The 56,480-nt window shown below is 69.6% G+C and carries 52 protein-coding genes (1 of these 52 running past the window's edge); 24 read left to right on the top strand and 28 right to left on the bottom strand.

The genetic code is table 11. From position 1 onward, the window contains the following. A protein-coding gene (locus ABZS40_RS29725; RefSeq protein ID WP_354946964.1) for a PP2C family protein-serine/threonine phosphatase crosses the window boundary here: on the top strand, positions 1-241 show its 3' end. 1,016 nt of this gene lie to the left of the window's left edge; the window shows 241 of its 1,257 coding nt (coding positions 1,017-1,257); the start codon falls outside the window, past its left edge; its stop codon occupies positions 239-241. Here the strand turns inward: ABZS40_RS29725 and ABZS40_RS29720 are convergent, their stop codons facing one another. Further along, complete coding sequence (locus ABZS40_RS29720) at positions 242-607, bottom strand: STAS domain-containing protein (protein ID WP_354946962.1); 366 nt, start codon at positions 605-607, stop codon at positions 242-244. It abuts the gene before it with no gap. Between the two features lie 191 nt (positions 608-798). Between ABZS40_RS29720 and ABZS40_RS29715 the strand changes: the two genes are divergently transcribed. Next, a complete protein-coding gene (locus ABZS40_RS29715) occupies positions 799-1,224 on the top strand; it encodes an ATP-binding protein (RefSeq protein WP_354946960.1) in 426 nt (141 codons plus the stop codon). Between the two features lie 107 nt (positions 1,225-1,331). Here ABZS40_RS29715 and ABZS40_RS29710 read toward each other — a convergent pair whose 3' ends face one another. Continuing rightward, positions 1,332-1,568 carry a hypothetical protein gene (locus ABZS40_RS29710; protein WP_354946958.1) on the bottom strand — a complete coding sequence of 79 codons (237 nt, stop codon included), beginning with the start codon at positions 1,566-1,568 and terminating at the stop codon, positions 1,332-1,334. 273 nt (positions 1,569-1,841) lie between these two features. Between ABZS40_RS29710 and ABZS40_RS29705 the strand changes: the two genes are divergently transcribed. Beyond that, on the top strand, positions 1,842-2,888 hold the full coding sequence (locus ABZS40_RS29705; protein ID WP_354946956.1) for an acyl-CoA desaturase: 1,047 nt from the start codon (positions 1,842-1,844) through the stop codon (positions 2,886-2,888). 49 nt (positions 2,889-2,937) lie between these two features. On the opposite strand, the gene ABZS40_RS29700 is transcribed toward ABZS40_RS29705, so the two are convergent. The 3 genes from ABZS40_RS29700 to galE form a co-directional block, all read right to left on the bottom strand. Then, positions 2,938-3,711, bottom strand: coding sequence for a maleylpyruvate isomerase family mycothiol-dependent enzyme (locus ABZS40_RS29700; RefSeq protein ID WP_354946954.1), 774 nt, complete (start codon positions 3,709-3,711; stop codon positions 2,938-2,940). 70 nt (positions 3,712-3,781) lie between these two features. Then, positions 3,782-5,272, bottom strand: coding sequence for a protein kinase (locus tag ABZS40_RS29695; protein WP_354946952.1), 1,491 nt, complete (start codon positions 5,270-5,272; stop codon positions 3,782-3,784). A 164-nt stretch (positions 5,273-5,436) separates the two neighbouring features. Further along, positions 5,437-6,465: a UDP-glucose 4-epimerase GalE gene (gene galE, locus ABZS40_RS29690; RefSeq protein WP_354946950.1), complete on the bottom strand. Its 1,029-nt coding sequence runs from the start codon at positions 6,463-6,465 to the stop codon at positions 5,437-5,439. 195 nt (positions 6,466-6,660) lie between these two features. On the opposite strand from galE, the gene ABZS40_RS29685 reads away from it, so the two are divergent. The 11 genes from ABZS40_RS29685 to ABZS40_RS29635 all read left to right on the top strand — a co-directional run bounded on the left by ABZS40_RS29685 (position 6,661) and on the right by ABZS40_RS29635 (position 17,662). Further along, on the top strand, positions 6,661-7,839 hold the full coding sequence (locus tag ABZS40_RS29685) for an inositol-3-phosphate synthase (RefSeq protein ID WP_354946948.1): 1,179 nt from the start codon (positions 6,661-6,663) through the stop codon (positions 7,837-7,839). Further along, positions 7,836-8,762: an HD domain-containing protein gene (locus tag ABZS40_RS29680; protein WP_354946946.1), complete on the top strand. Its 927-nt coding sequence runs from the start codon at positions 7,836-7,838 to the stop codon at positions 8,760-8,762. The genes ABZS40_RS29685 and ABZS40_RS29680 overlap by 4 nt, the downstream gene beginning before the upstream one ends. Next, entirely contained in the window at positions 8,759-9,907 is a 1,149-nt protein-coding gene (locus ABZS40_RS29675) for a class I SAM-dependent methyltransferase (RefSeq protein ID WP_354946944.1), read from the top strand. The genes ABZS40_RS29680 and ABZS40_RS29675 overlap by 4 nt, the downstream gene beginning before the upstream one ends. A gap of 3 nt (positions 9,908-9,910) precedes the next feature. Beyond that, complete coding sequence (locus ABZS40_RS29670) at positions 9,911-10,897, top strand: Gfo/Idh/MocA family oxidoreductase (RefSeq protein ID WP_354946942.1); 987 nt, start codon at positions 9,911-9,913, stop codon at positions 10,895-10,897. 2 nt (positions 10,898-10,899) lie between these two features. Next, entirely contained in the window at positions 10,900-11,727 is an 828-nt protein-coding gene (locus tag ABZS40_RS29665) for a hypothetical protein (protein ID WP_354946940.1), read from the top strand. After that, a complete protein-coding gene (locus ABZS40_RS29660; RefSeq protein WP_354946938.1) occupies positions 11,724-13,208 on the top strand; it encodes a YcaO-like family protein in 1,485 nt (494 codons plus the stop codon). Before ABZS40_RS29665 ends, ABZS40_RS29660 begins: the two co-directional genes overlap by 4 nt. Then, a complete protein-coding gene (locus tag ABZS40_RS29655; RefSeq protein ID WP_354946936.1) occupies positions 13,205-14,074 on the top strand; it encodes a sugar phosphate isomerase/epimerase family protein in 870 nt (289 codons plus the stop codon). Before ABZS40_RS29660 ends, ABZS40_RS29655 begins: the two co-directional genes overlap by 4 nt. After that, the gene (locus tag ABZS40_RS29650) at positions 14,071-15,312 is read left to right on the top strand and encodes a glycosyltransferase family 4 protein (RefSeq protein ID WP_354946934.1); all 1,242 of its coding nucleotides are present in this window, start codon (positions 14,071-14,073) and stop codon (positions 15,310-15,312) included. The genes ABZS40_RS29655 and ABZS40_RS29650 overlap by 4 nt, the downstream gene beginning before the upstream one ends. A gap of 55 nt (positions 15,313-15,367) precedes the next feature. Continuing rightward, positions 15,368-16,150 carry a PIG-L family deacetylase gene (locus tag ABZS40_RS29645; RefSeq protein ID WP_354946932.1) on the top strand — a complete coding sequence of 261 codons (783 nt, stop codon included), beginning with the start codon at positions 15,368-15,370 and terminating at the stop codon, positions 16,148-16,150. Between the two features lie 34 nt (positions 16,151-16,184). Continuing rightward, positions 16,185-17,012, top strand: a complete 828-nt coding sequence (locus ABZS40_RS29640; RefSeq protein WP_354946931.1) for a helix-turn-helix domain-containing protein — start codon at positions 16,185-16,187, stop codon at positions 17,010-17,012. Between the two features lie 68 nt (positions 17,013-17,080). Continuing rightward, positions 17,081-17,662: a dihydrofolate reductase family protein gene (locus ABZS40_RS29635; RefSeq protein WP_354946927.1), complete on the top strand. Its 582-nt coding sequence runs from the start codon at positions 17,081-17,083 to the stop codon at positions 17,660-17,662. Positions 17,663-17,752: 90 nt separating this feature from the next. On the opposite strand, the gene ABZS40_RS29630 is transcribed toward ABZS40_RS29635, so the two are convergent. Then, positions 17,753-19,102: an FAD-binding protein gene (locus ABZS40_RS29630; protein WP_354946926.1), complete on the bottom strand. Its 1,350-nt coding sequence runs from the start codon at positions 19,100-19,102 to the stop codon at positions 17,753-17,755. A 47-nt stretch (positions 19,103-19,149) separates the two neighbouring features. Here ABZS40_RS29630 and ABZS40_RS29625 point away from each other — a divergent pair, with 47 nt between their 5' ends. Next, a complete protein-coding gene (locus ABZS40_RS29625; protein ID WP_354946924.1) occupies positions 19,150-20,673 on the top strand; it encodes a PLP-dependent aminotransferase family protein in 1,524 nt (507 codons plus the stop codon). Here the strand turns inward: ABZS40_RS29625 and ABZS40_RS29620 are convergent. Beyond that, the gene (locus tag ABZS40_RS29620) at positions 20,623-21,879 is read right to left on the bottom strand and encodes a GAF domain-containing SpoIIE family protein phosphatase (protein WP_354946922.1); all 1,257 of its coding nucleotides are present in this window, start codon (positions 21,877-21,879) and stop codon (positions 20,623-20,625) included. The two genes, ABZS40_RS29625 and ABZS40_RS29620, sit on opposite strands and share 51 nt — an antisense overlap. Positions 21,880-22,073: 194 nt before the next feature. On the opposite strand from ABZS40_RS29620, the gene ABZS40_RS29615 reads away from it, so the two are divergent. Then, the gene (locus ABZS40_RS29615) at positions 22,074-22,541 is read left to right on the top strand and encodes an ATP-binding protein (RefSeq protein ID WP_354946920.1); all 468 of its coding nucleotides are present in this window, start codon (positions 22,074-22,076) and stop codon (positions 22,539-22,541) included. Between the two features lie 33 nt (positions 22,542-22,574). Here ABZS40_RS29615 and ABZS40_RS29610 read toward each other — a convergent pair whose 3' ends face one another. From ABZS40_RS29610 to ABZS40_RS29575, 8 genes are all read right to left on the bottom strand, one after another. Next, positions 22,575-22,874: an STAS domain-containing protein gene (locus ABZS40_RS29610; RefSeq protein WP_354946918.1), complete on the bottom strand. Its 300-nt coding sequence runs from the start codon at positions 22,872-22,874 to the stop codon at positions 22,575-22,577. Further along, the gene (locus ABZS40_RS29605; RefSeq protein ID WP_354946916.1) at positions 22,871-27,022 is read right to left on the bottom strand and encodes a SpoIIE family protein phosphatase; all 4,152 of its coding nucleotides are present in this window, start codon (positions 27,020-27,022) and stop codon (positions 22,871-22,873) included. The genes ABZS40_RS29610 and ABZS40_RS29605 overlap by 4 nt, the downstream gene beginning before the upstream one ends. 348 nt (positions 27,023-27,370) lie before the next feature. After that, positions 27,371-28,561, bottom strand: coding sequence for a glycosyl hydrolase (locus ABZS40_RS29600; protein WP_354946914.1), 1,191 nt, complete (start codon positions 28,559-28,561; stop codon positions 27,371-27,373). Positions 28,562-28,599: 38 nt separating this feature from the next. Continuing rightward, positions 28,600-29,484 carry a carbohydrate ABC transporter permease gene (locus tag ABZS40_RS29595; RefSeq protein ID WP_354946912.1) on the bottom strand — a complete coding sequence of 295 codons (885 nt, stop codon included), beginning with the start codon at positions 29,482-29,484 and terminating at the stop codon, positions 28,600-28,602. Beyond that, on the bottom strand, positions 29,481-30,389 hold the full coding sequence (locus ABZS40_RS29590; protein ID WP_354946910.1) for a sugar ABC transporter permease: 909 nt from the start codon (positions 30,387-30,389) through the stop codon (positions 29,481-29,483). The genes ABZS40_RS29595 and ABZS40_RS29590 overlap by 4 nt, the downstream gene beginning before the upstream one ends. Beyond that, positions 30,389-31,813, bottom strand: coding sequence for an N-acetylglucosamine/diacetylchitobiose ABC transporter substrate-binding protein (gene ngcE / locus ABZS40_RS29585; RefSeq protein ID WP_354946908.1), 1,425 nt, complete (start codon positions 31,811-31,813; stop codon positions 30,389-30,391). Before ngcE ends, ABZS40_RS29590 begins: the two co-directional genes overlap by 1 nt. A 16-nt stretch (positions 31,814-31,829) precedes the next feature. Further along, positions 31,830-32,579, bottom strand: a complete 750-nt coding sequence (locus ABZS40_RS29580; RefSeq protein WP_354946907.1) for an SIS domain-containing protein — start codon at positions 32,577-32,579, stop codon at positions 31,830-31,832. After that, on the bottom strand, positions 32,576-33,493 hold the full coding sequence (locus ABZS40_RS29575) for a MurR/RpiR family transcriptional regulator (protein ID WP_354946906.1): 918 nt from the start codon (positions 33,491-33,493) through the stop codon (positions 32,576-32,578). Before ABZS40_RS29575 ends, ABZS40_RS29580 begins: the two co-directional genes overlap by 4 nt. 96 nt (positions 33,494-33,589) lie before the next feature. Here ABZS40_RS29575 and ABZS40_RS29570 point away from each other — a divergent pair, with 96 nt between their 5' ends. Beyond that, entirely contained in the window at positions 33,590-34,540 is a 951-nt protein-coding gene (locus ABZS40_RS29570) for a BadF/BadG/BcrA/BcrD ATPase family protein (protein ID WP_354946904.1), read from the top strand. A 47-nt stretch (positions 34,541-34,587) separates the two neighbouring features. On the opposite strand, the gene ABZS40_RS29565 is transcribed toward ABZS40_RS29570, so the two are convergent. The 3 genes from ABZS40_RS29565 to ABZS40_RS29555 form a co-directional block, all read right to left on the bottom strand. Further along, positions 34,588-34,989 (bottom strand): nuclear transport factor 2 family protein, encoded by a 402-nt coding sequence (locus tag ABZS40_RS29565; protein ID WP_354946902.1) that lies wholly within the window; start codon positions 34,987-34,989, stop codon positions 34,588-34,590. A gap of 87 nt (positions 34,990-35,076) precedes the next feature. Continuing rightward, positions 35,077-35,496, bottom strand: a complete 420-nt coding sequence (locus ABZS40_RS29560; protein WP_354946900.1) for a nuclear transport factor 2 family protein — start codon at positions 35,494-35,496, stop codon at positions 35,077-35,079. 126 nt (positions 35,497-35,622) lie between these two features. Next, positions 35,623-36,066 (bottom strand): VOC family protein, encoded by a 444-nt coding sequence (locus tag ABZS40_RS29555; RefSeq protein ID WP_354946898.1) that lies wholly within the window; start codon positions 36,064-36,066, stop codon positions 35,623-35,625. Positions 36,067-36,549: 483 nt separating this feature from the next. Here ABZS40_RS29555 and ABZS40_RS29550 point away from each other — a divergent pair, with 483 nt between their 5' ends. Next, a complete protein-coding gene (locus tag ABZS40_RS29550; RefSeq protein WP_354946896.1) occupies positions 36,550-37,023 on the top strand; it encodes a hypothetical protein in 474 nt (157 codons plus the stop codon). Positions 37,024-37,187: 164 nt separating this feature from the next. Here the strand turns inward: ABZS40_RS29550 and ABZS40_RS29545 are convergent, their stop codons facing one another. The 3 genes from ABZS40_RS29545 to ABZS40_RS29535 form a co-directional block, all read right to left on the bottom strand. Beyond that, the gene (locus tag ABZS40_RS29545; RefSeq protein ID WP_354946894.1) at positions 37,188-37,337 is read right to left on the bottom strand and encodes a hypothetical protein; all 150 of its coding nucleotides are present in this window, start codon (positions 37,335-37,337) and stop codon (positions 37,188-37,190) included. 652 nt (positions 37,338-37,989) lie between these two features. Continuing rightward, the gene (locus tag ABZS40_RS29540; RefSeq protein ID WP_354946892.1) at positions 37,990-38,358 is read right to left on the bottom strand and encodes a hypothetical protein; all 369 of its coding nucleotides are present in this window, start codon (positions 38,356-38,358) and stop codon (positions 37,990-37,992) included. Positions 38,359-38,527: 169 nt separating this feature from the next. Beyond that, positions 38,528-41,479 (bottom strand): BTAD domain-containing putative transcriptional regulator, encoded by a 2,952-nt coding sequence (locus ABZS40_RS29535; RefSeq protein ID WP_354946890.1) that lies wholly within the window; start codon positions 41,477-41,479, stop codon positions 38,528-38,530. A gap of 332 nt (positions 41,480-41,811) precedes the next feature. On the opposite strand from ABZS40_RS29535, the gene ABZS40_RS29530 reads away from it, so the two are divergent. Continuing rightward, entirely contained in the window at positions 41,812-42,204 is a 393-nt protein-coding gene (locus ABZS40_RS29530) for a nuclear transport factor 2 family protein (RefSeq protein ID WP_354946888.1), read from the top strand. 323 nt (positions 42,205-42,527) lie between these two features. Continuing rightward, the gene (locus tag ABZS40_RS29525; RefSeq protein ID WP_354946886.1) at positions 42,528-45,713 is read left to right on the top strand and encodes a penicillin acylase family protein; all 3,186 of its coding nucleotides are present in this window, start codon (positions 42,528-42,530) and stop codon (positions 45,711-45,713) included. 68 nt (positions 45,714-45,781) lie between these two features. Here the strand turns inward: ABZS40_RS29525 and ABZS40_RS29520 are convergent, their stop codons facing one another. The 4 genes from ABZS40_RS29520 to ABZS40_RS29505 form a co-directional block, all read right to left on the bottom strand. Then, complete coding sequence (locus ABZS40_RS29520; RefSeq protein ID WP_354946884.1) at positions 45,782-46,438, bottom strand: TetR/AcrR family transcriptional regulator; 657 nt, start codon at positions 46,436-46,438, stop codon at positions 45,782-45,784. Between the two features lie 234 nt (positions 46,439-46,672). Beyond that, positions 46,673-47,179: a peptide-methionine (S)-S-oxide reductase MsrA gene (msrA, locus tag ABZS40_RS29515; RefSeq protein ID WP_354946882.1), complete on the bottom strand. Its 507-nt coding sequence runs from the start codon at positions 47,177-47,179 to the stop codon at positions 46,673-46,675. Positions 47,180-47,427: 248 nt separating this feature from the next. Then, entirely contained in the window at positions 47,428-48,186 is a 759-nt protein-coding gene (locus tag ABZS40_RS29510; RefSeq protein ID WP_354946881.1) for an SDR family oxidoreductase, read from the bottom strand. A gap of 105 nt (positions 48,187-48,291) precedes the next feature. Continuing rightward, entirely contained in the window at positions 48,292-49,239 is a 948-nt protein-coding gene (locus ABZS40_RS29505; RefSeq protein ID WP_354946879.1) for an NADP-dependent oxidoreductase, read from the bottom strand. 93 nt (positions 49,240-49,332) lie between these two features. On the opposite strand from ABZS40_RS29505, the gene ABZS40_RS29500 reads away from it, so the two are divergent. Then, positions 49,333-49,920, top strand: a complete 588-nt coding sequence (locus ABZS40_RS29500) for a MarR family winged helix-turn-helix transcriptional regulator (RefSeq protein ID WP_354946877.1) — start codon at positions 49,333-49,335, stop codon at positions 49,918-49,920. 105 nt (positions 49,921-50,025) lie between these two features. Here ABZS40_RS29500 and ABZS40_RS29495 read toward each other — a convergent pair whose 3' ends face one another. Continuing rightward, a complete protein-coding gene (locus ABZS40_RS29495; RefSeq protein ID WP_354946875.1) occupies positions 50,026-50,976 on the bottom strand; it encodes a zinc-binding dehydrogenase in 951 nt (316 codons plus the stop codon). A 132-nt stretch (positions 50,977-51,108) separates the two neighbouring features. Here ABZS40_RS29495 and ABZS40_RS29490 point away from each other — a divergent pair, with 132 nt between their 5' ends. Together ABZS40_RS29490 and ABZS40_RS29485 are read left to right on the top strand one after the other, a co-directional pair. Further along, positions 51,109-51,639: a helix-turn-helix domain-containing protein gene (locus ABZS40_RS29490; RefSeq protein ID WP_354946873.1), complete on the top strand. Its 531-nt coding sequence runs from the start codon at positions 51,109-51,111 to the stop codon at positions 51,637-51,639. Positions 51,640-51,675: 36 nt separating this feature from the next. Further along, positions 51,676-51,945 (top strand): hypothetical protein, encoded by a 270-nt coding sequence (locus ABZS40_RS29485; protein ID WP_354946870.1) that lies wholly within the window; start codon positions 51,676-51,678, stop codon positions 51,943-51,945. An 83-nt stretch (positions 51,946-52,028) separates the two neighbouring features. Here ABZS40_RS29485 and ABZS40_RS29480 read toward each other — a convergent pair whose 3' ends face one another. Together ABZS40_RS29480 and ABZS40_RS29475 are read right to left on the bottom strand one after the other, a co-directional pair. Continuing rightward, a complete protein-coding gene (locus ABZS40_RS29480; RefSeq protein WP_354946868.1) occupies positions 52,029-53,234 on the bottom strand; it encodes an esterase-like activity of phytase family protein in 1,206 nt (401 codons plus the stop codon). Between the two features lie 587 nt (positions 53,235-53,821). Further along, positions 53,822-55,162 (bottom strand): glycosyl hydrolase family 18 protein, encoded by a 1,341-nt coding sequence (locus ABZS40_RS29475; RefSeq protein ID WP_354946866.1) that lies wholly within the window; start codon positions 55,160-55,162, stop codon positions 53,822-53,824. A 357-nt stretch (positions 55,163-55,519) separates the two neighbouring features. Here ABZS40_RS29475 and ABZS40_RS29470 point away from each other — a divergent pair, with 357 nt between their 5' ends. Beyond that, positions 55,520-56,386, top strand: a complete 867-nt coding sequence (locus tag ABZS40_RS29470; RefSeq protein WP_354946863.1) for an alpha/beta hydrolase — start codon at positions 55,520-55,522, stop codon at positions 56,384-56,386. Positions 56,387-56,480 lie beyond the last annotated feature (94 nt).

Raw genomic sequence — 56,480 nt, 5'->3', positions numbered from 1 at the left:
TGGCATGCAGGAGCGCAACGCCGCCAACCTGGACCTACCAAACATGCTGCGGTCGATTGCTCATCTGCACCCGCGCGAGGCTGTCCGGGCCTTGGCCGACGCCGCGCTCGAGGTCAGCGGACCGACTCTGGCCGACGATGCCACGCTGTTCATCCTGGACTGGCACGGCGGGCACAGCGAGGACCGGCGGAGCAGCGCCGGCGCCGACCAGGCGCGTGCCAGCACCTCGCTGCCTGCCTGACTACCGGCCTGTCGCGTCATCCGTGGACGGCACACTCGCTTCAGCGGCCTGCACGCTGTCATACACGTCGATAACCCGATCCACCGATGTGACCGTCAGCACGCTGCGCACGGCGGGCTGCACCGCGGCGAGGCACAACCGGCCGCCGACGACACGCATCGCCTTGAACATCACCACCAGCGCACCCAGTGCGCTGGAATCCATGAAACCCACCCCGGCCAGATCCACCACTACCTGATGTTCACCGGCGTCAACCAACCGTTGCAGACCCTCGCGCAACTGCGGAGACGTCGCCATGTCCAGCTCGCCGCGAGCCTCGAGCACGGTGCAACCCCGGCCCGGCCGGGCCGACAACAGCAAGTCCACGACACACTCCCCACGCCGTTGATCCCCGCATACCCTATTCTGCCGGGCGGGCGGACCGCCGCCGGCCAGCGTACGTCGAGCCGACACCCTGACCGTTTCAGCTCAGCAGCCCCCGGGTAAGGCTGACCACAACCGGCGCGTTCCGCTTCAGTCCGGCGCGGTTGCGTACGGACCGAGGAGGAAACTGCGCGATGCGCGTGACCATGACGCTGTCACTCCCGCGGCAGCCGACCTCGGTGAGCCGAGCCCGCCACACACTCGCCACCCTGCTGAGCCTCACCGACGCCACCGAGGACTCTCGTGGTCACCTCGCCGTGCTGATCACCGAGGCATGCGCCAACGCGGTGATGCACGCGTATCTCGACAGCACCGTCGACATCACCATCATGATCGATGATGCAGTGTGCCTGCTCGAGGTCGGCAACCGCGGCGTGAGTCCGAACGGCGCTGGGCGGCTCGACGTCGACCTCCCCGACCCGCTCACCGTCGGCGGCCGTGGACTGCCCTTGATCGCCGCACTTGCCGACACGGCGGCCTTCGTCCTCGGACCACCGGATCACGTGCTGCTCCGCATCACCAAACACCTCGCCGACCCGGGGCCGCAGCCGACCCGATGACCGGGAACGCCCCCCTGGCTCCCATGCCGGCTGGCGGTTGTCGGGTGGTAGCGTGCAGCGGCAATTCCCCCTGGGATCCCGGCCCGCACGGAGAGCTGCTGGCCGGGTCAGCTCCGCGGCACCGCGGGCAGGCTGACCGGCGACCCTTGCGGCGAGGCGTCGATTCGCCCGCCGAGTGAGGGAGCAGTGCCGTCATCGAGCTGGCCGGCGACGTCGCCCGCCGCGAAGTCACTCTCCTGGCGGCGACGTCGGAGAGTGAGCGTGCCCGCCGCTCCGGTCAGCGCCCCTGCCGCGAAGGCAAGGATGAGTGCTCGCCGCGCGACGGACTTCCTTTTTCGTGCCATGACCGCTCCCTGAATTCGACGTGCCTGCCGTGTCCTGATTGTCGGACTCGACTGACGGAGTCGCGCGTCTAATCGGCGGACATGCATGAAGCGAGTCTCACTCGCGTGTCGGGCATCGTGGGCTGGTTTCGGCGTGCGAGAGGCGCCGTTGAGGGAGACTGAAGCCATCAGCCGGCGGTTCGCTTGCCGATCTCTGCAGGACCACGCGTGAACTGCGTGCCCCGATCACGGCTGACGGCGGGGTCGGTGAGCTGATGGCGTGGCTGACGAGGAGTGGCGACGGTGAGTGACACAGATCTTGGTGCCCGCAGTGACCGTGGCAGTGATTACGCCGACCTGTCCCGCCTGGTCCGAGGCGCGGGTCTCCTCGACCGGCGTCCCCGCCACTACGCGGCGCGGATGACGGTGGTGTTGGTAGGTCTCGCGCTGATGGGTGTTCTGTTCGTCCGCCTCGGGTCGTCGTGGTGGCAGACGGCTACCGCCGCCGGCGTCGCAATGCTGCTCGCGCAGCTGGCGTTTCTCGGTCACGACGCCGGGCATCGGCAGATTTTCCGATCCCGCCAGGCGAACGACGTGATCGGCTATGTCTGTGCAAACCTGGTGAACGGGATCAGTTACGGCTGGTGGGTTGACAAGCACAATCGCCACCACGCCCATCCCAACACCGAGGGCCGCGACCCTGACCTCGTGGTGGCTCCGCTGTCCTTCACTCCGGGTCAGGCCGCGACGCAGCGCGGCCTGCGCGCCCTGTTCGTTCGGCACCAGGCGGCGCTGTTCTTCCCCCTGCTGATGGTGGAGGGTCTGCATCTGCATGCCGCCAGCGTCCGGGCGGTCGTCTTCCGCAGCGGGCTCAGGCGCCGACGAGCGGAGGCCGGACTGCTCCTCCTGCACGCCGCCGGCTATCTCGTGGTCGTGTTCCTGGTCCTGAGCGTTCCGCAGGCGATCGTGTTCATCCTGGTCAATCAGGCGATCTTCGGCCTCTACCTGGGCAGCTCCTTCGCCCCGAACCACAAGGGGATGCCGATCCTGACCGGGGCCGATGACGTCGACTACCTACGCCGTCAGGTCCTCACCTCTCGCAATGTGCGCGGGGGCCGGCTCCTCGACGCACTACTCGGTGGGCTCAACTACCAGATCGAACATCACCTCTTCCCCAGCATGCCCCGGCCGAACCTGCGCCACGCCCAGCCACTGGTCCGCCAGTTCTGCGCCGAACACGGCATCGCGTACCACGAGACCACCCTGATCCAGTCCTGGGCCCAGGGGCTGGCACACCTGCGGACAGTCGGGGCCGGAGCGACCCGAACCGGCAACGACTGAAACCGCGTTGCGCCGGGGCAGCACCGACAGATGCGTCACACGTGCGCGCTCACGCGGTCGGGTCCCATTCTGCGAGCTGCTCCATCGGCTCGGTGTCGCCGGTGGTCTCCAGGTTGTCGAGCGGGGCGCGCTCGTAGAAGTAGAGGACCATTTGGCTCGCTGCGCCTCGCATCGCCATGTCCCCTGGCTCGGCGTCGGCGGCGAGGTCGTCGCAGCGGACGCCGTCGGCGTTGAGCGTCAGGCGCCAGGAGCGGCCCTCGGTCGTGTGCAGGTCGATGGTCGCCGGCTTGAACGGCCAGGGGACTGTCGTCGCCGCGACGGTCGTCAGGAACTCGTCGACGCCCTCGACCGCGACGTCCGTCGGTAGCGGCTGTGCGGCCCCCTGGGTGAGCTGGGCGTCGTAGGTGTGGACGGCCAACTCCTGGATCTGGTGTCGGGCCACGGCTGCGCTGGTCTGCGGGGCCTGCGAGCGGCCCCACCAGGTCCAGCAGCCGCGGTCCGGGCCGGCCGTGCGCATCGCGTCGAGCATGAGCTGGGTCGACTCGGCGAGCCAGGCGTCCAGGGCTCCGCGGTCGCTGGGCGCGGTCGGGGCGCCCTTCGGGTTCGTCTTCGCCGGGGGCTCGGCGTCCGGGCCCGCCGCGATGATGGCGGCCTGGCGGCGGCGGCCGTCGCCGAGGTGCTGCGCCAGTTCGCGCAGCGTCCAGTCCGGGCAGGTCGGGACCTGGACGTCAAGGTCGGGGGCGGTCGCGATCGCGGCGCGGAACGCGGCCGAGCGGTCTTCGATCAGCCGCAGGGCCTCGGGAAAATCCACAATGGTCTGCACCTGGGTTGTGTATCACTGCGCCCCGGCCGCCGGGTAGCGAATTTGTCGGACGAACGCGCACGTCATCCGCTCACTGACGGCTCTCCTTTATCTTCGGCAACAGGGTGCCGTCGTCGCACCGCGCCTTGATCTCGCTCTTGTTGCCGGCGGACAGCAGCACCACCTGGACCTCCTTGACAGGCCCCGGGTTGTAATCCCTGATGCTGTAGCCGGGGGCAGGAGCGACGTTGACAACGCGAGCCTGATCTGCGGTGCAGAGCACGGTCACCACGCCACCGAGTGCCCGAAGGGGTGTGCCTGGCTTCGGCGAGGTCGGCGCCGGCGGGGCACCCGACGGCCTCGTCAACTGCTCGGCACTGGGTGACGTTGTGGCGCCAGGGCTGGCCGAGGAGCCGGCTCTTGCGGTCGGTTGCGCCAGCCCAGCCGGAGCGGCAAGCGTGCGGCTCGGTCGTGAGACTGGTGCGGGCTCCGCAGAGGTCTGCCGGGGAGCAGGTGGCTCAGTGGCAGACGCCTCGAAGGCGGCGTCGGGAGGGGTGGCACCCTCACGTGTGGAGACCCCGCCCGATCTGCCATCGACAGGTGTGAACTGGGGGAGCAGGAGCGCAGTTGTCCCTGCCGTCGCCATCAGAACGGGGATCAACACGGCGTTCGGGATGCGGCGACGCCGACTGGCAGGTTTACCGGCGGTAGTCGGTGTCGACTCGGGTACCCGCTGCGCCGCCTGTTTCGCCGGCCGCTCGGCGTCATCGGTCAAACCGTGCAGGGCCGCCGCCACCTCCGCGGCATCGGGCCGATCCGCGGGATCCCTGGCGAGGCAACGGTCGAGGAGACGGTGAACCTCGTGCGACACTCCCTCGATGTCAGGCAGCGGTGCCGGATCGACATATACGTGAGCAGTCAACATCTGCGTGGGGGTCTCCGCCGACCACGGCAGCTCATTGGTCAGCGTTCGGTACAGCAACAGTCCGAGCGCATAGACGTCGGAGGCTGGCAGGACAGTGCCACCGGCGAGCCGTTCGGGCGCGAGGTAGGCCGCGGTGCCCAACAGTTGTCCGTCCGCCTCCAGCTCCGGCCGACCGACAGTGGTGGCGATACCGAAATCGACCACCTTCACACCGGCCGGTGTCAGCATCACGTTGGACGGCTTGATGTCCCGGTGCACCAGTTGACGTTCGTGCGCGGCGGCGAGCGCCTCGGCGACCTGCGCGCACGTCCGCATCGCGGCGGCCGGCGGCAGCGGACCGGAGGCAAGTCGCTGGGACAGGGTCTGCCCGGGCAGCAGTTCCATCACCACGTACGAGACCTGGCGGCCGGTGTCATCGGTGTGCTCGCCATAGTCGTACACACTCGTCACGTGCGGGTGCCAGAGGCCCGCTGCGGCCCTGGCCTCTGCCTGGATGCGTTGCCGTGCGCCTCGGGCGGCGGCCTGCGCGCCGGCCAGGACCTTGACGGCCACCGCACGTTCGAGGACGCGGTCCCACGCCCGCCAGACGACCGACATGCCACCTGAGCCGAGACGGCTCTCCACCTGATACCTGTCGTCCAACAGATCACCGACCATCACTGGGACAGCTTGCCAGAGTGGACTCGCAGTGGCATGGCGACCGACTTCGACGCTGGTCAGCAGCCTTCAGGTCGCGTCGGAGGCCGGTTGAGCGGGCAGGACCAGCCCTTCGTCGCGGTCGCGACGTGGAGGCGATCTGCGGAGAACACGATCTCGTCGAGTCAGCCGGCCAGTTGCCGACGGCGTGCCGCCAGGTCCGCCAACACCTGGCCGCGCCGGTCGTGCCAGGCCAGGGAGTCGGCGATTCCGGTGGACAGGTCGCGCTGCGCCCTCCAGCCCAGCACCTCCCAGGCCCGCCCGCTACGGGCGAAGCCGCCGGCGGTGTCTCCGGGGCGCCGCGGTGCCTCGCGGACCAGAACCGGACGGTCCACCACCGCATTGAACGCCGCGACCAGTTCCAACACCGTCGTTCCGGTGCCACTGCCCAGGTTGAGGGCGGTGTGCGGAGCACCACCGACGGCGAAGATGTCGTCGAACCGGTCCAGCGCCCGAAGGTGGGCGTCGGCCAGGTCCCAGACGTGGACGTAGTCACGCAGCCCCGAACCGTCGCGGGTGGGCCAGTCCAGACCGTTCACCGAGAACGGCACACCGGTCTGGTGCGCCTGCACCAACCGGCCCAGTGCGTGCGAGGGCGTGGCGACCTGGAGCCCGGTGCGCAGCGCCGGATCCGCGCCGATCGGGTTGAAGTAGCGCAGGGACAGCACTCTCAGGGGGCTACTGGCCGCGATGTCGGCGAGCATCCGTTCCACCACCAGCTTCGTCTGCGCGTACGGGCTGGTAGCGTGCAGTGGCGACACCTCGTCGACGCCGAGATCCGCGTCCGGCCGGTAGATGGCCGCGGACGAGCTGAAGATCAACCGGTGTACGCCATGCGCGAGCAGTCGGTCGACGAACTCCAGGGTGGCGGAGACGTTCGCCCGGTAGTAGTCCACCGGCCGGGCCACCGAGTCCGGCACCGCGATCAGGGCTGCGCAGTGGACGACCGCGTCGATGTCCGGATGCCGCGTCAACAGCTGGTCCACCGCGTCCGCGTCCGCGATGTCAGCGTGGTGGAAGGACCGCCCCCGGCAGAACTCGCGACGACCGGTGACCAGGCTGTCCAGTACCACCGGTGTGTGGCCCGCGTCGATCAGGGCGGACGCGATCGTACTCCCGATGAATCCTGCCCCACCCGCGATCAGCACCTTCACGAGCAGACCTCCCCCCGCCGGTACCCGACAACGCGCTGCGCCCTTTTGCATTTTGGTCATAGTGAAGGGCTTCTGAGCTGGGAAATCGACCGATCGGTGCGCCGCCGGGACGTCGACAAAGACCGATGACTGGTTGGCGACTGGGCGGGTACGCGGCGGCTCGGGTCGGACGTGCGGGTCGAATCAGGAGGCAGCATGACGGGGGAGCGCATCGGGGTCGCGGTGGTCGGACTGGGTGGAGCGGTCGCGACCACGGCGATAGCCGGAGTGGAGTTGTTGCGATTGGGCATGACGGATATGTCGGGACTACCCCTGGCGCACCGCACCGATCTGGTGCCGTACGAGTCGATGGTCTTCGGGGGTTGGGACCTGGCTCCGGACGACCTGGCCAAGGCGGCACACGTGCACCGGGTGGTGGAGCCAGCCCACCTGGACACTGTCGCGGGGCCGCTGGGGCAGATCCAGCCCTGGCCGGCCGTGGTGGACCCGGCGTACTGCCGCAACGCCACCGGAGCGAACGTGGTGCCGATCGGGCCGCTGCGCGAGCGGGTGTCGCACCTGCGAGCCGACCTGGGCCGGTTCAGGTCGGCGCAGGACGTGCAACGGGTGGTGGTGGTCAACCTGGCCTCCACCGAGGCCCGACCGGATCCGGCGTCGCCGGTGCTGCGGAGTCTCGACGGGTTCGAGGCGGGGCTGGACGCCGACGATCCCGCCCTCACACCCGGTCTGCTCTACGCGTACGCGGCGATCCGGGAGGGTTGCCCCTACGTCAACTTCACGCCCAGCCTGGGCGCCGACGTTCCCGCGCTGTTGGAATTGGCCGAGCGGGAGGGCGTGCCGGTCGCTGGCAAGGACGGCAAGACCGGCCAGACACTGATCAAGACGGTGCTCGCCCCGGCCTTCCGGTCCCGGGCGCTGACCGTGGAGGGCTGGTACTCGACGAACATCCTGGGCAACCGGGACGGGCAGATCCTCGACGACCCGTCGTCGTTGGCCAGCAAGCTGGACACCAAGGGTTCGGTGCTCAACCAGATCCTCGGTTACGACGTGGACGACCACGTGGTCCGGATCGACTACTACCGGCCGCGCGGTGACGCCAAGGAAGCCTGGGACAACGTCGACCTGATCGGCTTTCTCGGGCAGCGGATGCAGCTCAAGGTGAACTTTCTCTGCCGGGACTCGATCCTCGCCGCGCCACTGGTGCTGGACCTGGCGCGACTCATGGCGGAGGCTGCCCGCCGCGGTGAGAGCGGCGCGCAGGAGCAACTTGGCTACTTCTTCAAGGCCCCGATGACCCGGGACGGCCGGACCCCCGAACACGCGCTGCACGCGCAGGAGCGGACACTGCTGGACTGGCTGGACGCGGCGGCATGACCACCGCCCTGGCAGCCCTGCCGGTCGACCGACTGGCCGCCGTGACACCCACGCTGCGCCAGATCGGCGACCTCAAGCGGGTCCGGGTGGCCCACGCCGAGGGCTCGGTGGCCGAACGGGCGTTCTCCCGAGCATGGGCGGCCATCGCCGGCGGCGCCGACCCAGCGGTCGTCGCCGACCGGGAGTGCGCCGCGGCGCTGGCCGGGGCCCGCCTCGGCGGCATGGACGCGGCCACCCTCACCGCCTGCGGACTGGCGGAGACCGAGGTGGAGAACGTCCTGGCCCGCGCCGTCGACGAACTTGTCGGATCGCTGCACCCGGATACCGGACGCCGGGTACGAGCGGCGCTGCCCCACCTGGTTGCCCAAGGCCTGCCAGACGCGCCGGTTCCGTCGTTCGTGACGGCCCTGCGCCGTCAGCCGCGCGCCGGCGCCACCGCCGCCGGACGGCCACGCCTGGTGGTCGAGCCAGCCGAGAACCACGCCGAGCACTGCTGGGCCGTCGCCGTGTACGGTGCGCTGCTCGCTGACGACACCGGCGCCGACCCGGCGCAGGCGTTCCTGCTCGGCCTGGCCCACCACCTGCACAACGCCCGGCTACCCGACGCGGGTTTCGCCGGTGAACTGCTGCTCGGCGCGTACCTGCAGCCGATGACCGACCGGCTCACCGAGTGGGAGTTGGCCGAGTTGCCGAACCCGCTGGCGGCCCGGGTCACCGCGGTGCTGGCGTTCCGGGTGGACGCCGACACGCCACTCGGACGGACCTTCCACAGCGCTGACGTACTGGACCGGGTGCTTCAGGTGCACCATCACGCCCGCGCCGCCGCGTTCACCGTGGAGCAGGCCCTGGTGGACCTGGCGCTCGTGCACGACGGCCCGGTGGTGGACTACCAACGGGCCGTACTGCGGGCGGCCGGGCTGTGACCGCCGTCCGCGCGGTGCCCGCCACCACAGCGACCGGGTGGCGTGGCCCCGACGGCACGCCCCTTCTCGCCGACACGTCGTGCACCCTCACCGACGGGGTGCGCCGCTGGCCGGTGGTGGAGACCATCCCCTGGCTGCGTCCGGACCGCGACGATCTGCGGGGGCAGGCGGTGGCAGCGCTCGACGCGGGTGAACCGGACCAGGCCGCGGTGACACTGCTCGCCGACTCCGACGACTGGTGGGACGGCCCGGCGCCGCCGGCGGACCAACTCCGTGCGGCGCTGGGTGCCAGCACCCTGCGGGACGCGGTCGAGCTGCTCGGGCTCGGCCGCGTCGGGGTCTACTTCCTGCACCGCTGGTCAGACCCGAGCTGGTTGGCGGCCCTGGCGCTCACCGCCGCACATCCGCCCAACGGTCGGCCGGTGGTCGACGTGGCCTGCGGGGCCGGCCACCTGCTGCGACACCTGGTCCTGCACGGCCACCGCGATCTGACCGGCGTCGACGTGGTCTTCGCCAAGCTCTGGCTGGCCCGCCGATTCGTGCTGCCGCCCGACGCGCCGGTGGCGCTGGTGTGCGCCGACCTGACCGCGGGCTGGCCGCTGGCACCACAGGCGGCGCCTCGCCACGTGGCCTGCCACGACGCCCTCTACTTCCTGCCGGACAAGGCTGCCGTGGTGGCCGCCGCGCGCGCCTGCGCAGGGCCCGACGGGGCGGTGCTCCTCGGTCACCTGCACAACGCACAGCACCCCGCCGGCACGACCGGGCTGCCGCTGCCACCCGACAGTTGGGCGGCTCTGCTGCCGGGCGCCAACGCGTACGCCGAGGAAGAACTGACAGCGGCGACGGCTGCCGCGCGGCTGCCCGCTCCGGCTGACCCCGCCATGCTGATCGGCACCGAGGCTGTCGGCCTGGCCCTGGACGCGGGCGACGCACCGGCCGACGCCGCCCTGCTGCGGCCCGCGCCGGCGAGCCCGCTGCGACCCAACCCGCTCTACACCGACGGGGTCCGCCGCTGGCCCGACCCGCGGTGGGCGGCCGAGTACGGCGACCGGGCCGCCGCGTACCTGCCGGAGCGTTGGCCGCCAAACCCGGGCCCGGACGCGGTACGGCGTCGCCTTCTGCTCGACCTGCCCGAGCGGTGGTGAGCGATGAAACCGGTCGGGTGGGGTGTGGTCGGCTGCGGCTGGGTCGCCCGTGACCACGTCGCCCCGGCGATCCGTGCGGCGGGGCACCGGCTCGTCGCCGCCTGCGACCCGGATCCGGCCGCCGCCCGTGGGCTCGCCCCGGATCGGGTGGCCACGACCGACCTGCACAAGCTGCTCGACCACCCGGAGGTCGAGGCGGTGCACGTCGCAACCCCCAACCACACCCACGCCGACGTGGTGGCGGCGGTGGCCAAGGCAGGGCTGCCGGTGCTGTGCGAGAAGCCCTTGGCGGCGACCGTGCCCGACGCCCGTCGACTGGTCGACGCGGCCGGTGGCAGCCTCGCCGGGGCTGCCTTCGACCAGCGGTTCCACCCCGCCCACCAGCGAATCGCCGAGATGGTCGCCGCCGGTGACCTGGGTACGGTGACCGCGATCCGGATCGTCTACGGCTGTTGGCTGCCCGAGCGGTGGAGCCCCGACGGCCGACCGCACGACAACTGGCGGATCGACAGGGCCCGCTCCGGTGGCGGGGCCCTGGTGGACCTGGCCCCGCACGGCGTCGACCTGGTCGGCGTGCTGCTCGGCGACGATGTGGTCGAGCTGACCGTGCGGACCCATCGGCGGGTGCACCCCTATCCGGTGGACGACGGAGCGCTGGTGGCCGGCGTGACCGGTGGCGGCGTGCTGGTCCAGGCACACGTGTCGTTCAACACCGCCGATCCGCTTCCTCGGCGCCGACTGGAGGTGGTCGGCACCAGCGCGCAACTCGTCGCCGTGGACACCCTGGGTCAGAGCGCCGGCGGCACACTGACCCGGCTCGACGCCACGACCGGGGCGGCCACCGAGGTGCCGTTCGACGGTGGCACGACCCCGTTCACCGGTCAGGTGCACGCCTTCTCCGCCGCCGTACGCGAAGGCGGTTGGCAGTGGCCCCTGGACCGGGACCTGCGCCTGCACGAGTTGCTGTGCGCCGCCGCGGAGAGGAGCTGACAATGCCTCTGCGCCCGTACGCCTGCGCGAACTGCGGTCACTGGCAACGCTGGTTCGCGTCCCCGCCGTCCTGTCCGGTCTGCACTGACGTGCGCAACGCGCTGCCCGAGGACGGCTGGCATTTCACCTCCGCCGACGAGGTGGCGGTCGGACGACAGGCACGCTCGACAGTGGTCGCTCCCGGCGTCACCGGCTACTGGTGCGAGCCGCAGCTCGGGCTCGGCACCACCGGCTGGGTGATCGAGACCGACGCCGGTCTGGTCGGTTGGGAGGCGGCCGGCTGGTACCCCGCCGACGCTCTCGCCGACCTGCGCGCCCGCGGTGGTCTGGTCGCGCTCGGGGCGAGCCATGTGCACGGGTACGGCGCTCTGTGGCAACTGCAGGACGAACTCGCCCCGCCGGTGCTCGCGATCGGGGTCGACGATCTCGTCTGGACCAAGGCGTTCCAGGTGACCTGGCCAACCGACGATCGTCACCTGCTCGCACCCGGCCTGGTGATGTACCGCAGCGGCGGCCACTTTCCCGGCCACAACGTGCTGCACGACAAGCAACGCGGAATCCTGTTCGTCGGTGACCTGATCAAAGTCGAGCTGGCCGGCGAGACACCGATCGGCCTCTCCTGCCACAAGGCCTTCCACGCTCAGATCCCGCTCTCGCACGCCGAGGTGCGGCAGGCCCGCGACCTGGTCGAGACGCTCGACTTCGACGCGGTCGCCACACCCTTCGAGTACGCCGCGCCGGTCTCTCGCCGGCAGGTGCTCGCCCTGTTCGACCGGCAGTTGCGGGGGCAGCCGACGGCCGGACCCATACCGATCGAGGAGCTGACGTGACCCGAGCCGCCGAACCGCGTACCCCCACCATCTCGGCGACGTCGGTCGCCGACCGGCTCGCCGATGCCCTGCCAGCCGGCGAGGTCGGTGACTTCGACGTCTCCGAGCTGGACCGGCTCGGTCTGCCGGTCGTCTCCGCCGACCACCTCGGCGACGGCTGGCCCCGGGCCGCCGCCATGGGTTACGGCGCCACCCTCGAGCAGGCGCGCACCGGCGCGTACGGGGAGCTGGCGGAGACCCTGCTGCTGCACGGACAGCTGAGGGCGATGGTTCCCCGGCGCGCCTCGTACGCGCAGCTTCGCACCGAGCTGGGCGCCGGGGGTGTGGTGGATCCCCGGTCGCTGGTGCTGCCCGCCGGCACCATCGTCGACGACGACCAGCCCCGCTCCTGGCTGCCCACAGTCCGGTGGCGTACCGGCGAGACGGTGCTGGTGCCTGCGGAGTTCTGCGGTTCCGCGAGCGAGGACCTGCCCTGGCAGGACCCGGCCGAGCGGCTCGTCACGGTGATCACCAACGGGTCGGGCGCCGGCGACACTGTCGAACGGGCCGTCGCACACGGCCTCCTGGAACTCCTGCAACGCGACGGCAACACCACCGCTTTCCGGGCCATGGACGCCGGCGTGGTGATCGACCTCGACGGGGTCCGGGACCCGGTGACCCGAGCCACCCTGGACCTGCTGCGGGCCGCCCACATCGACGTGGTTCCGAAGCTCGCCTCTACCGCCTTCGGGCTGGTCGACGTGCACGTCGTCGGCATCGACCGGGAGCCGGAAACCCCGCCGCTGGCGGTCACCGCCTGTGGGGAGGCCGCCCACCCGGACCGGGAGACCGCACTGCGCAAGGCGCTGCTGGAGTACGTCTCGTCCCGCTCCCGCAAGGTCTTCTCCCACGGGCCGTTGGAAGCGCTGCGGCGGTTCACGCCGGAGGCGTACTGGCGGCGCGAGTTCGCCCGACCGGCCGAATCACAGGAGACCCGCGCGTTGACGGCGATGCGCGAGTGGACGCACCTCGACGGCGGGCAACTACGTGCCCTGCTGGAACCCGTGGTGCTGGCCCGGCGCAGCACCGTGCCCTTCACCGCGTTGCCCACCGTCGCGCCCGGAAGCCTCGACGACCCGAGCGCACTGCTGGCGGACCTGCTGCACCGGCTCGCCGAGTTCGACGTGTTGGTGATCGTCGCACCCGGCGAGGGGGCGGTGGCGGTCAAGGTGATCGTGCCCGGGCTCGAGGCGGAAACCATGTCGTACGGTCGCATCGCGGCGCGTGGGGTCGAGCGCCTGATGGAGAAGGACTCGCCACTGGTCGGGCTCGGGGTGCCCCCGCACGGCGGTACCGCGCCGGTGGTCCTCGACCCGGCCGGCCGGGAGCGGCTGGGTGGCGATGCCTGGCTCGACCTGACCGAGGTGGCCCACACCATCGGCCCGCTCTATCCGCTCTACCGCGAACCGAGCCGGCACGTCGTCGCCCGGAGTCAGACATGAGCCTGCGATACGCCTACAACACCAACGGGATGACGTCGCACCGGCTCGACGACGCACTCGCCCTGCTCGCCGACTGCGGCTACGACGGCGTCGCGCTCACCCTCGACGTGGCCCACCACGACCCGTACGCGCCCGACCTCGCCGAGCGTACCCACCGGCTGGCCCGCCGTCTCGACGCGCTCGGCCTCGCGAGCGTGGTGGAGACCGGTGCGCGGTTCCTGCTCGACCCGCGGCGCAAGCACCACCCGACCCTGGTCTCGCCGACCGAGGACGACCGGACGCGGCGGCGCGACTTCCTGCGCCTCTGCGTGGACGTCGCTGTCGAACTGGGCAGCGAGGCGGTGTCGTTCTGGGCCGGCGTACCCGAGCCCGGCACCGACAGTGAGCGCGCCTGGCACTGGCTCGTCGACGGCGTCCGCGACGTCGTCGAATACGCCGGCCGGCACAGCATGACGTGTGCCTTCGAGCCCGAGCCGGGGATGTTGGTCGACGACTGCGACGACTGGGCGCGGCTCGCGGCCGAGGTCCCCGGCCTCACGATGGCCCTGGACACCGGTCACTGCCTCGTGTCCGGCCGGTACGACCCGGCCGACGCGGTGCGCGCTTTCGCGACCAGTCTGGGCACGGTCGCCATTGAGGACATGCCCCGAGGCCGGCACGAGCATCGCGCCCCCGGCGAGGGAGATCTGGACTTTCCGGCGGTGCTCGGCGCGCTGACCGAGGCAGGCTATTCCGGCCTGGTCAGCCTCGAACTCTCCCGGGACGCACATCGGGCCGACACCCTGGTGCCCGCCGCACTGGCCGCGCTGCGCCACGCCGAGCAGCATCCCCGCACATCCGCCGAGCTGAAGGTCGGTGTCCGATGAGGATCTGCTTCGTGTCCCGCCGCTACTGGCCGGCGGTTTCGGGGATGAGCGCGTACGCCGAGAACCTGCTGCGGCACCTGGTCCGCGCCGGCCACGAGCCCACCCTGGTGTCCCAGTACCGGGGCGACACCGCGGGCCGCGCCGTCTACGGCGGCGGCCCACCACCGTCGGACCGGGTGCCTGCCGGCGTCGAGGTGCACGCTCTGGAGGCGCACGGGGAACAGGCAGTGGGTCGGGGCGAGCCGGCGGACTTCGAGGCGGACGTCGCGGAGATGACCGACACCGTGCTGCGGCTGCACGCCCGTCGACCCTTCGACGTGCTGCACGCGCAGTACGCGTACCCCAACGGGCTTGCGGTGCTCCGTGCTGCCCGGGCGGCCGGGCTACCCGCCGTGGTCTCCGTGCAGGGCGGCGACGGTCACTGGGTCGGCACCTGCTGCGCCACGCACCGTCACCTGGTGCGGGCGGTCTTCGCGCACGCGCCGGCACTGCTGATCGGGTCGCCGTCGTTCGCCGCCGAGGTCAGCCAGCGGCACGACCTCGATCCGACCCGCTTCACCGTCGTACCCGGCGCCACCGACACCGAACGATTCGTGCCGGTCGCGTCCCCCGGTCGGGTGTCGGACCCGGCAGTGCTGCTGTACCACGGCCGGGTCGACGCGCGGAAGGGCGTGCTCGACCTGCTCGACGCGGTCGCCAAGCTCCGTGCGGAAGCGGTGCCGGTGCGTCTGCTGCTCTCGGGCATCGGCCCCGACCTGGGCGCTGTCGAGACCCGGATCACCGAGTTGGGCCTCGTTGGCATCGTCGAAATGCTCGGCGCGGTGCCGTACGAGCGGGCCCACGAGGTGTACGCGCGGGGAGAAATCTTCGTCAGTCCCACCTACGCGGAGGGCTTCTCCAACACCATTCTGGAGGCGATGGCCAGCGGCCTGCCGGTCATCTCCACCGACGTGGTCGGCGTCCGCGACTGCGTGCGCCCGGAGGAGAACGGTCTGCTGGTGCCGGCCGGTGATTCCGCGGCTCTGGCGGCGGCCGTCCGCCGTCTGCTCGACGACCCGGCGCTGCGCCGTCGACTCGCCGGGCAGGCCCGCGGTGACGTCGAGCAGCAGTGGAGTTGGCCGGTGATCGCTGGTCAGATCACCGCTGTCTACGACGGGCTGGCCGCATCCGTACCGGAGATCCCCGACCCGCCGGTCGATTCGACCTGTCGCTTCCGCGCGGCACCGCACCTGCTGTGAGCGCGAGGACCAAGACGGGCTCGCGAGCCCCGCAGCCCCGATCGGCGGACCGCCGGTGACGACGCGCCCGGGGGTCGCGGTGGCGGTCAGTCCGCACCTGGACGACGCGGTGTTCTCCGTCGGCGGCACCCTCGCAGCGCTGGCCGCGACGGGTTGGACGGTACGAGTGGTCACCTGCTTCACCGCCAGCGTGCCGATCCTGTCACCGTTCGCTCTGGCCTGCCAGCTCGACAAGGGGGTCGCGGCCGACGTCGACTACATGGCGCTGCGCCGGGCGGAGGACGAAGCAGCCTGTGCGGTGCTCGGGGTGCAGCCGGTACACCTGCCACTGCCCGAGGCGCCGCACCGCGGTTATCCCGACCCGGCCGCGCTCTTCGCCGGTGTCCGAGACGATGACCGGGCGGCGGCGGCTCTCGTACCGGCGCTGCGTCCGCATCTGGCGGACGCCGACGTGATCCTCGCGCCGCAGGCCCTCGGTGACCACGCCGACCATCGCGTCGTCACCGAGACTGTCGCCGCGCTCAGCCCGGACGGCCTGTGGTGGAGGGACGTGCCGTATGTCAGCCGGCGACCAGCTGCGTCACCGTGGCGGTGCGTGCCGGACGGTGTCGAGGCGGGCGCTGACATCAGCGGTCATCTGGCCAGGAAGGTGGCGGCCGCCGCCAGCTATCACAGCCAACTCGGGTTCCAGTTCGGTCAGATCGGGGTGGCTCCGCTGCTGCGCAACCTTGCCGCCGAGGAGGCTGCCAGGTTGGGCCTGCCGGGCGCGGTCGAGGCGATTCGCGGGAGGGCGGACCGTCTCCGGTTGATCAGCGCGGTGTCGCCGTGGTCCGCTTGACGGACACGGCCGCGATACTGTGGGTGTGGAGTACGTGTCCAGAGTGCCGCGACCGCCGCTGGACGGGCTGATCGACGACCTCTACTACCTGGAGGGTGCGCCGCCGTACGCCCGGTTGTCGCTGCCGCCGCCGTCGGCGTTGCTGATCGTCAACCTCGGCGCGCCGTTCCGCATTCGCGCCGGCACCGACATCGAGATGGCCGATTTCGCCGACGGCTGCGTGGTCACCATGCCCACCCGCGCGTGGGAGTTCGGCTACCCACTCCGAACCCGGTCCGTCGGCGTGCACTTCAAGCCCTGGGGGCTGGCGCCGTTCCTGCCGATGCCCGCGGCCGAGCTGTGCGACCGGCCCGTGACGGTGGAGCAGGTGTGGGGCCGGTCCGCCATTGCTGAGCTGCGGGACCGGCTTGCCACGGCGGCCGGGCCGTACGAGATGCTGACGCTGCTCGAGGAGGAGCTGATGCGACGGCTGAGCGAGACCGCGGGTCTGGGGCTGGTCCGCCGTGCGAGCAGCGTCATCGTGGCGACCAGCGGGGCGGTCGCGATCGGCGACTTGAGGGTCTCAGCCGGTGTCAGCAGCACTCACCTGGCACAGCGGTTCAAGGAGCTCATCGGTGTCACGCCGAAGCGGCTGGCCCGCACCTACCGCTTCGCTGCCACAGTGTTCTCGATCGACCCCGCCGGACCGATCGACTGGGGCGACCTCGCGGGCGGCGCAGGCTACTTCGACCAGGCCCACTTCGCCCACGAGTTCCGGGCGTTCACCGGGCTCACGCCGACCCGGTACGTCGAAGCCCGGCGGCGGTTCCTGCGCGAACATCCCGGCCACGTGCTGGACAGTTGGCCGCTACCGGCCGATTGATTTCTTACAAGAGCGACAGCACACGACACGCTAACTTGGGGGCCACCCCCCAAGCAGAGGAGAGCCCCGTGGGCAAGGTGGTCATGTACAGCTCCGTGTCGGTGGACGGCTTCATCGCGGACGAGAATGACCAGCCTGGACCGCTGTTCGACTGGTTGCTCAGCGGTGACGTGCCGTTGGACGAGAGCGGCGAGTTGAAGGTGTCGCAGACGTCCTACGACTACACCCGGTCGTACTGGGACCAGATCGGAGTCACGATCGCCGGCCGCCACGTCTTCGACATGACGGACGGCTGGGACGGGAAGCCTCCGGGCGGGGTCGACCACGCGGTCGTCGTGACGCACCGGCCGCAGCCCGAGGGGTGGGACCCCGAGGCGCCGTTTCACTTCGTCGACGGCGTCGAGGCAGCCGTGGCCAAGGCGCAGGAGCTCGCGGGTGACCGCATCGTCGAGGTCGCCGCTGGCGACGTCGGTGGCCAGGCGCTCGCCGCGGGCCTGGTCGACGAGGTGCGCATGGACGTCGTACCCGTCATGTTCGGGTCCGGCAAGCGCTACTTCGGGTCGGTCCACGCGCAGCACCTGTTGGAGGACCCCGACGTGGTGATTCAGGGCAACCGGGTGCTTCACCTGCGCTATCGGGTGCGCCGCTGACCGATCTGATCGGGTACGCGAAGGAGTCGACCGTGAACGTCGAAGCGTGGCCTTTCACCAATGCAAGCCAGTCCTGGCGCGATCGCTGCGCTACTGGCTATGGGGTCGGATGTTGTGGTTGAGGTGGAACACGTTGTGCGGTTCCCAGATCGTCTTGAGCGCGGTGAGCCTGGCGAGCTTGGCGGCCGGGTACGCGCGGCGTACCCCACGTTGCCCCTCGTCGGCGGCGAGCGAGTTGACGTAGACGCCATCGGCGTACGGGTCGAGCGCGGCTCCCGCACTGCGAGCCGCCGCCATCCACATGTCGTCTTCCGATGGCTCGGTCCAGCGGGAGCCGGCGCCGAACTCGAACATGGTGCCGCGGTGGCTGAACGCCGCGTCGGCGTCGGCGACGTCGGCGATGGCGCCGCCGTGCGCCTGCAGGCCGACGTTGGCCAGGTGGGTGCCGGTGTGCAGGTCCGACGCGCCGCGCAGCAGGAACGCCTCGATCGCGGCGGTGGGGAACCGCCGCAGGTAGTGCGCGCTGGAGTACCGGCGGTAAGCGTGGCCGCCGACGGTGTCGTCGCGTTGCTGCAGTTTGAGGTATGAGGGGGTGGTGACCCGCTCAGCTACCGGGCGCCCGAGCGCGCGCATCGCCGGCAGCAACCGGTGCCCCTGTGCCGGGTCGCCGACCCATACGAAGCCGACGGTGGCGATGGGGCCGCTGGCCGTGCTCTGGACATCGGCGGTGAAGGTCGCCTGCCGCGGCGCGACGGCGTTGAGGTCCCGCCAGCCTTCGAGCACCGGTACGGCGTCCTCGGCGCGGAAGTCGAACTCGGCGACCAGGGTCTGCGTCCCGGTGTGGTGCAGCTGGAATTCGAAGTCGGTGACGATGCCGAAGTTGCCGCCCCCGCCGCGCAGGCCCCAGTAGAGGTCGGGGTTCTCGGTTCGGCTCGCGGTCACCACCTCCCCGTCCGCGGCGACCATCGTGTAGGAGACGACGTTGTCGCAGGCCAACCCGTGTTGCCGGGCGAGCCAGCCCATGCCGCCGCCGAGGGTCAGGCCGCCGACCCCGGTGTGCGAGACGTTACCCGCGGTCGTGGCGAGGCCGTACGGCTGCGACGCCCGGTCGAGTGCGCCGAGCAGCGCGCCGCCCTGGACCCGGGCGCGTCGCCGGATCGGGTCGACCCGAACGCCGTTCAACGGGGTCAGGTCGATCATCAGGCCGTTCGCGGGGACGGCGAGGCCGGCCACGTTGTGCCCGCCGCTGCGCACCCCGATCTCCAGGTCGAGTTCGCGGGCCAGGCGCACCGCGACCGCCACGTCGGTGACGCTCGCGGCCTGCACGATCATCCGCGGACGCCGGTCGATCATGGCGTTCCAGACGGTGCGGGCCGCGTCGTAACCCGGACTACCCGAGGTGAGAAGGCGGCCGTCGAAGTGGGGACTGGTAGTTGTCATACATCGGAGCCTGACGGAAATCGGTACACCCGGTAAGGTCCGATTCCATGGGCCGAATCAGGACCAATTCGAGCACTGCGGAGGACCTGCTCATCCAGGTCGACCGGTCCGCGGCCGAGCCGCTGCACCGGCAGATTGCCGCCTCGATCCGGGACAGCATCCGGGCCGGCCGGTGGCGTCTGGGGGCGTCCCTGCCGCCCACCCGCACCATCGCAGCCGATCTGGGCGTCTCACGCGGCGTCGTGGTCGAGGCCTATCAGCAACTCGTCGCCGAGGGCTACCTCACCAGTCGGGTGGGCGGCTACACCCAGGTCGCGGTCGAGCCGGTTCCGCCGTCGGCGGGTCGGCGCGGCGGGGATCGACCGGCGGCCCGGATCGACTTCGGGTACGGCCGCACCGACGTGTCGTCATTTCCCCGGGCCGCCTGGCTGCGTTCGGTGCGAACGGTCCTCACCACCACGCCGAACGAACGCTTCGCCTACCTCGACGGGCGTGGCGTACCCGAACTGCACACAGCCCTGATCGACTACCTCAGCCGGGTCCGTGGCACATCGGCCCGACCGGAGAACGTCGTGATCTGCAGCGGTTACGGTCAAGGCGTCGCGCTGATACTCCAGGTGCTCGCGGTGCGCGGCGCCCGCAGGGTGGCCGTCGAGGACCCATCCGCGGACGACGACGCCCGCCTCGTCGCGGCCGCCGTCGGCCTGGACGTGATCGGCGTCCCGGTCGGGCCAGACGGCATTCTCGTCGAGGAGCTCGAACAGACCGACGCGGACGCCGTCGTGCTGACGCCCTCGCACCAGTGGCCCACCGGCGGCGTCCTGTCGGCCACCGCGCGGGCCCGGGTCATCGGCTGGGCGCAGCGTCGCGGCGCCGTGGTGATCGAGGACGACTACGACGCGGAGTACCGCTACGACCGCGCGCCCGTCGGCGCCATGCAGGGGCTGGCACCCGACACCGTCGTCTACTGCGGCACAGCGAGCAAGACCCTGGCGCCAGGGTTGCGCCTCGGGTGGCTGCTTGCGCCGTCACACCTGGTCGACGACATCACGGCGGCGAAGGTACGGGCCGACCGCGGCTCTCCGGTCATCGACCAACTCACCTTCGCCGACTTCCTCACCCGCGGCGAATTCGACCGGCACCTACGGCGCATGCGCCCGGTCTACCGCCGCCGTCGCGACGCACTCCTGGCCGCGCTGCGCGCAAGGCTGCCCGAACTGGAACCGGTCGGTGTCGCGGCGGGCCAACACGTCGTGACCTGGCTCCCGCACGACCTCGACGAGGCCTCGGTCGTGGCTGCCGCCGCCCGGCGCGGACTGGTCGTGCAGGGCGTCTCCCGGTATCGACTGAGCCCCGCCGGACCTGGCGGGCTGATCTTCGGCTACGCCACCCTCACCGAACGCTCCATCACCGACGGGGTGGCAGCCCTTGCCGACGCGGTCACAGAGGTCCGAGGGCGGCAGACGCGAAACGATGAGGCGGTCTGCACAGGGGCTGTGGAGGGTGCTGCAGCCACCAGTTCAGCGGCGATCCTGCTCGGCTCGATACTCCCCGTGAGCGTCGATTGGTGATGTGCGGCGGAGGACCAGCAGGGCGATGTCGTCGTTGGGATGCTCCTCCGCGGTGCTGGCCATGATGTGGTCGCACAATGCGTCGGCTGGCCCGGATCGCACGGCGTCGGCGAGGCGCTCGATGCCGGTGTCGATCACTTCGCTGCGGCGTTCGATGAGTCCGTCGGTGTAGAAGACGAGCGTCGCGCCGGGCGGTAGGTCGAGAACGGTGGTGCGGCGATTGACCAATGGTCGGCCCACGCCGAGTGGTCGGTCCACCGTCAGGTTGACGAGCTGGGTGGGTTGGTCGGGGGCGGCCAGCAGCGGTGGCAGATGGCCGGCGCAGGAGACGTGGACTGTGGCGCGGTCGGGTGCGATGAGGGCGTAGACGGCGGTGGTGAGAGTGCCGGCTTCGAAGTGGTGGATCTTGCGGTCGAGGGAGGTCAGCGCCTGGGCGGGGTCGTCGGAGTCGAGGGCGTAGGCGCGCAGCGCGCTGCGGATGCGTCCCATGACGACGGCGGATGCCAGCCCGTGGCCGGAGACGTCTCCGATGACGGCGCCCAGCCAGCCCGAGGGCAACGTGAACACGTCGTACCAGTCGCCGCCGATGCCCAGGTCGTGGCCGGGTACGTACCGGGCGGCCAGGTCGAGGCCGGGGATGTCGGGTAGCCGTCCGGGTAGCAGGCTGTGTTGCAGGGCCAGCGCCGCCTGCCGATCGAGGACCCGTGCTCGGGCCTGACCCGCGAGGCTGGCCCGGTCGGCGACGAGTTGCAACAGCTGCACGTCGTCGGGGCCGAACCGTCGCAGGGCCAGGGAGCCGACGTGCAGAACTCCGACGAGGTTGCCGTTGGCGAGCATGGGCACGCCCAGCAGGGCACGTACGCCAGTGGTGAGCAGGATGGGATTGACCACGTCGTCGGGCGTGACGTTGTAGATCGTGACCGGTGCGCGTGTCGCCGCCACCCGCCCGGCGAACCCGCGTCCCACCCGGACGCGGAAACCCCGGCGTACCTCCTCCTCCAGGCCTTTGGTCGCTGTCGCGACAAGCTCGCCGGTGTGACCGTCGAGCAGCAGGATGGTGGCGGTATCGACCTTGAGCAGGTCCCGGACCCGTTCGAGGAGCTCGTCGAGCAACTCGGCGATGTTCAGCCCCGACAGGGCGGCATCGGTGATCGCCTCGATACGACGCAGCCGCTCGTCATTCGTCACCACCTCGGCACCCGCCACCCAGGCAGCCTAGACGCCGGCGCGCCGCCGACGGTTCGTCAGGAACGAGATCAATGGTGTCGCGCCTTCGATGTGGGGTACCTTCCCATGTCACATTGATGCCTACGTCGTCCGGTGAACCGTTTCGGAGAGCACACTGTGACGCGCGACCGGCAAGGTCACCGGCCTTCACGTCCGGAAAGAGAGGGGAACCAGTGGCGGACCCACCTCGCGACCAGCATGCGCCGACTGCCGGGAGGCCCCTCTTCTCGACGTCGTTCGACCTCGCTGACCTCGCTCGCGTTCGCAACGAGGTCGAGGCCGTCAGTCGCCGGTGCGGCCTCGACCCCGACGAGATCGAGGACTGGGTGACAGCGGTCAACGAATTGTTGATCAACGTGGTGCGACACGGGGGCGGCACGGGCGCCATACGGCTGCTCCTCAACGGCCAGCTCACCTGTGAAGTGATCGACCGGGGGCGGGGTTTCAACACCGCTCGCTACGTCTCGCGCGTCGAGCGGCCGCCGCTGTCCGGCGCAGGGGGAATGGGCCTCTGGGTGGTCGGGCAGATGGCCAACTACCTCCTTGTCGACAGCGGACCCGAAGGCACCACCATCCGTATCGCGGCACGCACCCGGGACGTCGGTGGAGCTGTCGGCAAGCTCTCGCGGGAAGGGTCGTAGGCGCCGTATACCCTGCCCGAACAGCCTGTCCGATCAGGCACTGACGACTGTCATCAGGTCGGCGAGGCCGGCGATGGTCAATACGGGAGCCAGGAGTGGGCTGGCGATGAGGTGGATCCGCTCGACGTGGGGAAACAGGACGGCGAGGCCCGCGCTGTCGAGATATTCCAGTGCGGTCAGGTTGACCGTCAGCTGGCCGGGCGCGACCTCTGCGGCGCGGGCGAGGGCAGCCGCGAAGTCGGCGGCGTTGCTCATGTCGACCTCACCGGCTGCGGTCAGCACGGGAGTGCCGTCGGGTTGGTGGCCGGTGGTGAGGGTCAGTGCGGTGCTCATGAAATCCTCGCCTGCATGTCGATGGTGGTGCCGGTGGCACCGGGTGTGACGGTGATGGCGTCCATCAGGGCACGCATGAGGAGCAGGCCCCGCCCCCGGTGGGTGTCAACGTCCGCCTGGGGTGTCTTCCAGTGCCCACTGTCGGTGACGCTGAGGTGCAGACCGTCGGCGGTGGCGGTGGCCCGTAGTCGGATCCGTCCGCCGGGGTTGTCGCGGTGGCCGTGCTCGACGGCGTTGGCGCAGGCTTCGCCGGCGGCCACCAGGACGTTGTAGGCGCTGGTGGGGTCGAGCCCGCAGCGCTCAAGCCAGCCCCGCAACGCTGTGCGCACGGGTGCGAGACCGCCGCGTTCGGCGGCGAAGTCGAGTTCGAGCGGCCCGGGGTGGCGGTAGAGCAGGACCGCCACGTCGTCGTCGTATCCGCTTGGCGGGGCGAGTTGGTCCATGACGTCGGTCGCGAGCATCTCGATGGGCTGGGCGCGTCCGTTCTGAATCACCGTCACGACGTGGTCGATGCCCGCGGTGAGCGGTTGGCGGCGGCGTTCGACGAGCCCGTCGGTGTAGAGCATCAAGGTCGCCCGCGCCGGCACGAGTTCCTCAGCTTCGGGCCGCTCGGCGCTGCCTCGAACTCCGAGGGGACGGGAGTGGCCCTGGTCGAGCAACCGGGTGCTGCCGTCCGGAGAGGTGACGATGGCGGGAGGATGCCCGGCGCTGGCGTAGCGCAGCTGCCCGGTCGTCGGGTCGAGGACGCCGCAGAAGACCGTCGCGCACAGCGCTCCGGGTAACTGGGCGGCGAAACGGTCGAGTGCGGTGAGCGTGCGCGCCGGGCTGGAGTCCTGCAGCAGCAGGGCACGGCAGGCGCTGCGTAGCTGTCCCATGACGGTGGCGGCTTGCAGTCCGTGGCCGACGCAATCTCCGACGACGATGCCGATCTGCCCGTCGACGAGCGCGATGGTGTCGTACCAGTCGCCGCCGACCTTCAACGGCCGGGTGGCGGGTGCGTACCGCGCGGCGAAGCCGCTGGGTAGCTGTGCGGGGCCGAGGATGGCCCGTTGCAACGCGAGGGCGGTTTCCCGTTGCTGATCAATCTGCTGCACCCGGTGCAGCCCTTGGCTGAGGTGGCCGGCGAGCAGGGCCAGCAGCGTTTCGTCCTGTTCGGTGACGGGGCGCCTCTCGCCGAGGTCGATCCACAGGGCCATCGTGCCGTGGGGGTGCTCGACGGCGATTCCGACGCCCGTGGTGTGGTCGGCGACAGTGGTGAGCAGGGGACGGTCTCGCAGGGCGGTGAGCATCTGCCGGCGTTGGTCGGTGAGGGTGTCCCAGCGTTGGTGTGGGTCGGTGGTGGCGACGGTCGGGGTGTGGGAGCCGTCGAAGACCGCGGCGAGGACGCGCGTGGCGCGCCACAGCCCGCGTAGCTCATTGAGGACGCTGTGCAGGGCGTCGGTGAGGTTGTCCGCCTGCGACAGTCGGATGCTCAGGGCGGCCAGTGCGGTTTCCCGTTGCACGGCGTAGTGCTCCGCAGTGACATCGCGGAAGGTGCCGACGATGACCCGTCGACCGGTGTCAGGGTCCTGCACCTGGTTGAAAGCGGCGGCTGCCCACAGACGATGTCCGTCTCGGTGCGTCACCGGAATGGTGTATGCGCCGCTGGTCTGACCCGTGAGCATGGTGAGGGCGTCGGCGACTTGCTGGTATGCCTCCGGCTCGGTGTCCCGGCTTGGCCACCAGGGGGGATTGGCGGCGTAGGGGAGCCCTTCGGGGCCGTAGCCGAGGAGGTCGGTGAAGGTGGTGTTGATCTCGACGACGGCGCCGTTCTCGTCGCAGACGAAGAAGGCTTCCTGTAGCGAGTCGATCAGGGCGGTTCGCCACCGGGCGTGGTGATTACGCAGCCGAGCCAACGTGACGTTCGTTCGTACCCGGGCCAGCAGTTCGGCGGCGGCGAACGGCTTGACCAGGTAGTCGTCCGCTCCCGCCTCCAGCCCCTCGATGGAGGACTCCTGCCCTGCCCGTGCCGACAGCAGCAGGACCGGCGTTCCCGCCGTACGGGGTTCGGCGCGTAGGGCGGCTACCAGTTGCAGACCGTCCAGCCGGGGCATCATCACGTCGCTGACGATCAGGTCGGGATGGTTGACCCGTGCCGTTTGCAGGGCCGTTTGACCGTCGTTGACCGCCTCGACCCGGTAGCCGGCCGCGCGCAGCAGGCGGGTGAGGTACTCCCGCATGTCGGCGTTGTCGTCGGCGACCAGGATGTGCGCCGGGTTTGGCCGTACGTCCGTCGTCGTCGCCGGCACGCTGCGTCCGGCAACCTCGTCGGGCGCACTCGGCGACGGCTCGTGTGGTAGCCATCGCAGCGCCTCTTCGACGAACGGTTCGGCGGTGGCGGAGACGTCGTGATCCTCGGCGTGAGTGACGCTGCCCGGCGGTAGGTGATCGGTGCCGAAGGGCAGCCGGATGGTGAAGGTGGTGCCTCGTCCGATGGTGCTGTCGGCGCTGACGTCGGCGCCCTGCAGCCCGACGAGTTCTTTCACCAGCGCCAAGCCGATGCCGCTGCCCTCGTTGGAGCGGGAGCGGGCGTTGTCGATGCGGTGGAACCGCTCGAACAGTCGCGGCATCTCCTCGGCGGGCACTCCGATCCCCGTGTCGGCGACGGTCACCACGGCCCGGCCGTCGTCAGCGCGCAGCCGTACGCGGATCGCGCCGTCGAAGGTGAACTTCAGGGCGTTGCTGAGGAGGTTCAGGATGATCTTCTCCCACATGCCGCGGTCGATGTACACCGGCTCGGGCAGTGGGGGGCAGTCCACCTCGTAGGTGAGACCGGCGCGTTCGACGGCGGAGCGGAACACGCTGGCGAGGTCGGCCGTGACCGCGGCGAGGTTCACCGGCTGGTAGTGGGCCTGCATCCGGCCGGCTTCGATCCGGGAGAAATCCAGCAACGCATTGACCAGCTTGCCGAGTCGCAGCCCGTTGCGGTGCATGACCTGCAGCTCCTCGCGCACCCCCTCGTCGGTGTCGCCGAGGCGGGAACGCAGCTCCTCCAGCGGACCCATGATCAAGGTCAGGGGAGTGCGGAACTCGTGGCTGATGTTGGAGAAGAATGCCGTCTTCGCACGGTCGATCTCGGCGAGCTCCTCAGCCCGCTGCTGCTGCGCCTGGTAGCTGCGCGCGCTCGCGATCCCGGCCGCGACGTGGCCCGCGGCCAGTTCGATGAAGCCTCGGTAACCGTCATCGAGTGGCCGGTACCGATTCAGGCCGGCCACCAGGAAGCCGTAGGGCGTGTCGCCCTGTTGCAGCAGCGGCACCAGGAGTGCCTGCGTGGGTGGTTGTGACCACGCGCCGGTCGGCAGTCCTGTGAACGGGGCGCCTTCGAGCGGGACAAGTCGTGACTCACCCCGCGCCAGTGCCGCTACCGGCCACACCGGGGCCGGCCCCGTGGCGGGAATCGTGCGAAGGGCTGCGGGGTGGCCAGTGGGGATGCCTGCGGCCGCGGCCAGGCGGGCGCTGCCGTCGCCATTGAGAAGGTAGATCGCCGTGAACGGAAGGTCGAGGTCGTTGCGGCCGAGTTGCCGGCCGGCGAAGGTCAACATCTCCTCCTCGGTGCGCACCACGCTGGGGTCGGACCCGAGGTCGCGCAGCGTGGTCATCCGCCGTTCGCCGACGACCCGCTCGGTGTCCTCGCTGACCACGCACAGCATGCCGATGAGGGCGTTGTCGTCGTTGCGCAGCGGGCTGTAGGAGAAGGTGTGGTAGCTCTCCTCCCGGTAGCCGGACCGCTCCAGGAACAGCAGCAACGCTTTGTCCCAGGTGGCTTCCCCGGTGCTCAGCACCCGGTCGATTCGGGGGCCGATGTCCGGCCAGATTTCCGCCCACACCTCACTGGCCGGGCGGCCCAGAGCCCACGGGTACTTGCGGCCGAGGGTGTCGCGTCGGTATGCGGCGTTGCAGAAGAAGGTCAGCTGCGGGCCCCAGGCCATCCACATCGGGAAGCGCGACGACAGCAGGATGCTCACCGCCGTCCGCAGGCTCTGCGGCCAGTCCGCGGGATCGCCGAGCGGAGTCGACGCCCAGTCCACCTTGGCGAGGTCACGGCCGATCTCGCCGTCGCCGGCGAACGCGTCGGCCCTGGTAAACGGCCGTTGTGCGGCGCTGCTCATCGTTGCGACACTCCCTCGAACCGCACGCTTGCCCTCGGCACCGTCTCGCCGCCCGGATCGGTGCCGCCCTCAGCGCCGACGTGTCGACGGCGCAGATGCCTCGCGGCATCGTAAAACACGTCCGGCCCAGAGTTGCTGCCAGACCAACCAGGGGCGCGACATCGCGCGCCGCGCCTTTCATCACTCGACAGAGCCCCGGGATCCATCCGAAGCACAGCCGAATCCGTACCCCTGTCTCTTGCCGACAAACCGGCGGCACGCTCTGCTCGCTCATCAGCTGACACGCAGCCGGACGGCCGCTCGCCGTGCCTGGCGAGCGGCCGTCCGTACCCTTGGTTTGGGTTTCGCTCAGCAGCGGCCGAGATCCTCCCACTGCTGGGTCCAGCCTGGCTCGGATCCCTGCGTCCAGTGCCGCGCCCGCCACAGGTGCTTGCCGTCACCCGACGACGGACCGCTCGGGTCGCCGTACCTGCTCTTCTCGTGCTTGACGGTCTGGCCGCCGGTGTAGACGGTGCCGAAGGCCCACTCCGGTGCGGTGGAACAGTCGCCGGCCGACGGCGGTGTGGTGGGCGGGGTCGTCGGCGGAGTGGTCGGTGGAGTGGTCGGTGGGTTCGTCGGGTTTGAGCAGGTGCCCGTCGTGGCGACCGTGTCCGCGAACGTGCTGCCCGCCGAGCGGTACGCCGCCGTCTTCGACGTCACCTGCGCGGGGGTGAGCGCCTGGTTCTTCGCGAACAACACCCAGTCGACCTGCTGGATGTAGGTGCTCAGCCCGCCGGTGTGGGTCGCCGTGTCGATGAACCAGAGGTTCCAGTTGATCGTCATGGTCTGCCGGGGGTAGAACTTGCCCGAGTGGTCGCCCACCTGGACGCCGTCGATGTAGTAGGTGACATGGCCGTTGGCCACCGTCGCCACCAGGTCGTGCCAGCCGTTGAGGCTGCTGCGCTGCTCCGAGTGCTGGTTGTCCGCGTACCAGGGTTCGTTGCGGTAGGTATACCAGGTGGTCTGGTAGTTGATCGGGCCGGTCTCGCCCCACCCGCCGTTGGGCAGGTACTCGGAGATGTCCAGCTCGCTGTAGGTCGGGTCGAGGTCACCGTTCAACGGACTGATCGTGAAGAACGTCTGGTTGATGTGGTCGCCGTCGTTCCCACTGGTGGGGGTGTCGGTGAAACGCACCCGGCTGGCGTACGTGCCCTCGAGGTAGCGCTTCTGGGTGCTGTAGAGCTCCGCCTGGTTGGTGCCGGCGCCGGTGCCGTCGGTCGAGGCGGTGAGCTGCATGACCTTCTGGCCGCTGACGGTGGGGAAGGTGATGCTGTTCGGCGACCAGGTGGCTCCGGGCACGCCCGGGCCGCCGGAGTAGCTGCGCGGGGTCCAGCCGTGCGCGTTCAGTGAGCTGTCGCTCGACGATGTGTAGGAGAAGTCGTCGAACAGGTAGCCGCATTCGGCGGCGGAGGCACTCGGTGCGCTGGTGAAGACTGCCAGCGTGCCGAGCAGGGCCGCTACTCCTGCGAACCCTATTGATCTACGTTTGTCGATGGACATGAGCCGGGTCCTCCGATGGGTGGGGGTGGAAAGGGGACCTACTTGACCGCGCCAGCGGTCATACCGGCGCGGATGTGCCGTTGGAACGCGACGTAGGCGACGAGCACCGGCAGCATGGCGATGGTCAAACCGGCGAACAGACCGCTCCAGTCGCTGCGATACCCCTGGCTGACCGACAGGGCGGCCAGACCCTGCGCCAGGACGTACCGGTCCGGGTCGGGATTGAGGACCAGTGGCAGCAGATACTGGTTCCAGAGCCCGAGGAAATTGAAGATGCCGACCGCCACCAGGCCCGGTCGGGCCATGGGCAGCATCACGCGGAAGAAAACTCCGCTGTGCGAACAGCCGTCGATGAATGCCGCCTCCGCCACCTCTCCGGGAAGCGTGCGGAAGAACGCGTGCAGAAAGAAGACCGTGAAGGGCACGGCGTACGCCGCGTAGACCAGGATCAGACCGGGGTACGTGCCCAGCAGCCCCAACCGTTGAACGACGAAGAAGAGTGGCACGAGCGCCAGGAACACCGGGAAGAACATCGCCGCGACGAAGGTGTAGTAGACGAGCCGGTTACCGCGGAACTCGTAGCGGGCCAGGGCATAGGCAACCAGGGAGCCCAGCAGCATGGTGAGCAGTAGCGCGCAGCCCACGACGATGACGCTGTTGAGGAAGTAGCGGCCGATACTGGCCTGGGTCCACGCTCGGGACCAGTTGTCGAACTGCGGCGAGGCCGGAAGCGACCACGGATCGTTCAGGATCTCGTTGTCGGTCTTGAACGAACTGATTACCGCCCAGAGCAGCGGAAGCGCGGTGACGACCGCCCAGGCCAGCATGGCGAGGTGCACCGGAAATGTCGCGTAGGACCGTCGATCAGGAACATCAGGGGCCGGCCGGGTGGAGACGGCTGCTCGCTCACGCGTCACGGTCACGCCAGCTCCAGCCTCTCCTTGCGGCCCGACCGCAGGGCCAGCACGGCCAGGGTCAGCGTGGCGAAGAACAGGGCGACTCCCATGGCTGAGGCGTAGCCGAACTTCCCGTACTGGAAGGCGTTGCGATACAGCGACAGCCCGATCACCTCGGTCGCGCCATCCGGTCCGCCGGGCCCGACGGTCATCACCTGGACGACGGCGAAGGCGTCCAGTGCGGCTATGCCCAGGTACACGAACGCGACGTGCACGCTCTCTCGCATCAGCGGAAACGTCACAGTGCGGAAGGTCGCCCAACCGCCGGCGCCGTCGAGCAACGCCGCTTCGAACAGTTCCCGCGGAATGCTGTCGATCGCCGCGCTGAACAGCACCACGTAGAAGCCCACCGACGACCAGACCAGCACCGCCATCACCGCGATCAGCGCCAGGGACGGCGACGCGAGCCAACTCCGGGTCAAGCCGTCCAGGCCGACCGACCGCAGCGCCCCGTTCAGCAGCCCGTTGTTGGGGTTGTAGACGAACCCCCACAGCACCGCGATGACCACCAGGGACAACAACTGCGGGAAGAAATAGACGATCTGGTACGCGCCGGAGCCCGCGATCCCCCGTCGTCCACCGCGACCACCGAGGTGCATCATGCTCGCCAGGAACAACCCGATGCCGATGGTCACCAGTGGCACCACGACCAGCATCACCGCGTTGTTCCGGACCGCGTTCAGGAAGAGGGAGTCGCCGCCGAGGCGGGCGTAGTTGCCCGCCCCGACGAAGCGCGCCTCGCCGGCGACGCCGGTCCAGTCGGTCAGCGACAGGTAGAAGGCCTGCGCGTACGGCGACAGCACGAACACGGCGTGCAGCACCAGCGCTGGCACCAGCGCGCCGGCCAGGAACCGCCACCGACCGTGTCTCATCAGCGGGTGTACTTCTTCACAGTGGAGTCCTTGGCCAGCCCGTCGGCCGCCTTCTGGATCCGGTCCGACCACTGCCTGGCGGTGATCCGCCGGTTCACCAGTTCGCCGGTGGCGTCGTCGACGGCCTTGGCCAGTGGGGCGTACCAGGTGCGGAAGCGGTAGGTGAAGGTCTCGGTGCCGGCCGCCCGGACCACGTCGCGCACCGAGCCGAGGCCGCTGCTCAGCGTGAGACCGTCGGTGGCCCCAGCCACGGCGGGCAGGGTCCCGGCGCTCTCGGCGAACGCCTTCGCCGACTGCTTGGAGAACAGGATCCGGAGATATTCCATACCGCCAGCGGGATTCTTGGCCTTCGCCGGCACCAGGAACGATTCGCTGCTCGCCGCCTGCACCGCGGTGTGCTTCAGAGCGTCCGCCGTCGTGATTGAGGGCACCGGGGCCATGACCATGTCGAAGTTCGCTGGGGTTACGCCCTTCTGCTCGCTCTCCAACCAGGACCCGCAGGGGATGATCGCTGCCTTGCCCTGCGACCAGGCGGCCTGCGCCTCGGTGTGCGACAGCGCTTCGGAGCCGGACATGAGGTAACCCTTGCCGGCCAGCTCGGCGAACGCCTCGGCCGCGCCGAGCAGGCCCGGCGCCTTCCAGGCGTTCGGCTCCAGGTTGTCGACGGCCTTGATCAGCGCCGGTCCGCCGGTCTTGGCGGCCATGCCGAGCAGCGGGTCGTTGATGTACTCCGGGTACTTGCCCTGGTAGGTCCAGGGCGCGATGCCGGCCGCCTTGATGGTCGCGCAGAGCGTGAGCATGTCGTCCCAGGTCGTCGGGAAGGTCCAGCCCTTCGACGCGAAGAGCGGCTTGGAATACCAGAGACCCCAGACGGTGTAGGTGAAGTTGAGCGTCAGCGGCACCGTGTCGAACGTGCCGTCGTCGACAACGCCGGGCAGCAGCGTGTCGCGCACCGTCCTGCCCGGGTCGTCGAAGGAGGGAGCGTCGAGCAGCTCGCTGAGATCACTGACCTGCTTGGCGGAGACCAGCGTCGCGATGTCGAGGCGGTTCGCGCCGGTGTTGTCCACGACGTCCGGCGGGGTGTTCGCGACGAACCGGGGCTGCAGGGCCTCGCCGATCTTCTGGATGCCCTGATGGTCGATTTTCGCGCCCGCGTACTTCTGGGCGTAGAGCGTCTCGGCGCGCTTGGCGTACTCGTCGCCGTACCCGCCCTTGAAGATCACGACCTCGAGCGGCGCGTCCGCCTTGACGCCCAACGGGTTGTCGGCGCTCTTGGCGCCGGTGTTTCCGGCGGCTCGGTCCTCGTCGTCGCTGCCGCCGGTCACGCAGGCGCTCAGCAGGGGTAGCGCCACACCGGCGGTCACCGCCGCGCGCAGCACGGTTCGTCTCGTGGGGTACGGTCCGGACAGGGATGAACGGTTCATCAGCTGGGCCTTTTCCCTATGCGGTACGCCGGATGCGCCCGGCGTACCGCGCTTCGATGTGTTTGTTGTGTTCCCGCCCGCCCGGCACGTTGTCGGACAGGTAGACCGGCGGGGTGACCTTGAGCGCCAGCAGCCGTGCCACCACTTCGGTGACGATCTGCTGGGCCAGCAGTGCTGCGGTGATCGACGAGACGGCCCCGACAGCGCCGTCGCCGTAGTCGAGGGACGCGTCGCCGTACGGTGCGCCGTTGTCGAGCACGACGTCGGCGAGGTCGGCGAGCTTGAGCCCGCTGTCGTGCCGCGAGTCGACCCGGGCCGAGTGCTCGACCGAGGTGATCGCGATCAGCGCGTGTCCGCGCTGCTTCACCAGATGTGCCATCTCCACGACCGCGCCATTGACGCCGGAGTTCGAGGCGATGACGAACGCGTCGTCGGGCTTGATCGGGGCGAGTGCGTAGAGGCGGTGGGCGATGTCGGGTGTGCGTTCGAGTTGCGGGTCGGTGAGCACGTTCGTCGGCTCGCCGCCGTACAGGACGATGTCGCGTAGGGCGATCTTGTTGGTGGGCACGAGGCCGCCGGCCCGACCGGCGATCTCCATGGCGAGTGCCTCGGAGTGTCCGCAGCCGAACGCCTGGATCACCCCGCCGGCCTGCAGCGTCGCGGTCAGCAGATCGGCGGCCCGCGCCACCCGGTCGCCCTGGGTGGTGCCGACACGTTCGATGGTCCTGGTGATGACCTCGACATAGTCCGCGCTTGTGATCGTCACAGCGGCTTTTCCTTCCGTGCTCGCTTGCGGTTCGCATTGGTGTCCGGCATCCGGTGTGCGTCGACGGCCCGCACGGTGAGTTCGAGAGCTTCGGCGGTGCGCTCGTAGGTGCGCTGCGCGACGGCGACGTAGATGAGGTCGAGGATCAGCAACTGCGAGTGCAGCGCGGAGAGGGCTGCGAGCCGGAACGTGGTCTCGTGCACCGACGTGGTGAAGACGACGTCGGCGACCTCGGCCAGTGGTGAACGGGCGTACGAGGTGACCGCCACGGTCAGCGCGCCATGATCGGCGGCCTCGGCCAGCATCTCGATCGCCTCTCGGGTCCGACCGGAGTGCGACAGGCTGATCGCGACGTCGCCCGGCCCGAGCAGCGCGGCGTTGGTGAGGGCGGTGTGCGTGTCGGCGCGGTACCGCACCGGGATGCGGATGCGTTCGAGTCGGAACGCCATCTCGCTGCCGGCGGTGCCGCTGCTGCCGAGCCCGAAGATCTCCACTCGGCCGGCGGTGGCGATCGCGGCCGCGACCCGTTCGACAGCGGCCGTGTCCAGGCCGGACGCGGTCGCCTGGATGGCCCGGGTGTCCGCTGCGGTGATCACGTCGAGGACGCCGCCGATCGGGTCCTCTGGCGCGATGTCCCCGGAGATGTCGGTCTCCCAGCGTGCCTGCTCGGCGCGCCCGGTCTCGGTCGCGACGGCCACGCGCAGGTTGGCGTACCCCTTGAAGCCGAGTGCCCGGCTGAAACGGGTGACCGTCGCGGTGGAGGTCCCGGATCGCTCGGCCAGGTCGACGATGCTGGCGTGCGCCGCCGTCTCCGGATCGTCGAGGATGGCCTCGGCGATCTTCGCCAGGGCCTCCGGCATGGTGGGTCCCTCCATGCGGAGCCGCACCAGCAGCCCGCCACTCTCACCCGTCACTGGTGATCATCCTTTTCATCGGTTAGCTATGAGCATGAAAATTACGACCACATCGATGTCTAGTCAATAGAAAATTTCTATGCTTCGATTTTGGACATGGTTCTGGTACTCGGTGTCGACGCCGGAGGCACGGCGTCCCGGGCGGTCGTCGCGACGCGGGACGGCACAGTGGTGGGGCGCGGCGCCGCAGGTCCGGGCAACCCGACGGCTGCGGGGCCGGCTGCTGCTCGCTCGATCGGCGCTGCGGTGCGCGAGGCCTTAAGAGAGCACGACCCGGCATCCGTACGCAGCGGCGTCGCAGGCATCGCCGGCGCGGGCATCATGGAGGATCCGGGGATCACGGCGGCCTTCACCGCCGAGTGGGCCCAATGCGGGCTCACCTGCCCGATCGCCGTGGTCGGCGACGCGGTGACGGCCTTCGCGGCAGGCGCCCCGGCGCCCTCGGGAGCGGTACTCATCGCCGGCACCGGCGCGGTCGCCGCCCGAATCGACGACTGGCGCGTCAGCCGCACCGTCGACGGTCTCGGTTGGCTGCTGGGAGACGAGGGCTCGGGCATGTGGCTGGGCCTGCAGGCGGTTCGTTCGATCGCCCGGGCCTGGTCGGGTCCCACGATCGACGGCGGGCTGGCAGCCACGATCGCGGCGCAGGCGGGCGTGACCAGCTGCGACGAACTCGTGCAGTGGGCCGGCCGCCAGCAACCCGCGGCATTCGCCGCGCTGGCACCCCTGGTCTGCGCCGGCGCGACGGCCGGCGACGCCCTCGCCGAGCGGCTGACCGCCGAGGCCGCCACCCGACTGGTCGCCACGCTTGGCGAGTTGGGCCCACCGGACGGCCCCGTCGTGCTCGCCGGCAGCCTCCTGACCAACACCACGCCGGTACGAACGGCGGTCCTGGCCACCCTCTCCGGCCCGGCCGCGACCGCCGGGGACCCGGCGATCGGGGCCGCCTGGCTCGCACTACGTCAGATCACCGACCAGGAGGAGGCGGCGCGCCTGCACCTCCGCATGCTGCGACCCGGTCGTGAAGCGTCAGCGGCGGGACACTGACCGGACCGCGTACATCCTCACGTCTCCGACGTCCGATGATCTTCCCGTTATTCGGCGTAGGCGTTGGCGACCTGAAACGAGTCCTCGTAGAGGCGAAACTTGACAATCTTGTCACCGCTGACCTGGAAATGCATGGCCACGGCCATCTCGTACCGTCGGCCGGTGTTGCGAGCGACGCGTCCAAACCGTCCCAGCATCACCGCGTGGTCACCGTCGTACACAATCGTCTCGATCTCGTCGACGTTCTCCTCCGGCACGACGTTCGCGCCAAGTGTCCGCAGGTAGTCGGCGACGTCGGCACGCCTGGAACGCCTACCCGTCCACGGCATCGACGGCGAGCCGGGCACGTCCCAGTCGATGTTGTCGCTGAAGAGCATGGCTACGTCATCCGGGTTGGCACCGCCACCGAGCAGGCCGAAGAATTGTTCGACAACATCACGAGTAGTCATGGGCGATTACCTCCATCGGTGTCTGCGCGGGAACTGAGCTTCCTGACCTCATCGATGGTCTTGCGCAGCCGTCGCGGCGGGCGTCGCCTACCGGTCGGCAGGGATGTCGGCCACCCCGTTGGGCAGCATGGCGCGGGCGGCTCGGACGAGGTCGAGTGACTCGCGGAGGAGCTTGATCTTACCGTTCTCGGCGACGAGGCGGCCGGCGTACATCTGGCTGAAGATGCGGCCGCTCACCGTCCGGCGCTCTACCGAGTATTCGCCGAAAGCCTGGTCCGGGGTTTCGATGAGGACCTCGACGGCGTCGAAGCCGAAGTCGGGCACCACCTTGAGCAGGCCGACGATGAACGCGCGGATCTCGTGCGGGCCAACGATGCGGGGCGGTAGCCCGATCGACGTCAGGTACGGCAGTTCGATCACGCCGTCGTCGGTGAACAGTGCTGCCGTGGCATCTGGGTCGGCGATGGTGGCGGTGTAGGACCGCATCAGTTCGCCTGCGCTTCTCATCTGGTGCTCCTGTCCGGGAAGCGTGCTCTGGTGGTGGCGGACCGTCCTCACGTCGGACCGGCCAAGGTGGGCTGGCTCCGGCGGTACGCCTTCAGGCCTGGCCGAACCGCGTGGTGCGGGGTCGGCTCAGCCGACCGGGCTGGCGCCGGCTTGGAAGACGTTGATGAAGTTGCCGTCGGTGTCCCGGATGGCGGTCGAGACGCTTCCGTCGCCGAGGTCCAACTGGTCCCAGACGATGACCACGCCGAGCTCCCGAAACCGGCTGGTGGCCTGTGCGAGGTCGTCCACCCGCAGGACGAGGGCCTTGTTGCCGATGGGTCGGACATGGTCCGGTGGATCGAGGAACATGTCGGACACGCGATAGCCGTTGGCGGGCTGAAGCAGTTCGAGCCGGAAACCGTGGCCTTCGACGTAGGCGACGTCGGCGTCGATGGCGTCGAACCGAGACCGGGCCGTCTCGTTCATCCCGAAGACGTCGTGCCACCACCGGACGGCGTCGTCGATGTCGCTGACCGTGATGGTGATGTTGTGCAGGGACAGTGTGAATCCGGGATCGGTCTCGCTGGGCATGATTCCTCTTGGAAGTAGTTGTGGGGGCGCGTCCGTCCGCCGGACCCTCGTCGGTCGCGCAAGTGCCACCTGGCGTGTTCCCGAGGTCTCGGGTCAGTATCGCAACGGCGTGGCGTCCGCCGGGGCGTAACGGGGTCTCCCCTCGGTGGCAGGTGGCGTTGCGGCGCGGAGGTGCTCAGATCTGGTCTTCTCGTCGAGGGCGAGGCCGGTGATGCCGGGGGTGTCAATGGGGCCGGGGGTGAGAGACGCAACGGCATCGTTGAATGATCCTCCGCCCGCGTTGGCGAAGAGCACATCGACGCGTCGGCCCTGCTGTTCTCCGCGAGGCCGGCCTCGTGCAGTCGCGACGGGGCGCGGCCGCCGCAGGTGGCTGAGCCGGCGGCCTGTCCGGCAGAGATGACGTGGCAGGGATTGGGTATGCCGGACACCACGACCAGAGGTCGGCGGGATGCGCGCGACAGCGGACAAGGCCGAGGTGATCTCATGGCAAGGGGCCGGCTGGAAAGCCTGACGAACGGGATCGTGGCCGGTGCCGCCGCGACGCTCGCCCGCGAAGTGTTCAGCAATCTCGACGTGGGCGTCCGCGCTCGCCCGATGAGTGACACCCACGAGCGCGCCGTGCAGCGGATGGCGGATCTGGCCCACGTGAACCTGGGGCCGGCAGACCGGGCGGCGAAGCGGCGCGCCGGGTTCGGGCCCGTGTTCGGGTTCGTCAACGGAGTGTCGGCCGTGTCGCTCTTCGCGGCGCTCGCCGGGCGGCGGCGGCCAGCGCTGCCCGTGGCGGCGGGAATGATCGGGGTCGGAGGCATGCTGCTGGCCGACGGGGCGATGGCCGCGCTCGGGGTGACCGATCCCCGCCGCTGGGGCACCGAGGGTTGGCTCGAGGATTTCCTACCGTACGTCGCGTACGGTCTGGTCGCCGCCGGGGTCTTGGAGCGGCTGAACCGGGGCGGCTGACCCGGCCCAGCGGCCCCCTCAGCGGTTCGGTCGAGCGGGTGCGGGAGCCGGTGACAGCAGGCATGCCCACGGGCTGCGGGTGATCACCGTACGGACCGCGATGCCGCCGATCCGGACGGCGCCGAGGTCCCTCGTGCGGGATGTGCGGCCGATTCGGGCCGTGCTCATCGGCCGTCGATCGCGGAGGCGATCTTGGCTGGGGCGTTCAGGGGTGCAAGCTGGTCCTCGCCCAGTCCGTAGCGCTGGGCGAGGTACGCCGCGTCCTGCCAGGTGATCAGCGAGCCGGGCTGGCCGTCGTCTCGCACCCGCCGCATGATCGACCACCGCCACCACCGCAGCGCCTACGCGTTCCGCCTCAGCTCTCAGCGCGGAGATCGTCTCTCCGACACCCCGGGCGCTGCGCCTGGTCACCAATCCGTCGTTCACGATCGACCCCCGCTCACCGCGTCCCTGGGCGAATACATCTCATCCTCCCCACAAGCGAGACCGGTCCGGGGAGGTTCACCGTAAAACGCCACCCAGCAGCCGTCCCCCGAGGCCACCTCCGGAGACGGGCGTGTTGAGCGTGGTGTCGCCAGCAGGGGAGCGACGGTAGTAGTTGGCCCAGCCCGGCCACGAGGTCGGCGGTGGCCACCGCGTCCAGAGCCGCGCTGATCAGCACCGGAACGGTGGCCTGGGCGGGCAACGGACATCCCCCGAGGTCAAGGGATTCCTGCGGTCGATGGAAACGGTGAACGCAAGACCGTCGACATCACGGAAGGACAAGACGTCGACTACGGCACACTCGCCGGTTTCCTGGGCAAGACCACGGCGGGACTGTAGGCGCAGCACGTCTGTCGCGGTGCGCTGAGCCGGCCTGGCTGACGCGGCTTGCCTGCAGGTCGGTTCGGTGCCCACCGCGGCGGGGCCTCTCGCGCACACCCCACCGCGGTCCCTGCTTGAGCGCTCTCCGTGGTCATCGGCCGGTCAGCAACGCGCGGCGGACACCTGGATGGTTTCCGTGGTGGGAATGTAGTGCTGGCCCGGGTCCAGACTGTCGTCGGTCAGGAGCCAGTTGCCGCCGGTGAGGGTCCATTCGTAACCGCAGTAGCCGGGGCCGATGTAGTAGCCGGCGGCGCTCGCCCAGAACTCGCTCGTACGGTGGTTTGCGGCGAGGACCGTGTCGTAGTTTCCGTGCGTGTAGTTGCCGTCCCGAACGTGGATCACCCCCACGCCGATCGTGCTGCTGTTCAAGATGTAGTTGGACGCCGCGCTGGCCGGGGTAGCCACGGCAAGTGTGGCTGCGGTCATGCCCAGAGCGGCGCCTACAGCGACGGCCTTCTTCGGCAGAGACAAGGCTCGGTCCTCCCTCTTCGCGGCACCGTCTCGACGCCGACGATTGCGTGCCAGCCCGGGCGGGCGGCATCTGTTAGGGACGATCGTGCTGAATCGATGTTGGATTCTGGTTGGGTCGTCTCGATCGAGCTCATTGAAGCGGGCAGAATCAAACGGCGAACAGGTCCACCTACTGATCAAGCGTCGTCTGTCTCACGGTGCTGTCCGAGAGCAATTCAGCCAGCCGGGCACGCATCTCGTCGAGGCGACGGTCGCCCAGTGTTTCGAGGATGGTGACGGCTTCCTGCATGGCCGCGACGGCGGCAGGAACGTCTCGTCGCGCTGCTGCGACGTCGGAGCAGCCGTGCAGGGCCCAGGCTTCCCGCATCCGGTCGCCGGTGCTCCTGGCGAGTCGGACGGCGGTGTCGTAGTGGGTCTCGGCCAGGTCGACGTCGTCGCGCAAGAAATGCAGCCGGCCGAGATTGGTGTGGACGCTCGCGGACAACCAGTCCCGGTTACCGGATCGGTCGGCCGCGGCCAGCGCCGACGTGTAGGAGTCCAGCGCCTCCTGCTGGCGACCAGCCCGGCGATGCAGGAGTCCGAGGTTGTGTTCCACCTTGAAGATGAGATCGGGGTCGTTCAGCAGGTTCGCGGAGTGCCGGGCCCGCAGCAGTGGTGGGAGTGCTTCATCGAGTTCCCCGCTTTCGACCAGCATCCCACCGAGGCTCGCCTCGACGTCGGCCAGGCCGGCGTGGTCGCTGTTGCGTTGACACAGTGCGCCGGCGCGCTGGTAGGCGGCCCGGGCCTCGACGCGGTGCAACAGGAGGCTGTGTGCCACGCCCAGGCTCCCCTGCAGCGTGGCCTCGCCGATGCTGCTGCCGGCCATGGCCGCGGCCCGGATCCCCTGCTGGGTGACGTCGATCCAGGTGTCGCGATTGGCCCGCCGTTGTAACCAACCGCGAATGTTGGCGGCGAGGGGCCAGACGAGATCAGGGTGCCTCTGAGCGTGCTCGGTGATCATCTTGACGATCGTGTCCGACTCGGCGTCGACCCAGCGGACGGCTGCGGCCGTATCGGGCAGTTCAGGGAGGAGAAGGTGAAGCGGGTCGGGGGCGCCCTTACCGTCGGATCCGCCTGCGGTCGGCCGGATGCGTTGCTGTGCTTCGCCAGTTGCCTGCCCGTACCAGGACAGCAGTCGCCGTTCCGCGTCGGCGCGATCGGCCGACGTGTCCTCACGTCGGCCCTGCTCGCGGGCGAAGATGCGGGTCAGCTGATGGAGGCTGACTCGTCCCCCGTCGAGGGCGACGAGGTTGACCGCGGTGAGCCTGCCGATCAGCCCGGTCAGCACGGAGCCGGACATGACACCGGCCAGTGCGGCGACGGCACCCAGCGGGATCGCACCGGCAGCCGACAGTCCGAGGCGGCGCAGGAGCCGACGGTCCGGCGTCGCCAGCCGCCGGTACGACACCGCGATGACGGCGTGCACGCTGGCGTCGCCATCGGTGGTGGTAAGCCGGGCGATGCGTGTTCGCTCATCCTCCAGGTCCGCCACGAGGATGTCCGGCTGGGCTCCCAGCCGCAGGTGAGCTCCCACGATCCGCAGGGCCAGCGGCATCCCATGGCACAGCTCCACCAACGTACTGACGTCGCCACTCGCGGGCTCGGACATCCCGGCGGTCTCCAGGAGCAGACGGGTGGCCGGCTCGACGGGCAGTGGGGTGAGTACCAGTAGATGAAGGCCTTCGCGGGCGACGAGCCCGTCCAGCCGATTTCGACTGACGATCACCAGGAGGCTGTCACCGCTACCGGGCAGGAACGGCCGGGCCTGCTCCGCGGTGCTCACGTTGTCCAAGACCATCAGAACCGTTCGGCTGGACAGCAGTGAGCGCAACTTCGCCGCCCGCGCCTCCGCCTGCTTCGGCACATCGTCCGGGGCGACGCCGAGATCGATGAGGGTCCTGGCCAGTGCCGTCGTCGCCGGAGCGTCGTCGTCGAGGTCGAGGTAGACCTGCCCGCCGGGGAAGCCTCGCTGGTGTTGATGGGCCCAGTGGGTGACCAGAGCTGTCTTGCCCATACCACCGGCGCCGGTGACGACCATCGACCCGCGGAGCCGTTGACCGGGACCGACCCTCTTGTGCAGGCTGTCCAGGACTGAAAGCTCATCCTCGCGTGCGACGAAGTTGCTGGGTGGGGCGGGTAGCTGCATCGGCCGAACGGCATCGGGAACGGCGGACGGCGCACCTGCTGCCGCAGGACCGCGCAGGATCGCGGTGTGCAGCTGTTGCAGGCGAGCGCCCGGGTCCGCACCGAGCTCGTCGGCGAGCAGGCGCCGGGTCCGCTCATAGGTGGTCAATGCCTCCGCCCGGCGGTCACTGCGAACAAGCGCGAGCATCAGCTGTGCCTGGAGACGCTCGCGCAGCAGGTTCTCCGTCGCCAGAGCCGAAAGCTCGGCGCACAACTCGCGGTGCAGTCCGAAGCTGAGTTCGATGTCCACGCAGCTTTCGAATGCGATCATGCGCTGCTCGCCCAGGTGGTCGGCGGCTGCCCGTACAAGCTCGTTGTCGATAGTGCCCTGGTACGCCTCCGGCGCGCGCCACAGCCGGAGGGCCTTCCGGTAGCACCGGCGCGCCTCGGCGAGCCGGCCCCGCGCCTCGTCGTGGGCGGCGCTGTCGACGAGCGCCACGAACTCGCTCGCGTCAAGCTGGTGGCCGTCCAGCACCATTCGGTAGCCACCGGTCGCACGAACGATCGATTCGGTGCCCAGGTTGCGACGCAGGTGATGGACGAGTACCCGTAGTGCCACGCGCTTACTGTCGTTCGGGCCGTGACCCCACAGGGTCTCCATCAACGTGCCATCGGTAACCGTTTGACCGTCGGCGGCAAGGAGACACGACAGCACCACCTGATGTTGACGCCCGCCGGCCGGCACCTCCGACCCAGATGCGTCGACGGCTCGCAGGGGTCCCAGGACTTCGAACCGCATGGATTCCTTCCTCGGACGTACCCGGCGGAGATTCCGGTCGTGGCACGACGGCCCCAGCTCAGCGAGCCAAGCGGCACCAGGTCGAAAATTCCCGGCCGCAACTGGCGCTGACCTTCGGCCAACATCGAGCCAACATGCTCCTGAAAGACTGCCTCCCAACGGGGGCCGACACGTTCATCGAGATGACAGAGCCAGCCATGAAGCTCTTGACCAGCCTGAACGGTCGGGCATGCCACAGTAGAACCGTCGGTGGAGGTGGCGGAGTACCAACGTGAACGCCACCTCCACCCTCGACCGGCTCTCCTTCGACAGAGCCAGCCCGAGGCCCCTGCAACGACTGCGATGGATCCACTGTAAGAAAATAGCGCTCAAACGCCTCAGCGGGCGTGACGACTTTCCGGCCCTCGCGCAGCCGGAGCACGGGCCCTCCGGTCCGCCGAATCAGCGGTGGACGCCTCCGGCAGCGGGAGAGAATCCCGTACGCTGCTGTGGTGATCGACTTTCGCGCAGCGGTTGAGGCACGCGATCCTGATGCCGTCACGGCGGCCCTGGCCGAGAACGTGGTGTTTCGCAGCCCGGTGGCGTTCAAGCCCTATCCGGGCAAGGCGATCACGGCGGCGATCCTGCGCGGCGTGCTGCGGGTGTTCGAGGATTTCCGGTACGTCCGTGAGCTGAGCGGCGACAACGGTCGCGATCACGCGCTGGTCTTCGAGGCGCGGATGGGCGACGTCGCCATTGAGGGCTGCGACTTCCTGCACCTGGACGAGAGCGGCCTGATCGACGAGTTCACGGTCATGGTTCGTCCGCTGTCCGCCGCACAGGCCCTGGCGGCCGCGATGGCCGCACAATTCGAGCAGATCCAGCGCGAAGCCACCGCCGGCTAGCGCGACCACGGTAGGTCGCCGGTAGGGGAGCCCGGCCCCGACGCGCATCTCGGCGAAGGCCAAGTCCGCCGCCCAGCGGAGCGTGGCGGAGGCGTGGGCGCTTGTCGTCGGGGCGTTGCGGGGCGAAAGACGGCGAAACGTCGGCATTGGCGCGTGGTGAACGACGGGTATCCCGGGCGGGGGTTCTACGTCGATCATTGCCCGAGGATAGATATGAGTCAATCTCACTTCCTGGCGGAACGCCCGGGCGCGGAGGGCGAGACGTCGGCACCGGAAGCCGGGCGTGACCGAACGGCCCGGCTCCGCGTCCCCGGAGGATCGCCATGCCCCGTCCCGCTCTCCGTAACCGGCTCGCGGCGTTCACCGCCGCCGTCCTGACCGCGAGCGTCCTGACGGTGACCCCGCCGTCACCGGCGCTGGCCGCCACGACGTTCGCCCCCAACGACTACTGCCTCGGCCAGTGCGTCGACATCCTGCCCCCTGGGCAGAACGGCAACGCCACGCTTGTCGCCATCCTGGCGCACCAGGCGCTCGGCACCCGCCCGTCGCACTCCAGCGACCAGCTCGACGAGTACGCGAACCTGGTCTACAACTACGCCGGGCTGACCGACGAGCAGATCGTCCACTTCTACAACGACGCCTCGTTCGGCGTCCCGGCCGCGCAGGTGGAGAGCACAGTCTCGCCGCGATCGGACGTCACGATCGTGCGGGACAAGGCCACCGGCGTCCCGCACGTCACCGGCACCACCCGCGCCGGCACCATGTTCGGCGCCGGCTACGCCGGGGCCCAGGACCGGCTGTGGGTGATGGACCTGCTGCGGCACGTCGGCCGCGGCAACGTCACCTCGTTCGCCGGCGGCGCCCCCGGCAACCGTGAGCTGGAGCAGAGCGTCTGGGCCAACTCGCCCTACTCGGAGGCGGACCTCCAGGCCCAGGTGGACGCGCTGCGCACTAAGGGTGTCCGGGGCCAACAGCTCTACACCGACGTGGTCGACTACATCGCCGGTATCAACGCCTACATCGACAGGTCGATCGCCGAGGACAACTACCCGGGTGAGTACGTGCTCGCCGGCGCCGGCAAGCCGAAGCACTTCACCATGACCGACCTGATCGCCACCGCCGGCGTGATCGGCGGGCTCTTCGGCGGGGGCGGCGGCAGCGAGATCCAATCTGCGCTGGTCCGGGTGGCCGCCCGCGCCAAGTACGGCGCGACCGAGGGCGACCGGGTGTGGGCGGCGTTCCGCTCGCAGAACGACCCGGAGGCCGTGCTCACCCTGCACGACGGCCAGAGCTTCCCGTACGGGGCGACACCACCGGGCGCGACGAGCGCGGTGCTTCCCGACGCCGGCACTGTGGTCGCCGAACCCCTCGCGTACGACGCCGTCGGCGGGGCCGCCGCCCGCACCGGCGCCAGCACCGCCACCAAGGAACTGCTTGGCGGCCTGAGCAACCTGCGTACGCACGGCATGTCCAACGCGGTGGTGGTCTCCGGACGGCACACCACCACCGGCAACCCGGTTGCCGTGTTCGGGCCGCAGACCGGCTACTTCGCGCCGCAGTTGCTGATGATTCAGGAGCTGCAGGGGCCCGGCATCAGCGCTCGTGGCGCCGCGTTCGCCGGGCTCAACCTCTACGTGCTGCTCGGCCGGGGCCAGGACTACGCGTGGAGCGCGACCTCCGCCGCCCAGGACCTCACCGACACGTACGCGGTGCCACTGTGCACCACCGACGGCAGCGCCCCGACGCTGCGCACCAACCGCTACCTCTACCACGGGCAGTGCCTCGCCATGGAGGCGCTGGAGCAGCGCAACTCCTGGTCCCCGACGTTGGCCGACTCCACCCCGGCCGGCTCGTACACGCTGCGCGCGCTGCGCACCAGGTACGGCCTGGTGGCCCATCGGGGCCTGGTGAACGGGCAGCCGACAGCGTTCACCAAACTACGCTCGACCTACCGGCACGAGGCTGACTCGGCGATCGGCTTCCAGGCCTTCAACGACCCGTCCGCGATGGGCAGCGCGTCGGCCTTCCAGGCGTCCGCTGCCGACGTCGGGTACGCGTTCAACTGGTTCTACGTCAACTCGACCGAGGCGGCGTACTACAACTCCGGCTCGAACCCGGTCCGTCCGGCCACCGCCGACCCGAACCTGCCGACGAAAGCCGAACCGGCGTACGAGTGGGCCGGCTGGAACCCGGACACCAACGACGCCACCTACGCCCCGGCGTCGGCGCATCCGCAGTCGGTCAACCAGGACTACTACGTCAGCTGGAACAACAAGCAGGCGCGGGACTTCGGGGCCGCCGACGGCAACTTCAGCTTCGGCTCCGTACACCGGGCTCAGCTGCTCGACGGCCCGGTGCGGGCTGCGATCGCCCAGCGCAAGCTCGGCCGCGCCGACGTCGTCAAGATCATGGCGGATGCGGCGGTGACCGACCTGCGCGGCCAGCAGGTCCTCGGCGACCTGCTGCGGGTGCTGGACAGCACGCCGGTCACCGATCCGGCGCTGGTCGACGCGGTGGGCAAGCTGCGCGCCTGGCAGCAGGCCGGGACCCGCCGGGTGGAGACGTCCCCCGGCTCCAAGGTCTACCAGCACGCCGACGCCATCCGGATCTTCGACGCCTGGTGGCCGCTGCTGGCCTCGGCGCAGTTCCGCCCCGGCCTCGGGCCGGATCTCTACGCCACGTTGGTCGACGCCATCGAGGTGAACGAGGCGCCGTCCGGCGGCCAGAACGGCGGGCGCGACGGGGCCGCGAGCTGGGCGTTGCAGGGGCAGGCGCACAAGGGCTCGTCGTTCCAGTACGGCTGGTGGGGCTACGTCGACAAGGACCTGCGGACTGTCCTCGGCGATCCGGTGGCCGGTGGGCTGGGCCGCGCGTACTGCGGCAACGGCAACCTCGGCGCGTGCCGGCAGACCCTGCTCGACGCGCTCGGCCAGGCCGCCGCCGTACCGGCCACCACTGTCTACCCCGGAGACAAGTCCTGCGGGGCCGGCGACCAGTGGTGTGCCGACTCGATCGCCCAGTCGGGGCTCGGCGGCATCACCCACCCGGTGATCGCCTGGCAGAACCGCCCCACCTACCAGCAGGTCGTCTCGTTCCCGGCGCGCCGGGGCGACGACGTCACCAACCTGGCGCAGGGCCGCCCGACCAGAGCGTCGAGCACCCAGTTCCTGACCGGCCACACCCCGGACAAGGCGGTCGACGGCAGCCTCGGCAGCCGGTGGGCCAGCAGCTACAACGACAACCAGTGGCTGCGGGTCGACCTCGGGGCGGCCCGCAGCGTCAGCCGGGCCGTGCTGCGCTGGGAAGCCGCGCACGGCACCTCGTACCGGATCGAGGTCTCCGGCGACGGCACCTCTTGGACGCCGGTGTTCGCCACCACCACCGGCAACGGCGGCGTCGACAACGCGACCTTCGCCCCGGTCACCGCCCGCTACGTGCGGGTGTACGGGGTCAAGCGGGCCACCTCGTACGGGTTCTCGCTCTACGAGTTCGAGCTGTACGGAAGGTGACAGTGCCCGGAGGGGCCGGCGGGAATCACTCGCCGGCCCCTCCGGTGCACGGCAGGGGGCCGGGCCAACTAGCGGGTCGGCTCCCCGGACGGCTGCACGAGGAACGATTCGATGTGTTCCAACGCCATGTCCAGTGCGACTTCCATGGGTGCGACGTTGTGCGCGGCGTTCGCCAGCAGGTAGCCGCCCTGCAAAGCGGCCATCAGTCCCGTGGCCAACTTCTCCGGATCGGCATCCTGGCGCAGTAGGCCGCTGTCGCGCATCCGGTGCAGGCCATCACTGATCAGCCTTTCCCATGCCACGAACGTCTCCGACAGGGACGATCGAGCCTGCTCATCCTGATCAGACAGTTCGAGAGTCATCGACCCGAGGCCGCATCCGTACTTGCCGTTGTTCAGCGAGTTGGCCTGGACCAGCGCGTTACGCCACCGGACCAGCCCGGAGAACGATCTCAGTCGTTCGAGCCCTGCACGTTCACGCTGAAGCACAAGCGCGCCTCGATACTTGACCAAGGCGTGCACGAGTTCCTGCTTGTCGGCGAAGTGGTGGTAGAGCTGAGACTTGCTCGTCTGGCTTGCCTCGCGGATGTCGTCAAGGGTCGTCGCGTTCACTCCGCGCACGAGCATCAGCCGGTTCGCCGCCTCGAGGATCCGGTCTCGGGTCGCGATGCCCCGCTGACTGATCCTCCGCCTGTTCGTCGGCGCAGCCACCTGCTCGTCGCTCATCAGGCAAGTGTATCCAGCGCACCAGATGATCTAGGTAAAATGGGACCCCGGAGTCCACCCGGCTTGGCGGGGCGAACGTACGTTCCGCCGGCTCGGTGAACGTTGTACCACTATCGCTAAATCATCGTGATACTAGAACAACTGGACCATCTGGTCCTAAACTCAAAAGATTGTTCGGGCGGACTACCTCGGCCCGGACCGGCGCGCGGACCCGGGGCCCGCGCGCCGGAGGTGTCAGGCCGTCGCCCGCTTCGGAAGCGTCCACCCGGGGCGGGGGAAGTGGCAGGTGTATCCGTTGGGGTAGGTCTGCAGGTAGTTCTGGTGCTCAGGCTCGGCTTCCCAGAAGTCGCCTGCCGCGGTGACCTCGGTGACGACCTTGCCGGGCCACAGACCCGAGGCGTCGACGTCGGCGATGGTGTCCTCGGCGACCCGCTTCTGCTCGTCGATGGTGTAGAAAATCGCCGAGCGGTAGCTGATGCCGATGTCGTTACCTTGGCGGTTCTTCGTCGAGGGGTCGTGGATCTGGAAGAAGAACTCGAGCAGCGCGCGGAAGTCGGTCTTCTCGGTGTCGTAGATGACCTCGATGGACTCCGCGTGGGTGCCGTGGTTGCGGTAGGTGGCCTTCGGGACGTCGCCGCCGCTGTAGCCGACGCGCGTGGACACCACGCCGGGTTGGCGACGGAACAACTCCTCCATGCCCCAGAAGCAGCCACCGGCGAGGATTGCCTTTTCGGTGTTCACGTCGTCTCCTTGCCTGTCGTCGTGCCAGCCCACCTGGACACGCAAGTGCAGACACCCTCCGGGCCGGATATATTCCGCAGCCTCCACCTTACCTGGACTCTCGAGTCCAGGTAAGGCATGTCTAGCCGATGCCGAACGGCTGCCTCGCTGATAGGGTGAACTGCTACTTTCTGCCCGCCGCAACAGCAGCCACGTGAACCCAATAGTGGACTTGAAAGACCAGTTTGGCTACCTCGAGTGTGGCTGTGTCAGGCGAGTCGTGCGCCGCCGTCCACGTGGATCGTCGTGCCGGTGATGAACGGGTTGACAAGCACGGAGAGGGCGGCAGCGGCGATGTCCTGAGTAGCGCCGATCCGTCGTGCGGGGTTGCGTTCAGCGGTCTCGGCGAAGAAGCCGGCTTTCGCCTCACCGAGGGAGTCCCAGTATCCGGAGTCGGTGACGCCGGGTGAAATGGCGTTGACGCGGATGGGTCCGAGTTCGACGGCAAGAGCCTCGGCGAGGAACGACACGGCACCGTTCGTGGTCGCGGTGACCGACAGCCCTGGCGTGGGTCGCCACGCGGCGAGGCCCGAGAACAGCAGGATCGATCCGCCGGCGCGGATGTTGCCGCTGAAGTGTTTCGCCAGCAGCATCGGCCCGATCACCTTGGCATCGAAGGCGTCACGTATGGCGGACACGTCGAGCTGGGCGACCGGCCCGGCCGCGTGGGCCGCGGCGAGGGAGACCAGGTGGTCCAGCTCGCCGACGGATTCGGCGAGTCTGACGATGGAGTCCTCCTGGCGCACGTCGACGACGGCGGTGCGAACACCGCCGGCCGCTGTGCGGTCGAGGTCGGCTGCGAGCGCGTCCAGCTTGCGCTGGTCCCGGCCCGCCAGGACGATCTCGCTTCCGGCTGCGGCGGCCATCGAGGCGAGACGCGCGGCAATGCCGGAGCTGCCGACGATGACGACTCTCCTGCCATGAAGGCTGCCCGTTAGCTCTGCGGGCACTGTCGCATCACTCACCATGACGCTCGATTCCGTTGGTTCCTGGGCTGCGGGATCGGGCTCATTGCAACCATGCCTTTCGTACGGATCGGTGGTGGTGCACCAGACGCGATCGCTGACCCGTGTTCAGCCAAAATCGACGACGATCTTGCCCCGGGCCTTGCCGGCGGAGATCTCGTCCAGGCCCTCGATGGCCTCGTTGAGGGAGACCACTCGATAGATGTCGACCTGAAGCGTTGCGGCGGCCGCGCTCCGCGCCAACGAGGCGATCGTCTTCCGGTTCGGCGTGGCGATGGTGATACCGCCACCCCGTAGCCCGTGTGAGGCGGTGGTTTCGACGTCGGGTACCGGCTTGATGGTCGACACCGTGCCGCCCGGTCGGATCGCGTCGAGGGGAACGTCGTCGACGGTGTCGCCCCAGAGGTTGACCAGGACATCGACGCCGTCCGGGTAGAGGGTGCGGACCTGCGCGGCGACCGGTCCGGCGGTGTGGTCGACGACATCGGTGGCGCCGAGTTCCCGCAGTCGGTCCCTGTCGGCGGCGGTGCCGGTGGCCACAACGGTGGCGCCGCGCTGGGCGGCCAGCTGCACGGCGTAGCGGCCGACTCCGCCCGACGCGCCGTTGATCAGCACCGTCTGCCCGGAGTGGACGTTGGCGGTCTCGACCGCGGCCAGGGCGGCCCCGCCCGCGAGGGGGAGCGCGGCGGCAGTGGTGTGGTCGAGTGACGACGGTTTGAGCGCCACCGTGGAGGCGGACACGACGGCGTACTCGGCGAGGGTGCCGGCCTCGAATGGTGCCTCGAACACGATGTGACCGATCACCTCGTCGTCGATCGACACGTCGGTGACGCCGTCGCCGATCGCCTCGACGATGCCGACGACGTCTCGGCCGAGCACCAGCGGGTAGCGGTGTTCCATCGTCTGGGCCAGGGCGCTGGAGGCCAGCACGTTGTCCAACGGGTTGAGGGCGGCAGCACGGACGCGGAGCAGGACTTCACCGGCTCCGGGGGTAGGTGTGGGCAGGTTGGCGATCTCGGGTCGCTCGCCGGCGGCGGGGACGACTACTGCGCGCATGGTGTGCGTCTCCTTGAAGAAGTTGAACTTGATGCTTCAACAAGCTACCCCGGAGTTGATGGTTCAACAAATGGCTGCTCTAAGATGTGGGCTATGCCCTCCAGGACGCCCAGCGAGGCCGCCGAGCCGCACCGACTGCCCGGGTCGGGCCCGTCAGTGGGTGAGCCGCGCTGGCTTGATGACGAGCAGCAACTGGCGTGGCGGGCCAACGCGGCGATCATGATTCGGCTGCCGGCGGCGCTGGACGCACGGATGCACCGCGAAACCGGCCTGACGTACTTCGAGTACATGGTGTTGTCGTCGTTGTCCGAGGCGGATGACCACACGCTGCGGATGGGCGCCCTCGCCTCTCGTACGTCCTCATCCCTGTCTCGTCTCTCACACGTCGCCGGGCGACTGGAGAAGCAGGGTCTTCTCCAGCGGAGTCGCGTGCCCGGCTCCGGTAGGCGTACCAACGCCACCTTGACCGCGGCCGGCTATGCCAAGGTCGCGGCCACGGCGCCAGGCCATGTCGCCGCGGTCCGCGAGTACTTCATCGACGTGCTCGAACCGAATGACCTCGCGACGCTTCGGCGCATCGGTGCCGCCGTCGCCGCAAGCATCGACCGGGACATCCCAGGCCCCAGCGTCACAGACATGCCCACTCCGGGCAGCAGTTCACCTACTGGGCCCGCTGACTGACACAGCAGGCGCAGTCGAGGGCGTCTCCGTCAGCGCTGCGGTTCGCGCACCTGCGACCCAGTGACTGCATCGACAGCGTCGCGTTGCCGTGAACGATCCCGTTGGCTACGAGGTCAGGACGATCCTTCCGAAGACCTCGCCAGCGTCCATCTTCTGGTGCGCCACCGCCGCCTGCTCCAGCGGCAGGACCTCGTGCACCACGGTGTGGAGTTCCCCGCGATCGGCGGCGGCGAACTGCTCCGTGCGTACGGCTTGTCGAGCGGCCTCCGTCACCGTCGCCGCGCTGAAGGTGGCGAACGACATCGACTTCTGGAATGCGGCCATCAACCTCGTCCCGAAGTCTGCGGGTGGTTGGCCGCCGACCGCGCCGACGGCCACGAGCCGGCCGTTGGGGTTGAGTCGGTCGAAGAACGTGGGCATGCCCGGACCCGCTACGACGTCGATGATGACGTCGTAGCCGGTGGGGTCGTCGGAACCTCCCGCCCCGGAGCGGTCCAGCACGTGGGTCGCGCCAAGGCCGCGAAGTCGACGGCCGCGCTCGGGCGACGAGGTCGTGACCGCGACGGCACTGGCGCCACCGCTGACCGCGAGCTGCACCGCCGTGATCCCGATACTGCCGGCCGCGCCACGCACCAGGACCCTCTCGCCTTGCGAGAAGCGCGCATGAGCGAGGCCGAAGTGAGCCACGACCCCGGAGCTGCCGAGCGTCACGGCGTCGACCGGGGAGAGGCCCGCCGGCAGGGCCAGAACCTCCCCGATCGGGGCGACCGCCTGCTCGGCGTAACCGCCGCCCGTACCGGTGAAGGCCCAGACGCGTTGCCCGACCCACGCGGGGTCGACGCCGTCGCCCACGGCCGTGACCGTGCCGGCGACCTCGCCGCCCGGGATGTGACCCTCGCGAAAGCCGTACGCGGCGAGAGCACCGCTTCTGATCAGGACGTCGGCGCCAGCCACGCCCACCGCCTCGATGGTGATCAACGCTTCCCCCGGAGCGGCCACCGGGACAGGTAGGTCGACGACCACCAGCCCGCGGGGATCGCCGAACTCCCTGATCATTACAGCCTTCACTGCTCGTCACCCTTCCCCAGCCAGCCCTGCGGACGTCCGAACGGTAGTGGACGCATGCGTCCGTTTAGCTAGAGTGAGAGAGTGGGCGGCCCTTTGACTCGGAACCTCCGGTCGGACGCGGTGGACAACCGTGAGCGGATCCTCGACACGGCCCGGGCGGTTTTCGCCGCCGAGGGCATGGACGTGCCGATGCGTGAGATAGCCCGGCGCGCAGGAGTCGGCCCCGCCACCCTCTACCGCCGATTCCCCACCAAGCAGGCGCTGGCCACGGAGGCCTTCGCGGATCAGATGAACGCCTGCGTCGCCGTCGTCGACGAAGGGCTCACCGATGCGGATCCCTGGCACGGCCTGTGCCTCGTGATCGAGCAACTCTGTGAGCTGCAAGCCCGAAGCCGAGGCTTCACCGCGGCGTTCACCTCGGCATTCCCCCACGCCCTGGATCTCGCCGCGAAGCGCGAAGCCGCCCTCGCCTCGCTCGCCGACCTGATGCGCCGGGCCAAGAGCACCGGCCACCTGCGGCCCGACGTGGTCCTGGACGACCTCGTCCTCATGCTGATGGCCAACGGTGGCCTGTACGCCACCTCGACGAACGCCCGGGTTGCCGCCTCTCGACGCTTCGCCGCACTCACGATCGACGCTTTTCGCGCCTGATCAGCGCCCAGCCGGCGGTACGCGGACAATGGCGGGATGAAGCGAGACGTAAGCCTGATGCCGTTGACCGGGACGCGCGCCAACGGCGCGGTGGCGACGGGCGCGGCGGCTACCGGTGCGCGGGCTGCGGGGGCGGCCTCGATCGGTGCCCTCGCCATGGGGGCACTGGCCGTGGGGGCCGTGACCGTCGGGGCGCTGGTCATCGGACGGCTGGCGATCCGCCGGGCGGTCGTGCGGGAGCTGCGTGTCGGCCGGTTGGAGATCGACGAGTTGGTGGTGCACAGCCGACCCACTGCTGAGGGATGACCCACGCGACACCTCTCGGTCCGCAGATGGCCGCCCGGGACGGGGTGGACAGCCTGTCGGTCTGCCCACCCCCTTGCATCGGGTCAGTAGCGACGCAGGACGCGCTTGTCCGCGTCCAGGTGGCGGTCGAGTTTGATCACGATGAACTCGTTGTTGTCCGCCTGGCCAGCCGTCCGGCCCGCCGATGACGGGAAGTTGTTGTCGTTGAGGACGGCGAGCGTGCGGTCGTCGAGGATCACGACGTCCTCGATCGTCTGGAACGGGAACGTGAACGTGTCGCCGAATCCGCCGACGTGTCGAGGGTTGGCGATTGCCATGAGGTCGGCGACCAGCGTCTTGTCGAGCAGTCCGTCGCGGTTCCGGTCGCGCTTGTCGGCGAGATAGATCTTCTTGACCTTTGCCGTCTCGCCCTGGCCGTTGTCTCGCTCGATGATCAAGAAGCGGTCGCGATCGACCATGATGGCGTCACCGATCGCGTGAGCGGGAGAGTCGAGCGCGTAGGTCCAGCGCCGGCCGGTGTAGGCGTTGGCCCGGGTGTCGAACTCGTTGAGCCGGAGCGTGCCCGCCGGGTCGCCCGTGGTCGTGCCCTCAAGTAGCGGGTAGAGGGTGCGACCGTCCGGCGACTGGGCCATGCCTTCGAAGCCCTTGCTGCTGGCGAGGTTGGCCGGTGTGGTACCGCGGCCCGGGTTCTCGGGAGCGAACACCCCGGGCAGCGGCACCGGCGCCTGTAGTAGGCGGCCCGCCCGGTCGAAGTGCAGCAGGTACGGACCGAATTCGTCACCGATCCAGTACGTGCCATCCGTCGTCCGGGTGATCGACTCGACGTCGAAGTCGGCTCCGGTGAGCACGCGGTCGGCACGAGTGAGCGGGAATGGCACCTTGCCGTACGGGTCGGTCAGGTTGATGCCGCCGACCACGTCCACGGCCCCGCTGCCGAATTCGGGCGCGACCCGCTGAACACGCAGCACGAAGTCGGCACTGTTGGCCTTGTTGCCGAAGCCGTTGTCGGACAGCACGTCGAAGGTGCCGTCGGTGTTGCGCAGGACGCCGCTGAACCCCTGGATCGGTTGGTCGGCGAACGGCGGGATGATCCCATTGATGGGGGCACTGCCGAGCGCCGAGCCGGACGGTTCGCTGCCGGGAACGAAGGTCGCTGCTGGCAGCGCGGCGAACGTCAACAACTCAGCCTGGCCCCACGTGCTCCGCTCGGCCGCGGTCGCGGCGCCCGGCAGCGTCAGGGTCAGGGCGACCACCGCAGCGGTCAGGCCCACCCGCTTGCTTACTGCCATCAATCCTCATCTCTCCGGGTACGAGCAGGGCGTTCTCGGTTCGAGGGCACCGTAGAGCGACGCGGTGAATTCGAACTGGCCACAGGGGAATGCACGCCCAAACCGTGTGGTCACTTTGTCGGCGGCCTCGACGGGAGGCCCACGGCGGGGCGTGCTGCGTCGGCGGATGCCGCCCGGCTGTCAGCCGCGGCGGGGGGACCGGCGGACGGTGAGCACCCCGGCGGTCGTCAACAGCGTGCCTGCCAACAGGTACGTCCAGCGGTCGTGGGCAGCGCCCGCAGCGTGGGCCAGAGCAGCGCCACCGCCGTGCACGGTCGCCCGCCCCGCCTCAGCGTGGACGCGCCGATGGCCTGACCCGACGCGTCGACGGCGTCCGCACTGGGAACTCTGCTCACGCGGTGCATGACACGCCCTGATCCGGCGAAGGCGGCTGGACCGGCACCCCGAAGATGGCACCGAAGCGCTCCAGCGGTGTGTCCGGCGCGGTCAGCTCGGCCCGGTGCCGCTCGACGGCGCCGACCATGCGAAGCGCCGGGCCTACCGCCTGCCGGAAGGCCGGCTGGCGGCAGGCCAGGCGTCGGCACCCGTCAGCGACCCTGCAGGCGCTTCACGTTGTCGCCGAAGGTCCACCCCTTCGACCCGTCCCAGTTCGCCGACCAGGTCATCAGGCCTTTGAGGCCGGGCACGGAGTTCCAGGCCTGCGTGACCAACGACGTCGACATGTAGCCGCCGCCCGCCCCGTTCTGCGCCGGCAGGCCCGGGACCTGCTTGTCGTAGGGCACCCGGATGGTGGTGCCCTGGATGGTGAGCCCGTTGTTCAGGCACTGCGTCTGCACCGTGAAGCCCTGCACGGTGCCCGCCGGGTACGAGTCGCCGGCACAGCCGTACATGCTGCCGTTGTAGTACTGCATGTTCAGCCACCAGAGCCGGCCGTTGTCCACGTACTTCTTGATGATCGGCAGGTACGAGCCCCAGATCGAGCCGTAGACCACGCTGCCGCCGGTGACGTACGCCGTCTCCGGTGCCATGGTCAGGCCGAAGTTGGACGGCATCCGGGCCAGCACGCCGTCGATGATCCGGATCAGGTTGGCCTGCGACGTGGACAGCGTGTTGATGTTGCCGCTGCCGGTCAGGCCGGTCTCGATGTCGATGTCGATGCCGTCGAAGTGGTAGGCCGTCAGGATCGGCACGATCGTCGCGACGAACCGGTCGGCGACCGCTGTGGAGCTCAGGTCGATGCCCGCGGCGGCTCCACCGATCGACATCAGGATGGTGGCGCCGGCCGCTTTGGCCTGGCACATCTCGGCCGGGGTGGACACCTTCACTCCGGCGTCCATGCCGTTCTCCCAGAGGACAGTGCCGTCCGAGCGGATCACCGGGAACGCCGCGTTGATCACGTTGTAGCCGTGCTGGTTGAGCCGGCTGTCGGTGATCGGGATCCAGCCGAGGCCGGGGTGGACGCCGTTGGAGGCCCCGTCCCAGTTCTCCCAGTAGCCCTGCAACACCTTGCCGGTGGGCCGCGACTTCACCGCGCAGGTCCCACCGGTCGGCGGCGGCGTGGTGGGGGGAGGTGTGGTCGGTGGTGGCGTGGTGGGCGGCGGGGTCGTCGGTGGTGGCGTGGTGGGCGGCGGCGTGGGTCCCGAGCACGCGCCGAGGTCACGCCAGAGCGACGGGGTCGAGGCGGGGTTCCAGCCGGCGCCGGGGTGCGCGGTGTGGGTGACCAGCGCCTGGTAGAGCCGGCCGCCGTAGGTGACCTGGGCGCCCACCTGGTAGGTGGGGCCTTCGGCCCAGGCCGGGGCGGTGCAGGCGACCATCGGGACGGCGGTGGCCGAGGGCACGGCGGCCATGCTGCTGGGGACGAAGGCGACGGCGGCCGTGACGGTCATCGCCGCCCCGGCTACCACTGCGAAAATCCGACGGCTTCTCATGGCTCACTCCCCAGGCTTCGACGACCCGCGACCTCCACATATTGACGTTCGTGACGGCTAATATCAAGGGTTGTTTACAGATACCGGCAAGTCGGGGGAGCGGCGGCGGGAGGGTCGGGCCTCGTGGCCATGACGCTGCCTGCGGCGACTCCTCACCGTGGGCCGCTCGCCGCGTCCACCGGCTGTTGAGTGAGCCCGTTTGGTGGCCTGTCCTCCCGCAAGGTGAAACTTGAGTTATTTTCCTCTTCTGTCCGAGATTCGCGCTCGGTGTGAATACGGTGAGGTCGGGCGATCAGGCACGTCATCGCGCACATCTGCCCGCGTTCGGAAAGCTCTGACCAACGAGGGAGAAGAGACATGCTCGGTATCTCGCTACGTCGGCCGAAGACCATCGCCGCAACGCTCGCCGCCGCAACGCTGGTGACGGTGCTCGGCTCAGCCGCCCCAGGCGTGTCCGCGGACGGCGGTGGGCGACCAACCCCGGACGAGGGGCATCGCACCAAACCGACAATCGTCCTGGTGCATGGCGCCTGGGCCGACGGCTCGAGCTGGAGTGGGGAGGTCCGCAGACTCCAGGCCCGCGGTTTCGATGTCCAGGTCGCGCCGCAACCCAACCGGGGACCGTCGATCGACAGCGGCTACCTGAAGGACTTCCTGTCCACCATCGAAGGTCCCATCGTGGTCGCGGCCCACTCGTACGGCGGCTTCGTGGCGAGCGACGCTGCGACCGGCAACAGCAACGTCAAGGCACTCGTGTTCGTCGACGCCTTCGCCCCGGACAAGGGTGAGACCGTGGAAGAACTCACCGCCGGCTCCGGCTCGGTGCTCGAGCCGGCCTTGACCGACCCCACGAGCGTCTTCAAGCTCGTGCCGTTCCCTGGCGCTCCGGAAGGCGCCGTCGACGCGTACGTCCTGCCGAAGATCTTCATCACCGGCTTCGCCAACGGTCTGCCTCGGCGGCAGGCGGAGGTGCTCGCCGTGTCCCAGAGCGCCCTGGCCACGAATGCCCTGGGCGAGCCGGCCACGGAGCCGGCGTGGAAGACGATCCCCGTCTGGGCGGTGATCGGCACCGAGGACCGGGTCATCCCGCCGGCCCGCCAGGAGGAGATGATGAAGCGGGCGGGGGCCGACATCACCCGGATCGACGCCGGTCACCTGGGCCTGATCTCGCATCCCGGTGAGGTCACCGAGGTCATCCTGGAGGCGGCCCGGGCGACCGCCTGACGGTCTGATGAGCCTCGGCGGCAACGGCGGAGAGGCGCTCGGCCTCCCACAGGGCGTCGAACCGATCGGCGGGCAACGCCTCGGCCTCGCTGCC

The sequence above is a fragment of the Micromonospora sp. NPDC005324 genome, from assembly GCF_040607155.1.
In the GTDB taxonomy this organism is placed as follows: domain Bacteria; phylum Actinomycetota; class Actinomycetes; order Mycobacteriales; family Micromonosporaceae; genus Micromonospora; species Micromonospora trifolii.
This window is presented reverse-complemented; position numbering and strand designations above follow the sequence as displayed.

What these genes read in the sequence shown, in the direction of transcription:
- ABZS40_RS29520 (WP_354946884.1), bottom strand. Translation starts at nt 46,438, where the DNA reads ATGAGCGACGAGCAGGTGGCTGCGCCGACGAACAGGCGGAGGATCAGT.
- ABZS40_RS29470 (WP_354946863.1), top strand. Translation starts at nt 55,520, where the DNA reads ATGCTCGGTATCTCGCTACGTCGGCCGAAGACCATCGCCGCAACGCTC.
- ABZS40_RS29630 (WP_354946926.1), bottom strand. Translation starts at nt 19,102, where the DNA reads ATGACAACTACCAGTCCCCACTTCGACGGCCGCCTTCTCACCTCGGGT.
- ngcE (WP_354946908.1), bottom strand. Translation starts at nt 31,813, where the DNA reads ATGAACCGTTCATCCCTGTCCGGACCGTACCCCACGAGACGAACCGTG.
- ABZS40_RS29605 (WP_354946916.1), bottom strand. Translation starts at nt 27,022, where the DNA reads ATGAGCAGCGCCGCACAACGGCCGTTTACCAGGGCCGACGCGTTCGCC.
- ABZS40_RS29555 (WP_354946898.1), bottom strand. Translation starts at nt 36,066, where the DNA reads ATGCCCAGCGAGACCGATCCCGGATTCACACTGTCCCTGCACAACATC.
- ABZS40_RS29650 (WP_354946934.1), top strand. Translation starts at nt 14,071, where the DNA reads ATGAGGATCTGCTTCGTGTCCCGCCGCTACTGGCCGGCGGTTTCGGGG.
- ABZS40_RS29480 (WP_354946868.1), bottom strand. Translation starts at nt 53,234, where the DNA reads ATGGCAGTAAGCAAGCGGGTGGGCCTGACCGCTGCGGTGGTCGCCCTG.
- ABZS40_RS29670 (WP_354946942.1), top strand. Translation starts at nt 9,911, where the DNA reads ATGAAACCGGTCGGGTGGGGTGTGGTCGGCTGCGGCTGGGTCGCCCGT.
- ABZS40_RS29610 (WP_354946918.1), bottom strand. Translation starts at nt 22,874, where the DNA reads ATGAGCACCGCACTGACCCTCACCACCGGCCACCAACCCGACGGCACT.
- ABZS40_RS29710 (WP_354946958.1), bottom strand. Translation starts at nt 1,568, where the DNA reads ATGGCACGAAAAAGGAAGTCCGTCGCGCGGCGAGCACTCATCCTTGCC.
- ABZS40_RS29505 (WP_354946879.1), bottom strand. Translation starts at nt 49,239, where the DNA reads ATGCGCGCAGTAGTCGTCCCCGCCGCCGGCGAGCGACCCGAGATCGCC.
- ABZS40_RS29565 (WP_354946902.1), bottom strand. Translation starts at nt 34,989, where the DNA reads ATGACTACTCGTGATGTTGTCGAACAATTCTTCGGCCTGCTCGGTGGC.
- ABZS40_RS29680 (WP_354946946.1), top strand. Translation starts at nt 7,836, where the DNA reads ATGACCACCGCCCTGGCAGCCCTGCCGGTCGACCGACTGGCCGCCGTG.
- ABZS40_RS29655 (WP_354946936.1), top strand. Translation starts at nt 13,205, where the DNA reads ATGAGCCTGCGATACGCCTACAACACCAACGGGATGACGTCGCACCGG.
- ABZS40_RS29695 (WP_354946952.1), bottom strand. Translation starts at nt 5,272, where the DNA reads ATGGTCGGTGATCTGTTGGACGACAGGTATCAGGTGGAGAGCCGTCTC.
- ABZS40_RS29590 (WP_354946910.1), bottom strand. Translation starts at nt 30,389, where the DNA reads ATGAGACACGGTCGGTGGCGGTTCCTGGCCGGCGCGCTGGTGCCAGCG.
- ABZS40_RS29525 (WP_354946886.1), top strand. Translation starts at nt 42,528, where the DNA reads ATGCCCCGTCCCGCTCTCCGTAACCGGCTCGCGGCGTTCACCGCCGCC.
- ABZS40_RS29485 (WP_354946870.1), top strand. Translation starts at nt 51,676, where the DNA reads ATGAAGCGAGACGTAAGCCTGATGCCGTTGACCGGGACGCGCGCCAAC.
- ABZS40_RS29545 (WP_354946894.1), bottom strand. Translation starts at nt 37,337, where the DNA reads ATGCGGCGGGTGCGAGACGACGGCCAGCCCGGCTCGCTGATCACCTGG.
- ABZS40_RS29570 (WP_354946904.1), top strand. Translation starts at nt 33,590, where the DNA reads ATGGTTCTGGTACTCGGTGTCGACGCCGGAGGCACGGCGTCCCGGGCG.
- ABZS40_RS29625 (WP_354946924.1), top strand. Translation starts at nt 19,150, where the DNA reads ATGGGCCGAATCAGGACCAATTCGAGCACTGCGGAGGACCTGCTCATC.
- ABZS40_RS29685 (WP_354946948.1), top strand. Translation starts at nt 6,661, where the DNA reads ATGACGGGGGAGCGCATCGGGGTCGCGGTGGTCGGACTGGGTGGAGCG.
- ABZS40_RS29510 (WP_354946881.1), bottom strand. Translation starts at nt 48,186, where the DNA reads ATGGTGAGTGATGCGACAGTGCCCGCAGAGCTAACGGGCAGCCTTCAT.
- ABZS40_RS29560 (WP_354946900.1), bottom strand. Translation starts at nt 35,496, where the DNA reads ATGAGAAGCGCAGGCGAACTGATGCGGTCCTACACCGCCACCATCGCC.
- ABZS40_RS29475 (WP_354946866.1), bottom strand. Translation starts at nt 55,162, where the DNA reads ATGAGAAGCCGTCGGATTTTCGCAGTGGTAGCCGGGGCGGCGATGACC.
- ABZS40_RS29715 (WP_354946960.1), top strand. Translation starts at nt 799, where the DNA reads ATGCGCGTGACCATGACGCTGTCACTCCCGCGGCAGCCGACCTCGGTG.
- ABZS40_RS29600 (WP_354946914.1), bottom strand. Translation starts at nt 28,561, where the DNA reads ATGTCCATCGACAAACGTAGATCAATAGGGTTCGCAGGAGTAGCGGCC.
- ABZS40_RS29500 (WP_354946877.1), top strand. Translation starts at nt 49,333, where the DNA reads ATGCCCTCCAGGACGCCCAGCGAGGCCGCCGAGCCGCACCGACTGCCC.
- ABZS40_RS29550 (WP_354946896.1), top strand. Translation starts at nt 36,550, where the DNA reads ATGGCAAGGGGCCGGCTGGAAAGCCTGACGAACGGGATCGTGGCCGGT.
- ABZS40_RS29665 (WP_354946940.1), top strand. Translation starts at nt 10,900, where the DNA reads ATGCCTCTGCGCCCGTACGCCTGCGCGAACTGCGGTCACTGGCAACGC.
- ABZS40_RS29495 (WP_354946875.1), bottom strand. Translation starts at nt 50,976, where the DNA reads ATGATCAGGGAGTTCGGCGATCCCCGCGGGCTGGTGGTCGTCGACCTA.